Annotated in this window: 49 protein-coding genes; 24 read left to right on the top strand and 25 right to left on the bottom strand. The window is 58.4% G+C overall.

The window, feature by feature from the left end:
• From AAFM15_RS08855 to AAFM15_RS08830, 6 genes are all read right to left on the bottom strand, one after another.
• A partial coding sequence (locus AAFM15_RS08855) for a glutamine synthetase beta-grasp domain-containing protein (RefSeq protein WP_341686354.1) occupies nt 1–804 on the bottom strand: 804 nt, incomplete at its 3' end.
• Between the two features lie 200 nt (nt 805–1,004).
• Nucleotides 1,005–1,847: a molybdopterin-binding protein gene (locus AAFM15_RS08850; protein WP_341686353.1), complete on the bottom strand. Its 843-nt coding sequence runs from the start codon at nt 1,845–1,847 to the stop codon at nt 1,005–1,007.
• A gap of 26 nt (nt 1,848–1,873) precedes the next feature.
• On the bottom strand, nt 1,874–2,797 hold the full coding sequence (locus AAFM15_RS08845) for an EI24 domain-containing protein (RefSeq protein ID WP_341686352.1): 924 nt from the start codon (nt 2,795–2,797) through the stop codon (nt 1,874–1,876).
• Between the two features lie 36 nt (nt 2,798–2,833).
• A complete protein-coding gene (locus AAFM15_RS08840; RefSeq protein WP_341686351.1) occupies nt 2,834–3,799 on the bottom strand; it encodes a sterol desaturase family protein in 966 nt (321 codons plus the stop codon).
• Entirely contained in the window at nt 3,796–4,620 is an 825-nt protein-coding gene (locus tag AAFM15_RS08835; RefSeq protein WP_371833099.1) for a polysaccharide deacetylase family protein, read from the bottom strand. The genes AAFM15_RS08840 and AAFM15_RS08835 overlap by 4 nt, the downstream gene beginning before the upstream one ends.
• A 13-nt stretch (nt 4,621–4,633) precedes the next feature.
• Nucleotides 4,634–5,590, bottom strand: coding sequence for a cytochrome D1 domain-containing protein (locus AAFM15_RS08830; protein WP_341686356.1), 957 nt, complete (start codon nt 5,588–5,590; stop codon nt 4,634–4,636).
• A 91-nt stretch (nt 5,591–5,681) separates the two neighbouring features.
• Here AAFM15_RS08830 and AAFM15_RS08825 point away from each other — a divergent pair, with 91 nt between their 5' ends.
• Complete coding sequence (locus tag AAFM15_RS08825; RefSeq protein WP_341686350.1) at nt 5,682–6,479, top strand: alpha/beta hydrolase; 798 nt, start codon at nt 5,682–5,684, stop codon at nt 6,477–6,479.
• Here AAFM15_RS08825 and AAFM15_RS08820 read toward each other — a convergent pair.
• Nucleotides 6,469–7,191 (bottom strand): 16S rRNA pseudouridine(516) synthase, encoded by a 723-nt coding sequence (locus AAFM15_RS08820; RefSeq protein ID WP_341686355.1) that lies wholly within the window; start codon nt 7,189–7,191, stop codon nt 6,469–6,471. The two genes, AAFM15_RS08825 and AAFM15_RS08820, sit on opposite strands and share 11 nt — an antisense overlap.
• Nucleotides 7,192–7,266: 75 nt before the next feature.
• Between AAFM15_RS08820 and AAFM15_RS08815 the strand changes: the two genes are divergently transcribed.
• Both AAFM15_RS08815 and AAFM15_RS08810 read left to right on the top strand, forming a co-directional pair.
• Nucleotides 7,267–7,548, top strand: a complete 282-nt coding sequence (locus tag AAFM15_RS08815; protein ID WP_341686349.1) for a hypothetical protein — start codon at nt 7,267–7,269, stop codon at nt 7,546–7,548.
• Nucleotides 7,545–8,540, top strand: a complete 996-nt coding sequence (locus AAFM15_RS08810) for a P1 family peptidase (RefSeq protein ID WP_341686348.1) — start codon at nt 7,545–7,547, stop codon at nt 8,538–8,540. The genes AAFM15_RS08815 and AAFM15_RS08810 overlap by 4 nt, the downstream gene beginning before the upstream one ends.
• Nucleotides 8,541–8,559: 19 nt before the next feature.
• Here the strand turns inward: AAFM15_RS08810 and ettA are convergent, their stop codons facing one another.
• Both ettA and AAFM15_RS08800 read right to left on the bottom strand, forming a co-directional pair.
• Nucleotides 8,560–10,227, bottom strand: a complete 1,668-nt coding sequence (ettA, locus tag AAFM15_RS08805; RefSeq protein ID WP_341686347.1) for an energy-dependent translational throttle protein EttA — start codon at nt 10,225–10,227, stop codon at nt 8,560–8,562.
• Nucleotides 10,228–10,324: 97 nt separating this feature from the next.
• Nucleotides 10,325–11,305, bottom strand: coding sequence for a 3'-5' exonuclease (locus tag AAFM15_RS08800; RefSeq protein WP_341686346.1), 981 nt, complete (start codon nt 11,303–11,305; stop codon nt 10,325–10,327).
• A gap of 227 nt (nt 11,306–11,532) precedes the next feature.
• On the opposite strand from AAFM15_RS08800, the gene AAFM15_RS08795 reads away from it, so the two are divergent.
• Complete coding sequence (locus AAFM15_RS08795; protein ID WP_341686345.1) at nt 11,533–13,296, top strand: DEAD/DEAH box helicase; 1,764 nt, start codon at nt 11,533–11,535, stop codon at nt 13,294–13,296.
• 53 nt (nt 13,297–13,349) lie between these two features.
• On the opposite strand, the gene AAFM15_RS08790 is transcribed toward AAFM15_RS08795, so the two are convergent.
• Together AAFM15_RS08790 and AAFM15_RS08785 are read right to left on the bottom strand one after the other, a co-directional pair.
• Nucleotides 13,350–13,733: a hypothetical protein gene (locus AAFM15_RS08790; RefSeq protein WP_341686344.1), complete on the bottom strand. Its 384-nt coding sequence runs from the start codon at nt 13,731–13,733 to the stop codon at nt 13,350–13,352.
• An 18-nt stretch (nt 13,734–13,751) separates the two neighbouring features.
• Entirely contained in the window at nt 13,752–15,020 is a 1,269-nt protein-coding gene (locus AAFM15_RS08785; RefSeq protein WP_341686343.1) for an amino acid deaminase, read from the bottom strand.
• Between the two features lie 39 nt (nt 15,021–15,059).
• Between AAFM15_RS08785 and gloA the strand changes: the two genes are divergently transcribed.
• Nucleotides 15,060–15,449, top strand: a complete 390-nt coding sequence (gloA, locus tag AAFM15_RS08780; protein ID WP_341686342.1) for a lactoylglutathione lyase — start codon at nt 15,060–15,062, stop codon at nt 15,447–15,449.
• On the opposite strand, the gene eda is transcribed toward gloA, so the two are convergent.
• Both eda and edd read right to left on the bottom strand, forming a co-directional pair.
• Complete coding sequence (eda, locus tag AAFM15_RS08775; protein WP_341686341.1) at nt 15,434–16,069, bottom strand: bifunctional 4-hydroxy-2-oxoglutarate aldolase/2-dehydro-3-deoxy-phosphogluconate aldolase; 636 nt, start codon at nt 16,067–16,069, stop codon at nt 15,434–15,436. The genes gloA and eda overlap by 16 nt on opposite strands.
• Complete coding sequence (gene edd, locus AAFM15_RS08770) at nt 16,060–17,886, bottom strand: phosphogluconate dehydratase (protein WP_341686340.1); 1,827 nt, start codon at nt 17,884–17,886, stop codon at nt 16,060–16,062. The genes eda and edd overlap by 10 nt, the downstream gene beginning before the upstream one ends.
• A 130-nt stretch (nt 17,887–18,016) precedes the next feature.
• Between edd and pdxH the strand changes: the two genes are divergently transcribed.
• Nucleotides 18,017–18,649, top strand: coding sequence for a pyridoxamine 5'-phosphate oxidase (gene pdxH, locus AAFM15_RS08765; RefSeq protein WP_341686339.1), 633 nt, complete (start codon nt 18,017–18,019; stop codon nt 18,647–18,649).
• A 5-nt stretch (nt 18,650–18,654) separates the two neighbouring features.
• On the opposite strand, the gene AAFM15_RS08760 is transcribed toward pdxH, so the two are convergent.
• Nucleotides 18,655–19,602: an AEC family transporter gene (locus AAFM15_RS08760; RefSeq protein ID WP_341686338.1), complete on the bottom strand. Its 948-nt coding sequence runs from the start codon at nt 19,600–19,602 to the stop codon at nt 18,655–18,657.
• A gap of 1 nt (nt 19,603) precedes the next feature.
• On the bottom strand, nt 19,604–20,143 hold the full coding sequence (msrA, locus tag AAFM15_RS08755; protein WP_341686337.1) for a peptide-methionine (S)-S-oxide reductase MsrA: 540 nt from the start codon (nt 20,141–20,143) through the stop codon (nt 19,604–19,606).
• An 83-nt stretch (nt 20,144–20,226) separates the two neighbouring features.
• On the opposite strand from msrA, the gene AAFM15_RS08750 reads away from it, so the two are divergent.
• From AAFM15_RS08750 to AAFM15_RS08720, 7 genes are all read left to right on the top strand, one after another.
• Complete coding sequence (locus tag AAFM15_RS08750) at nt 20,227–21,414, top strand: acyl-CoA dehydrogenase (RefSeq protein ID WP_341686336.1); 1,188 nt, start codon at nt 20,227–20,229, stop codon at nt 21,412–21,414.
• 95 nt (nt 21,415–21,509) lie between these two features.
• A complete protein-coding gene (locus AAFM15_RS08745; RefSeq protein WP_341686335.1) occupies nt 21,510–22,142 on the top strand; it encodes a TetR/AcrR family transcriptional regulator in 633 nt (210 codons plus the stop codon).
• A gap of 23 nt (nt 22,143–22,165) precedes the next feature.
• Nucleotides 22,166–23,302, top strand: coding sequence for an efflux RND transporter periplasmic adaptor subunit (locus tag AAFM15_RS08740; RefSeq protein ID WP_341686334.1), 1,137 nt, complete (start codon nt 22,166–22,168; stop codon nt 23,300–23,302).
• 10 nt (nt 23,303–23,312) lie between these two features.
• Nucleotides 23,313–26,477 (top strand): efflux RND transporter permease subunit, encoded by a 3,165-nt coding sequence (locus AAFM15_RS08735; protein WP_341686333.1) that lies wholly within the window; start codon nt 23,313–23,315, stop codon nt 26,475–26,477.
• Nucleotides 26,478–26,517: 40 nt separating this feature from the next.
• The gene (locus tag AAFM15_RS08730; RefSeq protein ID WP_341686332.1) at nt 26,518–27,189 is read left to right on the top strand and encodes a protein-L-isoaspartate O-methyltransferase; all 672 of its coding nucleotides are present in this window, start codon (nt 26,518–26,520) and stop codon (nt 27,187–27,189) included.
• Nucleotides 27,190–27,194: 5 nt separating this feature from the next.
• Nucleotides 27,195–27,524: a rhodanese-like domain-containing protein gene (locus tag AAFM15_RS08725; protein WP_341686331.1), complete on the top strand. Its 330-nt coding sequence runs from the start codon at nt 27,195–27,197 to the stop codon at nt 27,522–27,524.
• A gap of 41 nt (nt 27,525–27,565) precedes the next feature.
• The gene (locus tag AAFM15_RS08720; RefSeq protein WP_341686330.1) at nt 27,566–28,897 is read left to right on the top strand and encodes a TolC family outer membrane protein; all 1,332 of its coding nucleotides are present in this window, start codon (nt 27,566–27,568) and stop codon (nt 28,895–28,897) included.
• On the opposite strand, the gene AAFM15_RS08715 is transcribed toward AAFM15_RS08720, so the two are convergent.
• Nucleotides 28,883–30,166 carry a 3-deoxy-D-manno-octulosonic acid transferase gene (locus AAFM15_RS08715; RefSeq protein WP_341686329.1) on the bottom strand — a complete coding sequence of 428 codons (1,284 nt, stop codon included), beginning with the start codon at nt 30,164–30,166 and terminating at the stop codon, nt 28,883–28,885. The genes AAFM15_RS08720 and AAFM15_RS08715 overlap by 15 nt on opposite strands.
• A 24-nt stretch (nt 30,167–30,190) precedes the next feature.
• Nucleotides 30,191–31,594 (bottom strand): phosphomannomutase/phosphoglucomutase, encoded by a 1,404-nt coding sequence (locus tag AAFM15_RS08710; RefSeq protein ID WP_341686328.1) that lies wholly within the window; start codon nt 31,592–31,594, stop codon nt 30,191–30,193.
• A gap of 54 nt (nt 31,595–31,648) precedes the next feature.
• Here AAFM15_RS08710 and AAFM15_RS08705 point away from each other — a divergent pair, with 54 nt between their 5' ends.
• A complete protein-coding gene (locus AAFM15_RS08705; RefSeq protein ID WP_341686327.1) occupies nt 31,649–32,167 on the top strand; it encodes a methylated-DNA--[protein]-cysteine S-methyltransferase in 519 nt (172 codons plus the stop codon).
• A complete protein-coding gene (locus AAFM15_RS08700; RefSeq protein WP_341686326.1) occupies nt 32,164–33,060 on the top strand; it encodes a DMT family transporter in 897 nt (298 codons plus the stop codon). The genes AAFM15_RS08705 and AAFM15_RS08700 overlap by 4 nt, the downstream gene beginning before the upstream one ends.
• Here AAFM15_RS08700 and AAFM15_RS08695 read toward each other — a convergent pair.
• Both AAFM15_RS08695 and AAFM15_RS08690 read right to left on the bottom strand, forming a co-directional pair.
• Entirely contained in the window at nt 33,041–34,090 is a 1,050-nt protein-coding gene (locus AAFM15_RS08695; protein WP_341686325.1) for an RNA methyltransferase, read from the bottom strand. The genes AAFM15_RS08700 and AAFM15_RS08695 overlap by 20 nt on opposite strands.
• A gap of 5 nt (nt 34,091–34,095) precedes the next feature.
• A complete protein-coding gene (locus AAFM15_RS08690; RefSeq protein ID WP_341686324.1) occupies nt 34,096–34,317 on the bottom strand; it encodes a SlyX family protein in 222 nt (73 codons plus the stop codon).
• Between the two features lie 146 nt (nt 34,318–34,463).
• Here AAFM15_RS08690 and metK point away from each other — a divergent pair, with 146 nt between their 5' ends.
• The 3 genes from metK to AAFM15_RS08675 all read left to right on the top strand — a co-directional run bounded on the left by metK (nt 34,464) and on the right by AAFM15_RS08675 (nt 37,223).
• Nucleotides 34,464–35,645, top strand: a complete 1,182-nt coding sequence (metK, locus tag AAFM15_RS08685) for a methionine adenosyltransferase (RefSeq protein ID WP_341686323.1) — start codon at nt 34,464–34,466, stop codon at nt 35,643–35,645.
• Between the two features lie 815 nt (nt 35,646–36,460).
• Nucleotides 36,461–36,823, top strand: a complete 363-nt coding sequence (locus tag AAFM15_RS08680) for a hypothetical protein (RefSeq protein ID WP_341686322.1) — start codon at nt 36,461–36,463, stop codon at nt 36,821–36,823.
• Nucleotides 36,824–36,848: 25 nt separating this feature from the next.
• A complete protein-coding gene (locus AAFM15_RS08675; RefSeq protein ID WP_341686321.1) occupies nt 36,849–37,223 on the top strand; it encodes a response regulator in 375 nt (124 codons plus the stop codon).
• Nucleotides 37,224–37,470: 247 nt separating this feature from the next.
• Here AAFM15_RS08675 and AAFM15_RS08670 read toward each other — a convergent pair whose 3' ends face one another.
• The 3 genes from AAFM15_RS08670 to AAFM15_RS08660 form a co-directional block, all read right to left on the bottom strand.
• A complete protein-coding gene (locus tag AAFM15_RS08670) occupies nt 37,471–37,692 on the bottom strand; it encodes a transposase (protein ID WP_341686320.1) in 222 nt (73 codons plus the stop codon).
• 116 nt (nt 37,693–37,808) lie between these two features.
• Nucleotides 37,809–37,976, bottom strand: coding sequence for a hypothetical protein (locus tag AAFM15_RS08665; protein ID WP_341686319.1), 168 nt, complete (start codon nt 37,974–37,976; stop codon nt 37,809–37,811).
• 137 nt (nt 37,977–38,113) lie between these two features.
• Entirely contained in the window at nt 38,114–38,431 is a 318-nt protein-coding gene (locus tag AAFM15_RS08660; RefSeq protein WP_341686318.1) for a DUF1153 domain-containing protein, read from the bottom strand.
• A 345-nt stretch (nt 38,432–38,776) separates the two neighbouring features.
• Here AAFM15_RS08660 and AAFM15_RS08655 point away from each other — a divergent pair, with 345 nt between their 5' ends.
• The 6 genes from AAFM15_RS08655 to AAFM15_RS08630 all read left to right on the top strand — a co-directional run bounded on the left by AAFM15_RS08655 (nt 38,777) and on the right by AAFM15_RS08630 (nt 44,859).
• On the top strand, nt 38,777–39,304 hold the full coding sequence (locus AAFM15_RS08655) for a helix-turn-helix domain-containing protein (RefSeq protein WP_341686317.1): 528 nt from the start codon (nt 38,777–38,779) through the stop codon (nt 39,302–39,304).
• A gap of 440 nt (nt 39,305–39,744) precedes the next feature.
• Nucleotides 39,745–40,455, top strand: coding sequence for a response regulator transcription factor (locus AAFM15_RS08650; protein ID WP_341686316.1), 711 nt, complete (start codon nt 39,745–39,747; stop codon nt 40,453–40,455).
• Between the two features lie 3 nt (nt 40,456–40,458).
• Nucleotides 40,459–41,730, top strand: coding sequence for a FecR domain-containing protein (locus AAFM15_RS08645; RefSeq protein ID WP_341686315.1), 1,272 nt, complete (start codon nt 40,459–40,461; stop codon nt 41,728–41,730).
• The gene (locus AAFM15_RS08640; RefSeq protein ID WP_341686314.1) at nt 41,718–43,658 is read left to right on the top strand and encodes a CHASE2 domain-containing protein; all 1,941 of its coding nucleotides are present in this window, start codon (nt 41,718–41,720) and stop codon (nt 43,656–43,658) included. Before AAFM15_RS08645 ends, AAFM15_RS08640 begins: the two co-directional genes overlap by 13 nt.
• 153 nt (nt 43,659–43,811) lie before the next feature.
• Nucleotides 43,812–44,381, top strand: a complete 570-nt coding sequence (locus tag AAFM15_RS08635; protein ID WP_341686313.1) for an acyl-homoserine-lactone synthase — start codon at nt 43,812–43,814, stop codon at nt 44,379–44,381.
• A gap of 61 nt (nt 44,382–44,442) precedes the next feature.
• Nucleotides 44,443–44,859: a hypothetical protein gene (locus AAFM15_RS08630; RefSeq protein ID WP_341686312.1), complete on the top strand. Its 417-nt coding sequence runs from the start codon at nt 44,443–44,445 to the stop codon at nt 44,857–44,859.
• 40 nt (nt 44,860–44,899) lie between these two features.
• Here AAFM15_RS08630 and AAFM15_RS08625 read toward each other — a convergent pair whose 3' ends face one another.
• From AAFM15_RS08625 to AAFM15_RS08615, 3 genes are all read right to left on the bottom strand, one after another.
• Nucleotides 44,900–45,295, bottom strand: a complete 396-nt coding sequence (locus tag AAFM15_RS08625; RefSeq protein WP_341686311.1) for a DUF4902 domain-containing protein — start codon at nt 45,293–45,295, stop codon at nt 44,900–44,902.
• A 30-nt stretch (nt 45,296–45,325) separates the two neighbouring features.
• The gene (locus AAFM15_RS08620; protein ID WP_341686310.1) at nt 45,326–46,039 is read right to left on the bottom strand and encodes an autoinducer binding domain-containing protein; all 714 of its coding nucleotides are present in this window, start codon (nt 46,037–46,039) and stop codon (nt 45,326–45,328) included.
• Nucleotides 46,040–46,127: 88 nt separating this feature from the next.
• On the bottom strand, nt 46,128–50,599 hold a 4,472-nt coding region (locus AAFM15_RS08615), incomplete at its 5' end, for an Ig-like domain-containing protein (protein ID WP_341686309.1).

Here is a 50,599-nt window from a genome sequence, read left to right as displayed (position 1 = left end):
GCCGTTGTCACCGGCGTAGGGCTTGGGCATGAAGGTAGCGGTCTTGCCGTAGGCATTGGCCACGTTGTGGATCACGTACTTTTGCATCAGCGTCCAGTCGGCGCGCTCGACCAGCGTGCTGAACTTGGTGCCGATTTCGCACTGGCCAGCGCCGGCGACTTCGTGGTGGTGCACTTCAACAGGAATACCGATCGATTCGAGGATCAGGGACATCTCGCTGCGCATGTCTTGCGTGCTGTCGACCGGGGGCACGGGGAAGTAGCCGCCCTTGACGCGGTTGCGGTGACCGCTGTTGCCGCCTTCGACCTTGGTGCCGCTGTTCCACGGTGCCTCGGCTTCGTCGATGGCGTAGAAAGTGTTGTTCGGCTCGGTGCTCCAGCGCACGTCGTCAAACAGGAAGAACTCGGGCTCAGGACCGAAGAAGGCGGTGTCGCCCAGGCCGGCTTGCTTGAGGTAGGCTTCGGCGCGCTTGGCAATCGAGCGGGGATCGCGCTCATAGGCCTTGCCGTCAGTGGGCTCGATCACGTCGCAGATCAGCACCAGGGTGACTTCTTCAAAGAAGGGGTCGATGAAGGCGCTGTTGGCGTCAGGGATCAAGAGCATGTCGGAGGCTTCGATGCCTTTCCAGCCGGCAATCGAAGAACCGTCAAACGCCTGACCGTCTTCGAACTTGCTCTCGTCGAACTGGGAAACGGGCACAGTGATGTGCTGCCACTTGCCACGGGTATCGGTGAAACGGAAGTCAACGAACTTGACTTCGTTTTCTTTCACCATCTTCATCACGTCTGCGACGGTCTTGGCCATCAGATTCTCCTGGTTGGATAGGTATTGAAAAACAGGTCTTCAGCCTCTGCAGGTTTTGTGCCAATCTTTGTGGCTGCCCATGCTGAGCTGATCAATCCTAGATTGTGCCCTTACTGCGAGCCCTTACTGTGAACGAAGCACAATTTTTAGCCCATCCGTTATGCACCATTTTAATGCATTAACGGATTATTTTGGTGCATTCAATGATGACGCACCAATTCGGGGCCGAGAGATACAGCCATAGCGCGCAGAGCATGGAGCAAATCACCGTAAGCCCGCTGAGCAACATCGGGCCGACCTTTGACCCCTAATTCAATATGCCTGCCCCACTGCGGGTGGTCCACGCTGGGCAGACTGAACACCTTGATGCCTGGGTGGTCAGCCTCGATGCGCTGCATCAATGGCGCCAAAGCGGATTCCATGCCCCCCAGAACAATCACGGAGCATTCTTGGTGGGAGCCTGTCGCAAAAGCATCCGCAAAACGATGGTCCAGGACCGACTCGATCATGGGCCAAGCCATGACAGGAAAGCCTGGCACGAAATACACGCCCGCCATAGGATGGGCAGGCTGCGCGTGGGTGCTGGCACACGCAAAGCCGGGAATTTTGTTGTAAGGGTTGGCAATCACATCGGCACCCAGAGGAAACACCCCCATCTCGAGCCGGCGTTGATTTTCAGGACTGTTTTCATCCAAGGGCACCCCCTGCTCCAGGGCCATGTCCCGCATCCGCTCAGTAATCCAGAGCTTTGCCTGCGGATGCAAGGTCAAAGGCACCCCCAAAGCCCGCGCTGCGCATTGACGCGTGTGATCGTCGGGAGTAGCACCGATGCCACCACATGAAAACACCACATCGCCACTGGCCAATGCACGCTGCAGCAGTGCAGTGATCCGAACGGGGTCATCTCCCACATACTCGGCCCACCCCAAACTCAAGCCCCGAGCGTTGAGAATGCGGATGACTTGCTGCAGATGCTTGTCTTCGCGCTTGCCCGAAAGAATTTCATCGCCAATGATGATCAGGCCAATCGGCAACACCGCCATTCAAAACCCCTCAAAATCCCTTAAGACTAGCCAGTATGCCCGGGCCGGTGCCCCTGATCGTCTGAGGGGTCAAACGTCAACCGCTGTGGCAGCGCAGACTCCACAGCCTCTTCTCGCAACACCGTCGCCTCTGATACATCGCTGCTCATCGGCAACTTCGGCTGCCTCAGTTGGGCGAGCCCGTCGAGCAGGTAGTGCGCATACCAGAGGGAAGAAAATACAAACACCAAGGTGTAGATCCAGATGGCCACCGGCACCAGAAGCACAAAAGCTGCGGCAAACAAGGCTCCAGAGGCCCACACCACACCTGGCGCCGCCCCCATCAAACCCGAAACCACGCCCATTCCCAACAAACTCAGGCGGTGTCTGGCCATGAGTGCCTGGCGTTCAGAACCATCGGCGATGTCCGAGAGCACATCAAAAGCCATGACCCGGTACGTCAGCCACCCCCAAATCAAGGCAGGCAAAACCAATGCCAAAGGCGGGACCAACCAGAGCGGCAAGGTCAACAGCAGAGCTCCCAAGGCAAGAAGCAAGGACAACAGACTCCAGAGCAAGCTTTGCAACATGCTGGTACCACGCTTACGCTCCAGGGTCGGGAAGCGGCGCTCGGCAACCATGCGCGTCAAGCCCGGCGTCATGAAAGCTGAAACAGAAAACAGCGAGACCACAACCACCAAAGGGGTGACGGCCAAAATCACCAGCAAAGGAGCGACCACGGTTTTCAGGTCAGGCACCCCCAGCTGCTCCATCCAGCTCCACAGGGACGCAAGCAGACTGAACTGCTCGAGAAACTGGCGCACCCCGGACACTGCAGCATCCCAGTACAGATAGCCCAAGACCCACGCCAACGCCACCATCAGCATCAGAGGCAGGAAAGACAGGGCGATGACGCGAGGCATCAGGCAGTACAGCCCGGCCCGCATGAAGGCATCAAGAATCGATCTCATGGAGCGAGCTTAGCACCCTCACCACAGAAAGACGAGTCAAGCACGCCCGAGCAGTCGTAACACGCCTTGTTTTTGCTGCGCCCAGAATCCGCGGCCATAGTCACGCCCTTGCTCGACCTGATCGCGAACACCTGTCGGATCAAAGCGAAGCTGGAAATCTGCGGTGCGAAACAACATATCCCACACCGGCAGCAACACGCCAAAGTTACACCCCCCCAACACCACACGACCGTGATCAAAGGACTCGTGCCCAACGCCAATACTGTGGTGCCTTCGATGAAAACGCGGACTCACCCACACGCGCTCAAATACAGGCCCAAAACTTAGACGCACATTCGCATGCTGCAGGTTCTCGCTCAAACGTCCCAAAGCCATCAACGCCACGAATTGCCCAGGTCCAACCCCAACAAGCACCGCCACCGAAGCAATGATGGTGGCCACCACAATACTGTCGATGAGGTGATTGCGATTGTCTGTCCACATCGTCATCTGACGCTGGGAATGATGCAGCGCATGTAATTTCCACCACCACTCAAATTCATGCTGACCACGGTGAATGAGGTAGTTCACGAAATCAAACACCACCAGATAAATCAGGAAACTGACAAAGGCCACATCCGTGACACCAGGCCACAACTGGTCAATGTGAAAAGTGGGCATACCCCATCCGCGCAAATACGCGATGGCCTTTTCCAGCCAATTGGCGAAGGTGAAGTACATGAACAATTCAAATACACCCAGCTTGTGAACCAGGGTGTAGATCGCATCGATCCGAATGGCCTGCCTGTCCGTGATGGGTTCAACCGGACGCCAGCGCTGCATAGGCGCAATCAATACCAGCATGATCAAGACCTCAAGCACCCCGACCATGAAGAGCCCGGTGCCCTCGTAGGCCACTTCAAGCAACTGGCCAAAGCCCAGGCCAAAGGCGATTGGCTGTACGACCCACTCGAACAGCAAATCGTGCCAGATCGTCCATAACTCAAGCATGCCATCGATCATTGAATTTTGCGGCGCTCAAAACGCCCGCCCCTCCACTCGTGTGCACGAACCCATTGACGATAAGCCGGATGCTCTTGAAGCGAGGCAAAACAAATGCCCTTGGCCTGCAATCCTTCAATCAAGGGCTCCAGCACCTCAGGAGCCCAAGGGTCCTGACGAGACCAGATCCCCAAATGAGCCATCAATATGTCACCGGGGCGAATGCTGTTGAGGGCCCTTTTCAGCAATTGTGCATTAGGGTAACGATCGCTTGGCAACTCATCGCCCAGAAAGCCCGCCTCTGACCAGCCGACATGTGCATAACCACAAGCCTGCGCAGCCTTGAGCAAAACCGCAGAATGCCGTCCCCCTGGGGCACGAAACAGGGGCAAGGGATCCCTACCGGACCACAGTTTCAGGCGTGCACTCGCACGGTCGAGTTCCTGGCAATAACGCTGCTCGCTCCATAGTTGAACCTGCCCTGGCTCTTCCCCCCCCGAAGCACGCATCCTGAACTGCACGGACCCGTCAGCGGCCTTGACGTCAGACAGCCAGTAAGCATGCCCCCAGGTGTGCGAAGCAAACTCATGCCCTTCGAGCGCACGAGCCTGCCACCACGGGCGCCAGTATTCACCCAAGGAGCCATCACCCTGCTGTGTTTTTTCCTGTGCAGCAAAAAACGTCACCGGGACACGATGACGTCTGAGCACCTCAGCAACCAAGGGGGCCACGCCCATGTGACCTGTGTCAAACGTCAGATAAACCGGTTTGCTGCAGGTGTCTGCCCTGGCCCCCCCCCCAAGCAACAAGCAAACGTACATCAGCACACGCCAGTTGTACATCGCAAGCCTCCGCTCAGAACCGCCCTGCGTGGTCCAGGGTCCACACCCCGTGGGGCGACTTGCCCACACCCACTTGCCGCACCACTTTGCGCGCAGCAATGTCAATGATCGTCAGTTTCTTGGACCAGCGCGAAGCCACCAGTAGAAGCTTGCCGTCCGAGGATATCTCCATGCAGTCCGGTCCCGAGGGCCCCGGCAACTGAGCCACCACCTGCATGCTCTGGTAGTCGATCATGCTGATCGAGTTCGCCACCCGGTTACTCACAAACACATGCTTGCGGTCCCCATATGCACGAAAGGCGTGAGCTCCTGCGCCCGTGAGCAGTTTCTTGACGAATTTGGGCTCACCCGAAGACACGTCATACACCTCTACACCATCACCCCCCGTCAAACCGACCAGCAGGTAACGATTGTCTGGCGTGCCAAATACATCGGCGGGCAAGGATCCCGTTTTCACGCGGGAACGCAGCGTCTGCGTCTTCAGGTCAATGGACACCAGTTCATCCGAGTCCTGCATCGTCACCCAGGCCGTGGTGCTTTTGGTATCGATCCACACATGGCTGGGCGTTTTGCCCGTGGCAATACGTTTGGCCAACTTCAGGTCTTGCCCATCCCAGCGATAAATATCCACGTGGTTAAGGCGGTTGGCAGCCGTGACCAGCCATTTCATGTCCGGTGAAAAGCGCAACTGATAAGGGTCAAGGACGTCATACACCGTACGCTGCACAGTGGCTGTGCGCGGGTCAATAAAGGTCAGCGAATCCCCAAGGGCATTGGCCACAATCACCGATTTTTCATCGGGCGTCAGGTACAAGTGGTGGGGCTCCTTGCCCGTGGGGATGCGTTTGACCTCAGTCCAGGTCATCGGGTCAATGACGCTGACGTTACCGTCCAGCGAGTTGAGGACAAACACGGGCGTGGTCGGACTCGCCCACGCCGTTGTCACACACAGCGCAGCCCACAAGAACACCCCGCGCCACAATCGATGCAAAAATGAATACAAGATCAGACTTTCCGAAAAGCGGGGGCAAGTGTACCCGCTGAAAACTTAAAACTTCCTGATGAAGATCACAAGCCCTTCCCGATGGCGTGTTCATGGTGTCGATCTGGAAATTGAAACCATTTCCGGTCCCGACCACCCAGACTCGCGTCCCAGCCCTGTTGTGTTCCTGCATGAAGGTCTGGGCAGTGTGTCCATGTGGCGCGACTGGCCCCGGCAGCTTTGCCAAAAACTGGGCCGCCCTGGCCTGGTGTACTCGCGCCAGGGGTATGGCCAGTCAGCAGACCGCGCCGATGTGCGCGGCGCACAGCGTCTGCAACCGGACTACATGCACAAGGAGGCCTTGCAGGTGCTGCCCGAGTTGCTACGACAGCTGAACATTAAACGCCCCGTGCTGCTCGGCCATTCTGATGGCGGCACCATTGCCCTGCTACACGCCAGTCAACACCCGGTCGAGGCTTGCATCGTCATGGCCCCGCACGTGATGGTGGAAGACATCTCCATCCAGGCCATTGAAGCCGCACGTGAGGCTTATCTGCATGGTCCCCTTCGCAAGCGCCTGGAGCCCTACCACACGCATGTGGACACCGCCTTTTGGCAATGGAACGACATTTGGCTGTCCCCCGCTTTTCGGAGCTATGACGTCCGCCGGGAGGTGGGGCGCATACAGGCCCCGCTGCTGGCCATTCAAGGCGAAGATGACCCCTACGGCACCCTGACCCAGATTGAAGACATTGCCCGCGCTGCACCGCAGACCCAGTTGCTCAAGCTGCCCGCTTGTGGCCACTCACCGCACCGCGATCAAAGTGCGGTGGTTATGCAAGCCATCGGCACCTTTCTGGCCACACTCAAGGCTTGATCAAGGCCAGGTCGGCCTCTGACAAAAACCGCCACTGGCCCGGTGCCAGGTCGGCTGGCAAGGTCAAGCCACCGATGCGACTGCGGTGCAAGGCATCCACACGATTGCCTACCGCGGCCAGCATGCGCTTGACCTGGTGGTATTTACCTTCAGTCAGCGTCAGATCCAATGTGTTCTCACCCGTTTGTACGCAGGCAGCAGCGCGCACTGGCTTGGGGTCATCATCGAGCACCACACCATCAAGCAATTGCTGCACCATGGCATCCGTGATGGGGTGACACGCTGTGACCTGGTACACCTTGGGCACATGTTTTTTGGGCGAACTCATGCGATGAATGAACGCCCCATCGTCCGACAGCAACAGCAAACCCGTGGTGTCCTGATCCAGCCGGCCCACCGCCTGCACGCCCTGCACCGCTCCCTTGTTGGGCCGCTGGCGCAAAGGTGCGGGTAGCAAGGTGTAAATGCTGGGCCACGCCGAGGGTTTTTGGGAGCACTCGGTACCTGGGGGTTTGTGCAACAGCACATAGGCATGCTCATGAAAGGCCCAAAGCGTGCCCTGCACCGAAAACTGCAAGCCCTCTGGTGCGTAGTATTCGCCCGCATCGGTCTGCACCTGGCCATCGACCGCCACGTGCTCTTGCTGGATCAGACCGGCGCACACCCGGCGCGTACCAAAGCCCTGGCTGAACAAAATGTCTTCCAGGCGCATGGGTTTGAGGGACTTGGCTTTCATGGGGCATGATTGTCGCCTTGAAACGCCCGCGTTTTACAGGAGACATGACCCATGAGCGCTATTGCCACTTTGACCCACATGACTGAGCAGCTGCAAGCCTGCCAGCAGGGTACGCTGTCTGTGACCGAATTGACGGCCTCATGGCGCAACAAGGCAGATCAGCTGGATCTGCCTGCACGTTTTGGCGAGGTGCTGGGCAACGTGCTCGACCGCCTGGAGTCTGGCGCCCTGTTCAGCGAAGAAAGTTGCTCCTTCAGCCAAAAAGACCTGCTGGCCAGCTTGCAGGTCTGGGCCGAGAAGGCGCAAGCCCAGCTGTCCAAGGAACAGCCATGAACCCGCTGCTGGGCAAGGACAGCCTGTGCGATGTGGCGGGTATCGAAGTGGGCCACTACACCGACACACGCCGTCCCACGGGTTGCACCGTCATCGTGGCTCGCGAAGGTGCGGTAGGCGGTGTAGATGTACGGGGCGCTGCCCCAGGCACGCGCGAGACGGACCTGCTCGAACCCGGCAACACCGTGCAAACCGTTCATGCCGTTGTGCTCTCTGGTGGCAGCGCCTGGGGGCTGGACGCAGCAGGCGGTGTCATGCGTTGGCTGGACGAGCAAGGCATCGGCCTGCAAGTCGGTCCAGCACGGGTGCCCATCGTGCCAGCGGCCGTGCTGTTTGACCTGCACGTGAGCGACCACCGTATCCGACCAGACGCCGCAGCTGGCTACGCCGCTTGTGAAGCGGCCAGTGCACAGACACCCGCCCAAGGCAATGTGGGCGCAGGCGCTGGCGCCACGGTGGGCAAGATGTTTGGCATGGCCGGGGCCATGAAGGGCGGCATCGGTTCGGCCTCGGTCAAAGTCGGCGACTTCACGGTCGGCGCCATCGTGGCCTGCAACGCGCTGGGCGATGTGATCAATCCTGACACAGGGCGTATCCTGGCGGGCGCACGCGACAGCAGCCACACCCTGGCAGGCACCACAGCCCAACTGCTGGCGGGCCGCACACCGGGGCAAATTTTGCCCGGCACACAGACCACCATCGGCCTGATTGCCACCGATGCCAAACTCGACAAGGCCCAAGCCAGACGCCTGGCCCAGGTGGGGCACGACGGCCTGGCGCGGTGCATCCAGCCCGTCCACACCACATCCGACGGCGACACCTTGTTTGCGCTGGCCACAGGCTGTATCGACAAAGAGCCGCCCATGACGGTGCTCTGCGTGATGGCCGCCGAAGCGGTGGCCCGCGCCACGGTGCGCGCCGTGCTCGCCGCCAGCACCATGAAAAACGGCGAGCACGAATGGCCCGCCGCTTCGGATCTGACTGCCCCATAAAGGGCAGACCGCCAAGTGTTTACTTGAGCGCCTTGTAGCGCACGCGCTTGGGCTTGGCGCCCTCTTCACCCAGACGCTTCTTCTTGTCGGCCTCGTATTCCTGGTAGTTGCCGTCAAAGAACACCCACTGGCTGTCGCCTTCGGCGGCCAGGATGTGGGTGGCGATGCGGTCCAGGAACCAGCGGTCGTGGCTGATGACCATGACGCTGCCCGCGAATTCGAGCAGCGCATCTTCCAGGGCGCGCAGGGTTTCCACGTCAAGGTCGTTGGAGGGTTCGTCCAGCAGCAGCACGTTGCCGCCCTGCATGAGCGTCTTGGCCAAGTGCAGACGGCCGCGCTCACCACCGGAGAGCATGCCGACTTTCTTTTGCTGGTCGCCACCGCCGAAGTTGAAGCGGCCGCAATACGCGCGGCTGGGCATCTGGAATTTGCCCACGGTGATGATGTCCAGGCCGCCGGAGATGTCTTCCCAAACGGTTTTTTCGTTGGCCAGGTCGTCGCGGTTCTGGTCGACAAAAGCCATCTTCACGGTCTGGCCGATGTGCACTTCACCACTGTCGGGCGTTTCCTTGCCCGAGATCAGCTTGAACAGCGTGGATTTGCCGGCGCCGTTGGGGCCAATGATGCCGACGATGGCGCCTGCGGGCACCTTGAAGCTCAGGTTGTCGATCAGCAGGCGGTCGCCAAAGGACTTGCTGACGTTCTTGAATTCGAACACGTCGTTGCCCAGACGCTCGGCCACCGGAATGAAGATCTCGTTGGTTTCGTTGCGCTTCTGGTATTCAAAGTCGCTCAGCTCTTCGATGCGGGCCAGACGGGCCTTGCTCTTGGCCTGGCGACCCTTGGGGTTCTGGCGCGCCCACTCCAGTTCCTTCTTCATGGCCTTGGTGCGGGCGTCTTCGGTGCGCTGTTCCTGCTCCAGGCGGGCTTCTTTTTGTTCCAGCCAGGTGGAGTAGTTGCCCTTGTACGGAATGCCGTGGCCACGGTCGAGTTCCAGAATCCACTCGGCAGCGTTGTCCAGGAAGTAACGGTCGTGGGTGATGGCCACCACAGTGCCCGAGAAACGGGCCAGGAACTGTTCCAGCCAGTCCACCGATTCAGCGTCCAGGTGGTTGGTCGGTTCGTCCAGCAACAGCATGTCCGGCTTGGACAGCAACAGGCGGCACAGGGCCACACGGCGTTTTTCACCGCCGGAGAGGTTCTTGATGATGGCGTCCCAGGCGGGCAGGCGCAGCGCGTCGGCGGCGATTTCCAGCAAGTGCTCGGAGTCGCCTTCTGCGCCAGCGGCCGAGATGATGGCTTCGAGCTGGGCCTGCTCGGCGGCCAGCGCGTCAAAGTCGGCGTCTTCTTCCGCGTAGGCGGCATAGACCTCTTCGAGGCGCTGCTTGGCGGAGGCCACTTCGCCCATGCCGCTTTCCACGGCCTGGCGCACGGTGTGCTCGGGGTCGAGCTGAGGTTCCTGAGGCAGGTAGCCGATCTTCAGACCCGCCATGGGAATGGCTTCACCCTCGATGTCCTTGTCGATGCCGGCCATGATCTTGAGCAGCGTGGACTTGCCCGAACCGTTCAAGCCCAACACGCCAATCTTGGCGCCCGGGAAGAAGGACAGAGAAATGTCTTTGAGGATCTGACGCTTGGGCGGCACGATCTTGCCGACCCGGTTCATCGAGAAAACGTATTGAGCCATATGGAAACCTTGGGGAACCCTGAAATATCTGGAATTAGCCGGTGATTATCCCAGAGGCGTGCGACGCCCCTGCTTGCACCTGCCTGCACCCGCCTGATTACTCCAGCACCAGCTGAGAGACTTGGCCGGGTCGGCCCGAAAACTGGGTCTGGCTGTCCAGTGCTTCGAGCATGACACGCGCTTTGCGCCCACCGTACACCTCGGCCCTGAGCCACTGGCATTCGGTGTCCAGCGCTTCTTGCGAAGGCAATGAGCACCACCAGGCGCGGTTTTCGCCGTCCCAACGGTAGCCCCGCGCCTTGAGCTTGTCCTTGGTTTCAAAGGGTGAGCCAGTGGCCAGTAATTTGTAGCGCGTTCCCTGCGCACCTTCCACCAAAGTGCGCAAGCCTGTGCGACCATCCGACAAGGGCTGCGCCAGCACCTGCAGCAAGGCATGGCAATCGGTCAGGGCGCGGTGGGCGTCATAAAACCAGCCGCGTTCGCTGGCCAGGAACTCCAGTTTGGCCGAGCCATTGCCTTCAGTTTTCCAGTTGATGCCCGCAAAAGAACAGTTCCAGGCCTGCTGGGCAAACACGGGCAGGCGCGCCTCGACAAAGGGGCGGTCAAACGCAGCGTTGTGCGCCACGATCACGTCAGCCTGCTGCACCATGGCCGCCACCTGCGCATCGTCAATGCGCTGGCCACGCACCATGTCATCGGTGATGCCGGTGATCTCGGTGATGTTGGGAGGAATGGGGCGCCCCGGGTCCTCAAACGACTCAAACACAGACACGGGCCCCACCGGCAAACCACTTTCACGGTCCACCAGCACGGACAACATGGCCAGCTCAATGATTTCATCGCCCTTGGCATCCAGCCCGGTGGTTTCGGTGTCCAGAATCAAGACGCGCGCAGTTTGCGCTCCAGTCGGCATGGGCCAGTCCAGCTTGGGCACCAGCCGGCGCAGCACGCGGTAGTCGGGGTGGGCATCCAGGAGCGCGGCGCAGGCTTCGGGCGTAGCGGCGTTGGCAGCAGACATGGATGCGTTTGGAAGCTCGGTATCCCAGTCACCCAGGCTCATTTGGTCAGAAACTTTCATGGCTGAATTATTCCTCAGCCCCCGTGCAGCGCAAGCGAAGTCTTTTGTGTGAGACAATCATCCCCGTTGTCGCCACCAGTTGCCGCAACATCAGCGTTCTGCTGGGGCCTGATCCGGAAGCCTTTTCCGTGATGCCATGCCCACTCCCTTGAGACCGATTGGCTCCAACTGGCCGTTGCAAGTGCAACGATTTGGCCAATCACCTGCGCCTGTGTGGCGCTCCATCCATGAATTTTGAAGAACTGAATCTGGCTCCGGCCATTGTCCAAGCCGTGCGTGAGCAAGGCTACGAAACCCCTACCCCCATCCAGGCGCAAGCCATTCCTGCCGTGCTGGCGGGTCACGACCTGCTCGCTGGCGCCCAGACCGGCACCGGCAAAACAGCAGCCTTTACCCTGCCCGTGCTGCACAAGCTCAGCCAAACCGAACCTGGCAAAAACCGTTTTGGTGGCAAAGCCATCCGCGCGCTGGTGCTCACGCCCACGCGTGAACTGGCTGCGCAGGTCGAAGAGTCTGTGCGCGACTACGGCAAATACCTCAAGCTCGACTCGGCCGTGATCTTCGGTGGTGTGGGCATGAACCCGCAAATCAACCGGGTCAAAAAAGGCGTAGACATCCTGGTGGCCACACCGGGCCGTCTTCTGGACCTGCAAGGCCAGGGCCACCTGGACCTGTCCACGGTGGAAATCCTGATCCTGGACGAAGCCGACCGCATGTTGGACATGGGCTTCATCCACGACGTGAAAAAAGTGCTGGCCCTGGTGCCGCAGGACAAGCAAAGCCTGCTGTTCTCTGCCACCTTCAGCGACGAGATTCGCGAGCTGGCTAATGGCCTGCTCAAAGACCCGCAAAGCATTCAGGTCACGCCGCGCAACACCACGGTGCAGCGCATCACCCAGGTCATCCACCCGGTGGGCCGCGCCAAGAAAAAGGAAGCCCTGCTGCACATCATCCAGCAACACAACTGGAGCCAGGTGCTGGTGTTCACCCGCACCAAGTTTGGTGCCAACAATGTGGCCGACTACCTGACCAAAAACGGCGTGAAAGCCATGGCCCTGCACGGCAACAAGAGCCAAAGCGCACGCACGCAGGCGCTGGCCGGCTTCAAGAGTGGGGACATCCGCGCCCTGGTGGCCACCGACATTGCTGCACGCGGCATTGACATTGAAGAGCTGCCACACGTCGTCAACTACGAGATTCCCAACATCTCTGAAGACTATGTACACCGCATTGGCCGCACTGGCCGCGCTGGCAACAGCGGTGAGGCCGTCAACCTGGTCTGCATGGACGAGGAAGGCTTCATGATGGAAATCGAGCGTTTCACCAAGCAACAAATCCCGGTGCAGTTGCTCGAAGGCTTTGGCCCTGCCCCTGACGAGCGCGCTGAGCCCATTGCCATGGGTCGACAAACCCTGTGGGGCGGCGCAGGCAAACCGCCCAGCCGCGACGTGATGGCCGCTGCGGCCAAAGCCGCCCGCCAGGAAATGATGACCCGCATTCGCGAGAAAAAATCCAGCGAAGGTAGCCGTCAGCCGCGTGGTGACCGTGGTGATCGCGGTGATCGCCCCGAAGGTTTTGAAGGCGAAGGCCAGCAAGCCCGCGGTCCGCGTCCTGCACGCAGCGGCAACCAGCCTTCACGTCGCCACGGCGACGGCCACGGCCAGCGCCAGGATCGCCCGCAACACGCACGTGGCCCGCGCCCGGAAGGTCAGGGTCAAGGCCAGGGTGGCCCGCGCCGCGAGCGCGACCCCAACCGCGAGCAAAACCGTGATCGCCGTCCACGTGACCACGACGAACTGCCACGCCACATCGACCCGCTCAAGACCACGCAGTTTGCCAAGCTGGATTTGCCGCGCCGCAAGCCCATCAAGACCGGTGGTCAGCCCGACCCCACCCGCACCAGCATTGACAGCCTGGCCGCAGGTGGCAAGCGCCACGGTGGTGGTGGCTACGGCGGCGGTGGCAACCGTGGTGGTGGCCGTTTCCGCTGAGCAGGTTAAGTGTGAAAGCCCGCTTCATGCGGGCTTTCTTCATTCAGGCCGTCTTAGCCGCGCACAAACACCGTCACCAGCGGTTCATCACCCAGCTGGCGGCTGCAGTGCCCGTGCAGCGCGGGGTCAAACGTAGCACCTTCGGGCAGCACATCAGCCGAGTAAAAGTGCTGCCCCGGACCAAACACGCGCACGCTGCCATCCTGCAGACCAATTTCCATCTGTCCTTGCAGCACAAACAGCCATTGAGGAATGCCCGTGCAATGAAACTGGCTGCGAAAACCCACCGGGCTCATGCGCAGCTGCAGGCCTTGCGCGCCTTGCCATGCCGAGAGCTGGCTCATGGGTGTGCCCTCGCTCAACGGTACTTGTTCTTCGCGAAAACGCGCGCGGCCATCGGTATCGGTGTAGAGCACCACTTTGGTGAAATTTTCCATCGTCATTCCTGTTGAAATTCAAAATCCGGTGGTGATGGCACCGGTGACGGCACCCGCATCATCGACCACGGCCATCCAGGCCCATTTGTCAAACGTGGTGCAGGGATGCGAAATGCCCAGTGCCACCTTGTCACCCACGGCCGGCTGTGGCCCATCGACAGGCACACACATGTGCGCATGCTGATCGCTCAGAGCCTGCACTTGCCAGCCTGCGGGTGCAGGCTTCGCCTCCTGCTCGCCTGCACTGGCCCACAACAAGGGCACAGGCATCTGCTGGTCAAACGACACATCGCGGCGGCCCGCATTCAAAATAGCCAGACCAGGCTCAGGCACCGATTGCACCATGGTCCACACCTGCAAGGCAGCTTGCAAGCCCTCGGTCAATCCTTCTCGAGCCAGCAGACGTGTCAGATAACGTGCGTAATGGCCGTGGTCATGGGTGACATAGCATCCCGAACGCAACATGCCCAAGACCGGGCGCGACAGCGTCAGCCCATGGATCACGGGCAAGATCAGATCAAAAATGGCGGAGCCTCCTGCTGACAGCAAGACCTGCTCACGCCCCCAAAGCCCGGCCTGGTCAATCGCCTGCACAGTGCCATGCACCCGCCGCACCAGTGCGGTCACAGCCTCTGGCGACGGGTCTGCCTGGACATTCGCCAAGCCACCCTCGTAGCACTCCACGCCCGCCAGGCTGCCCACCGGGCTGTCCGCAATCGCCTGCGCCAAGGCCAGCGCTTGTGCGGTATTGCGGCAACCGGTGCGAAAACCATCAGTCCCCATCTCCACCAACACCTGCCAGACCCGCGTGCAGGCGCTGCGTTGCGACCAGACTTCAATGGCCCGCCACTGCGCCAGCGAATCGACCAGAAAAAACACCTCGATATCCGGGCGTTGCGACAGCATGGCATCGAGCGCACTCAAATCCGCATCGGCCAACACCTGATTGGCGATGATGAAGCGCTGCGCCCCCGCCTCCAGACCCCATTGCAGCTGGTGCACATTGGCAAAGGTCAGCCCCCAAGCACCGGTCTGCAGCTGATCGCGCATGATCTGGGTCGACAAGGTGGTTTTGCCATGCGGCGCCAAGGCGACGCCCTTGCGGTCTGCCCAAGCCTGCATCCAGGCCATGTTGTGCATCAAAGCAGATTGGCGCAAAGTGGCCAGCGGGGTGGGCAATGCCGAGCCCAGCACATGCCAACCCTGCTGAGCTACGGCCTCAACAGGTACGTCCGTGTGCAGCGTAGGAAAACCTTTGAGGCCGGTGTGAAGAGGAAAATTGCGCATGCGTGTCAGGTTTTTCTTGTTCAGGCATCATCATGCCTCATGAGATTCCTGCACACCATGCTTCGCGTTGGCAACCTTCAACGTTCGATCGATTTCTACACCCAGGTGCTGGGCATGCAACTGCTGCGCACCTCCGAGAACCCCGAATACAAATACTCGCTGGCGTTTTTGGGCTTTGAAGGCGGCAACCCCGGCCAGGCCGAGCTGGAGCTGACCTACAACTGGGGCGTCGAAAGTTACGAGTTGGGCACCGCCTACGGCCACATAGCCTTGGGCGTGGTTGATGCCTATGCGGCCTGCGACAAGATTCGCGCTGCGGGTGGTCAAGTCACCCGCGAAGCTGGCCCGGTCAAAGGTGGCAGCACCGTGATCGCTTTTGTGACCGACCCCGATGGCTACAAGATTGAGCTGATTCAGCGCGGCAGCTGAGCAGCCTCGCGGGCCAGCGCCTCGATGCGCGCCCAGTCACCTTGGGCCAGCGCGTCGGCTGGCACCAGCCAGGAGCCGCCCACACAGGCCACGTTGGGCAAGGCCAACAGTTCGAGTGCATTGACTTGTGTGACGCCGCCCGTCGGGCAGAACTTCACATCAAAAAACGGGCCGCTCCAGGCCTTGAGCATGTTGGGGCCGCCCGCCTGCATGGCCGGAAAGAACTTGAGTTCGGTATAGCCGTGTTCCTGCGCCATCATGATTTCACTCCCCGTCGCCACGCCGGGTAACAGCGACAAACCGTTGTCACGACAGGCTTGCCCCACGGCCTTGGTGTAACCCGGGCTCACCGCGAACTGTGCACCCGCCTTGGCCGCAGCGGCTGCATCAGCGGCGCTGCGCACTGTGCCTGCCCCCACCACAGCACCAGGCACTTCCTTGGCAATGGCCTCCATGCAGGCCAGCGCCTGCGGTGTGCGCAAGGTCACTTCGAGCATACGGATACCACCGGCCACCAAAGCACGAGCCATGGGCACAGCATGCGCCACATCGTTCAGAACGATGACCGGAATGACGGGGGCGTCCTGCATCACTTGCAGGGCAGTCAGATTTACAGCCATGTGCAGGCTCCTTCTTCGGCTTTGAGCGCATTGCGGCGCATGTTTGCAAACAATTCTCTGCCCATGCCTGCGCCATTGGCAGCACGCTGCTGGGCAGACATGGAAGCCAGCGGACGCGCAGACCACTCGGCATCACTCACCAGCACTTGCAGGGTACCGGCCACGCCATCGAGGCGGATCAGGTCGCCGTCCTGCACCTTGGCCAGGGGGCCACCGGCAGCCGCTTCGGGCGAGACATGAATGGCGGCAGGCACCTTGCCCGAGGCACCACTCATGCGGCCATCGGTCACCAGCGCCACCTTGAAGCCTTTGCCTTGCAGCACCGCCAGTGGCGGTGTGAGCTTGTGCAGCTCGGGCATGCCATTGGCCTGCGGACCTTGCCAGCGCACCACGCAGACCACATCGCGCTCGAGTTCACCGGCCTTGAACGCATCATGCAGCGCATCCTGCGAATCAAACACACGTGCCGGTGCTTCGATGATGTGACTGGCCTCAGGTACGGCCGAAATCTTGATCACGCTGCGGCCCAGATTGCCTTGCAGCAATTTCAAACCACCAGTGGTGCTGAAAGGATTGGAAGCGGGACGCACCACGCTTTCGTCCTTGCTCGCACCCGGATCTTCCCAGACCAGTTGTGCGCCCTGCAGCGAAGGCATGCGCGTGAATTCACGGATACCACCAGCGCGAACCGTCAGCACATCCTCGTGCATCAGGCCAGCGTCCAGCAGTTCTCGGATCACGTAGCCCGGGCCGCCCGCGGCCTGAAACTGGTTCACATCGGCGCTACCGTTGGGGTAGACACGGGTGAGCAGTGGCACCACCTCAGACAATGCCGAAAAATCGTCCCAGTCAATCACGATGCCCGCCGCACGTGCAACGGCCACCCAGTGGATCAGATGGTTGGTGGAACCGCCCGTGGCCAGCAGGGCCACCATGGCGTTGACGATGCATCGCTCGTCCACCACTTTACCGATAGGCGCTGGCTTCTTCAGTACCGTACGCACCGCTTCGCGGGTGAGCTCGGCGCGTGCGCCCTCACCGGGGTGAATAAAGGCCGTACCCGGCACATGCAGGCCCATGGCCTCGAGCAGCATCTGGTTGCTGTTGGCCGTGCCGTAGAACGTGCAGGTACCTTCGCCATGGTAGGCCGCAGACTCGGCCGCCAGCAGCTCTTCGCGCCCCACCTGGCCCAGTGCGGCTTTTTCGCGCACCTTGGCTTTTTCGCTGTTGGACAACCCACTGCTCATCGGACCTGCAGGCACAAACACCGTGGGCAAATGGCCAAATTGCAAAGCGCCAATCAACAGGCCCGGAACGATTTTGTCGCACACACCCAGCATCAACGCCACATCAAACACATCGTGGCTGAGCGACACGGCGGTGGCCATGGCGATCACATCACGACTGAACAAGCTCAGCTCCATCCCCGGTGTGCCTTGGGTCACGCCATCGCACATGGCGGGCACGCCACCGGCCACCTGCGCGGTAGCACCCAGCTTGCGCGCCTCGTCCTTGATGATGTCCGGGTAATGCTGCAATGGCGCATGGGCCGAAAGCATGTCGTTGTAAGCGTTGACGATGCCGATGTGCGGTGCACGCGGCGCCACCACCTGGATGGCACCCAAGCCGGTTGCCTTATGTTTGTCCGTCTCGGGCATGGCCGCAAACGCGTGGGCCACATTCGCGCAACCCAGACGCTGCGCCCCAGGTGTGCGGCTGGCATAGGCATCCAACTGGGCCAGGTAGGCGCTACGGGTGTCTTGGCTACGCTGTGCAATACGCTGGGTCACAGCCAGCAACGTGGGGTGCAAACTCATGGAGGGAAGATCCGCTTGGTAACAAAATTACATAACCAATGGTAACCGGTTTCCATGGTCAGAGGAAGAGCCGTTAGTTACAGGCGAGGTACAAAATCAAGCCCCCTGGCGAGAGGCGTAAACTTCAAGCATGAACATCGCCGACCTGCGTAAAAGTTACGAAAAAGCCGAACTCAGCGAGCACGCTTCACACGCCCAGCCCCTGCATCAATTCGAGCAGTGGTTCAACGAAGCCCTCAAGTCTGAAGTGCCCGAGCCCAACGCCATGACGGTGGCCACCGTCAACAGCGATATGCGCCCCAGCACACGTGTGGTGCTGATCAAGGACTTCGATGAGCGCGGCATCGTCTGGTACACCAACTACAGCAGCAGAAAGGGGCAGGAGCTGGCGGGCAACCCGTTTGCCGCCTTGCAGTTTCACTGGGTCGAACTCGAGCGTGTGGTCCGCATTGAAGGCCGGGTCGAAAAAGTCAGCGATGAGGAAAGTGATGCCTATTTCAATAGCCGGCCACTGGACTCACGCATTGGAGCCTGGGCCTCGCCACAGAGCCAGGTGATTGACAGTCGTACCGTGCTGGTGGCCAATGCGGCCAAGTACGGCGCCCAGTTTTTGCTCCAACCCCCTCGCCCTGCACATTGGGGGGGCTACCGGCTGGTACCTGATCGCTGGGAATTCTGGCAAGGCCGCAAGAGCCGTTTGCATGATCGGCTGCGTTACCGGCTGGACAACGGGCAGTGGGTACGCGAACGCCTGGCACCTTAAGCACTTCAGTGTGGCAGCAAAGCCAACGCAACGGTCACACTGACAGCCGACAGCACCGTAGACAAAGCCACAGCCCCTGTCACCGCATCTTCTTCAAGCGCATAACGCTGCGAAAACAAAAATACATTAGCGCCCATTGGCAGCGCTGCGGCCACCACCATGACCGACAACGGCAAGCCACGCAAGCCCAGCAACCAGCCGGCACCGAACATCAGCAAGGGATGCACCAGGGTCTTGACGGCAGCAAGCTTCAGTGCGGTCTTCAGGTGATGGCCCAGCGGAATTTGCGCCAGACTCACCCCCACCAACAACAAGGCGACAGGACCAAAAGCGCTGCCCAGCAGCTGCAAAGGTTTGTCGATCACCGGGTGCAAGCCCCAGCCCGTTTGCGCATACAACAAGCCCAAAATGATGGGCAAGGGCACAGGATGCAGCACCGTGCTGCGCACCGCTTGCAGCACCATTCGCCAAAGCGATGTGCGCTGACTTTCCATCTGCGCTTGTTCGTGCGCCAGCTGCATTTCAATCACGATGGTGGCCACCGTCAACAGCACCAGCGCGTGCAAGGCGATCAGGGACAGCAAGAGCACTTGCCCCTCTTGTCCAAAGGCCAAGCCCACCAAAGGCACACCGATCATGACCGTGTTGCTGAACACGCTGGCCAACGAGAGCACAGAAGCTCGCGCTGTGCGCCCATAAAGGTAAACGCAGCCAAAAAACAGCACGCCCACCACCACGAAATACTGAAACACCGGACGCAGGTCCAGCTGCTCAAGGTGCACGCTGCTCATGGTTCGAAACAACAGTGCCTGTGTCAGCACCAGAAACACCAGATTCGACAAATCCTTGACCGCTTCCGGTCGCACCCAGCGAAAGCGCCCCGCGACCAAGCCCACCAGAATCAACAAAGCCACCGGCAGCAAGGCCGAAACAACAGGGTGGTCAAAATGCATTTCAGTCGCGCAGCCATTGGCTGAAAGTCTTGCGGAATTTTTCTACCTTGGGCGCAGCCACTGCCTGACAGTAGCCATGGCCCGGATGGCGCTCAAAAAAGTCTTGATGGTAGTCCTCTGCCGCGTGATAGTTGCCCAGCGGCTGCAGCTCTGTCACCACCGTTGAGGACAGGGCCTGTTGCACCTCGGCCAGCACCTTACGGGCGACAACCTCCTGATCGGGTCGCGTGAAGTAGATACCGCTTCGGTACTGCGTACCCACATCGTGCCCCTGGCGGTTGAGCGTGGTGGGGTCGTGGATCAGGAAAAAGATTTCGAGCAACTGGCGCAATTCAATTTGCTTCGGGTCGTACACCAGCTTGACGACTTCGTTGTAACCCGTGGTGCCGGTACAAACATCGTCGTACGTGGGGGACTCTGTGTGGCCGTTGGCATAGCCCGACTCCACATCCAGCACGCCTTTGACACGCACAAAAACCGCCTCGGTGCACCAAAAGCAACCGCCGCCCAGAACCAGCGTGTGTGTTTCATGAATCGCCATAGCGACATCTTGCCGCAAAACTCATCAAAAGAACGCTTCATAATATTTAAAACCCTTCAGCCACAATCGCAAGAGAACCCGCCATGCCCACAAACAAGAACACCTTCAGCTGGGAAGACCCCTTTCAACTGAGCGCACAACTCACCGAAGACGAACGCCAGGTGCAAGACGCTGCCCGCGCCTACTGCCAGGAAAAGCTGCTACCCCGCGTGAAAGACGCCTTCCTGAACGAGACCACCGACGTGTCCATCTTCCGCGAGATGGGCGAGCTGGGGCTGCTGGGCCCCACCATCCCCGAGCAGTACGGTGGCGCTGGTCTGAACTACGTTTGCTACGGCCTGGTGGCGCGCGAAGTCGAGCGCGTGGACAGCGGCTACCGCTCGATGATGAGCGTGCAGTCTTCGCTGGTGATGGTGCCGATCAACGAGTTCGGCACCGAAGCGCAAAAACAGAAATACCTGCCCAAGCTGGCCCGTGGCGAGTGGATCGGCTGCTTCGGCCTGACCGAACCCAACCACGGCTCCGACCCCGGCAGCATGATCACCCGCGCTAAAAAGGTCGACGGCGGCTACAGCCTCACGGGCGCCAAGATGTGGATCACCAACAGCCCCATCGCCGACGTGTTCGTGGTCTGGGCCAAGGACGACGGTGGCCAAATCCGCGGCTTCATCCTCGAAAAAGGCTGGAAAGGCCTCTCCGCCCCCGCCGTGCACGGCAAGGTCGGCCTGCGCGCCAGCATCACCGGCGAGATCGTGATGGACGAGGTGTTCGTGCCCGAAGAAAACGCCTTCCCTGAAGTGCGTGGCTTGAAAGGCCCCTTCACTTGCCTGAACAGCGCACGCTACGGCATCGCCTGGGGCGCGCTTGGCGCCGCCGAGGACTGCTATTTCCGCGCCCGCCAGTACGTGCTGGACCGCCAACAATTTGGCCGCCCCTTGGCCGCCAACCAGCTGATCCAGAAGAAGCTGGCCGACATGCTGACCGAAATCAGCCTGGGCCTGCAGGGCTGCCTGGCGCTGGGCCGCATGAAGGACGCGGGCAACGCCCCGGTGGAGGTGACGTCGATCCTCAAGCGCAACAGCTGCGGCAAGGCGCTGGACATCGCCCGCATGGCGCGCGACATGATGGGTGGCAATGGCATCAGCGCCGAATACGGCGTAGCCCGTCACCTGGTGAACCTGGAGGTGGTCAACACCTACGAAGGCACGCACGATGTACATGCGCTGATCCTGGGCCGGGCCATCACGGGCATTCCCGCTTTTGCCAACTGAAAGGCCTGGCCTTTACCTCGGCATTACACAACAGTGTGCACGGCTGGTGGCTGGACTGGTTAAACTAATAACCAGTCAGTCATTAAACTATGGGCATGTGCGCCACACCGAGTCCTAAACGCGAACGCAGAAAAGAGGCCCGCCCCGGCGAATTGCTGGAGGCGGCGCTGGACCTGTTCGTTGAAAAAGGTTACGCCGCCACCCGCGCCGAAGAAGTTGCGGCCCGCGCTGGCGTATCCAAAGGAACGCTGTTTTTATATTTCGGCAGCAAGGAAGAACTCTTCAAGGCAGTGGTGCGAGAAAACGTGGTGCGCCCCCAGACCGAGGGCGCGCAAGAAGTTGCACGTTTTGAAGGGCCTTCCGGGGAACTGCTCACCTATCTGATGCTCGAGTGGTGGCGGCGTTACGGAGCCACCAAAGCTTCCGGCATTTCCAAGCTCCTGATGAGCGAGGCCAGCAATTTTCCTGACCTTGCGCGTTTTTTTCAGGAAGAGGTGATCTCCCCAGGCCACGCCATGATCCGCTCTGTGCTGCATCGTGGCATTGAACGCGGGGAATTCCGCGCTGTTGATGTGGACTTGACCGTCGAATCCATTATTGCCCCCCTGCTCTTTCTGGTGACCTGGAAACACTCCATGGCGCCTTGCTGTCCCAGCGATCAGCGTATTGATCCTGAAACATTCATCCAACACCATGCAGATTTGTTGCTGCGTGGCATGCGCCCTTGAGCGCTTTCATACGTCAGAAAACCATGAAAAACAAACGCGTCTGGATTTTGTCTGCTGTAGCCCTGGCCGTGCTGGTCGTTGGCGGCTCTCGCCTCTTGAGCAAACGCAAAGCTGCTGCCCTGTCCAGCCCGACCACGGCCAGCGCAACAGCCCGCGTTGAACTGGCACAAAACGATGTGCTCATTGCCAACGTTCGTGACCTGACCCTGAGCCTGCCCATTTCGGGCACGGTACAGGCCACGGCCACGGCCATGATCAAGGCCAAAGTCACAGGTGAGCTGCTCAAGGTCCATGTGCGTGAAGGCGATGCGGTCCACGCCGGACAAGTGATCGCCGAAGTAGACCCCACCGAATACCAGGCCCGCGTTCGCCAGGCTCAGCAACAAGCTGATGCAGCCCTGGCACAGGTGAGCATTGCCCAGCGCCAATACGACAACAACAACGCACTGGTACAGCAAGGCTTTATCTCCTCCACTGCCCTGCAAAACTCGCTGGCCAGTTTGCAAACCGCCCAGGCCAACCACGCGGCCACGGTGGCCGCGCTGGACATTGCCCGAAAATCTTTGCAAGACGCCCGGCTGACCAGCCCGATTGCGGGCGTCGTCTCGCAACGCCTGATGCAGCCTGGTGAGCGCGTCGCACCCGAGGCACGCATTGCCGAAGTGGTGAACCTGAGCCAGCTCGAATTACAGGCAGCCCTCTCGGCTGAAGATGCAGCCCAAGTCAAGGTCGGCATGCAAGCGCAGCTACACGCCGAAGGCGTAAACGCGCCCATTCCAGCTCGCGTTTTGCGTATCAACCCCAGCGCGCAAGTCGGTAGCCGCAGTGTGCTGGTTTACCTGGGTATGCAGGGCCAGGCAGGCTTGCGCCATGGCGTCTTTGCGCAAGGCGAGCTCGGCACGCAAGCCGTCAAGACCATGGCCGTACCTGTCAGCGCCGTGCGCACCAACAAACCCGAGCCCTATGTCCAGGTGGTGCAAGAAGGGAAAGTGGCACATATCGCGGTCAAGCCTGGCGCCCGCGCCCTGGTCGATGGTCAGGCATGGACCAGCGTAGAGGACCTGAGCGAAGGTGCTCAGGTGCTGTTGGCCAGCGCAGGCACCGTGGCCGAGGGCACCACGGTCCAGTTCACTGGCGCAAACCCTGCACCAGCCAAGTAAGGGGCGCACCATGTGGTTCACACGCGTCAGCCTTAAAAACCCGGTCTTCGCGACCATGCTCATGGCGGCCTTGGTCGTCATGGGCTTGTTTGCCTACCAACGCCTCAAAGTCGACCAGTTCCCCAACATCGACTTTCCTGTGGTGGTGATCAGCACCGAATACCCTGGTGCTGCCCCCGAAATTGTGGAGAGCGAAGTCACCAAAAAAATTGAAGAAGGTGTCAACTCCATCTCCGGCATCAACAGCCTGACCTCGCGAAGCTACGAAAACCAATCGGTCGTCATCCTTGAGTTCCAGCTCAGCGTCGATGGCCGCAAAGCTGCTGACGATGTGCGCGAGAAAGTCGCCGCCATTCGCCCCAGTCTGCGTGACGAAGTCAAAGACCCCAAGGTCTTGCGCTTTGACCCGGCCAGCCGAGCCATCTGGTCACTGGCGGTGTTACCCGATGCCAGCCAGGGCAAAGTGCCCGATGCAGTGCAGATGACCAACTGGGCCGAGCAAACCCTCAAAAAACGACTGGAAAATGTGCGTGGCGTGGGCTCGGTTTCGGTGGTCGGCGGTACCGCACGCGAAATCAACCTCTACCTGCAACCAGCCGCCATGCAGGCCCTGGGCGTCACGGCCGATCAAGTCGTCAGCGCCGTCAAGGCCGAAAACCAGGACCTGCCCGTGGGCGCCATCCGCTCCCTCGAGCAAGAGCGCATGGTCCAGATCGATGCCCGCATGCAACGCCCGCAAGACTTTGGCGACATCATCGTGGCCCGAAAGGGCAGCACGCCCATTCGCCTGTCGCAAGTTGCGCAAGTCCATGATGGGGCAGAAGAAGTAGAGAGCCTGGCCCTTTACAACGGCCAGCGCACTTTGTTGCTGTCGGTTCAGAAGGCGCAGGACGAAAACACCATCGAGGTCATCAATGGCCTGGCCAAAACCCTGGCCGAAATGCAAAAGCAAACCCCACCCGGCATACGCCTGGAGCCCATCACCGACGCCTCACGCCCCATCCGCGTAGCGGTGGACAACGTGCGCCGCACCCTGATCGAGGGCGCCTTGCTGACGGTGCTGATCGTATTTTTGTTCCTCAACTCCTGGCGCTCCACGGTCATCACCGGTCTGACGCTACCGATCTCGATCATCGGCACCTTCATGTTCATGCAGATGTTCGGCTTCACCATCAACATGATCACACTGATGGCGCTTTCGCTGTGCGTGGGCCTGCTCATTGACGACGCCATCGTGGTGCGCGAAAACATTGTGCGCCATGTGCAAATGGGCAAGAACGCCTGGACCGCCTCCATGGAAGGCACGCAGGAAATCGGTCTGGCCGTGCTGGCCACCACGCTGTCGATCGTGGCGGTGTTCCTGCCCATTGGCTTCATGCAAGGCATCATCGGCAAGTTCTTCCACGAGTTCGGCATCACCATCGTGGCCGCGGTGTCCATTTCCATGTTTGTCAGCTTCACGCTGGACCCCATGCTCTCAAGCATCTGGCACGACCCTGCCATCCATGCCCATGGTGCACATGGCAAACCAGTCACGCTGTATGACCGCACCCTTGGCCGCATCACAGCCTGGTTTGAACGTGCCACCGACCGGATGAGCGAGGGCTACCAATCCATCCTCTCGTGGTCGCTGGTGCACAAGCGCAAAACGCTGCTGGCCGCTTTCTCGATTTTTGTACTGAGCATCGTGATGGTTCCCATGCTGGGCACAGAGTTTGTGCCCAAGGCCGATTACTCGGAAACCTCGGTCACTTTCCAGACGCCAGTGGGCACCTCGTTGCAAGCCACCGAAGCCAAGGCGCGCCAGGTCGAGCAAATCATCCGCGAGATGCCCGAGGTCCGCTACACCGTGGCCAGCCTCAATACCGCCAACGCGCAAGGGAAAAACAACGCCAATGTCTACGTTCGTCTGGTCGACCGCAAAGACCGCAGCCGCAATGTGGACCAGTTGTCTGCCGCCCTGCGCGATCGACTGCAACACATTCCGGGCATCACTGTGACCCATGTGGGCCTGCTCGACGCTGTGGGGGGCAACAAACAAATCGAGTTCTCCATCCTGGGCAACGACCAAAAAGAGCTCGAACGTATCGCCCGAGACGTCATGGGCCGGGTCCGGAGCATTCAAGGTCTGGTCGATCTGGACTCCAGCGTCAAGGACAGCAAGCCCACCATCCGCGTCGATGTGTTGCGCGACTCGGCATCTAACGTCGGCTTGGGCACCGCACAAATCGCCGGACCGCTGCGTACCCTGATTGCAGGCCAGACGGTAGGCAACTGGCGCGCCCCCGATGACCAGACCTACGATGTCAACGTTCGTCTGGCCCCAGAGGTTCGCAGCCACCCCGAGAATCTGCAACGCCTGCCCTTGGTCATCGGCAGCCAGGCTGACGGCTCCGCCCGTGTGGTGCAACTCGGTCAGGTCGCCCACGTGTCCGAATCCACCGGCTCCACGCAAATCAACCGCCGCGACCTGATGCGCGAAGTCGCCATCAACGCCAACACCTATGGCCGTTCGGTGGGCGAAGTGTCCGGCGACATCCGAAAAGTGCTCGATGGCATGCAACTGCCCCCTGGTTACAGCTACCAGTTCGGCGGTTCGACCAAGAACATGGCCGAATCCTTTGGTTACGCCATGTCGGCGCTGGCCATGGCAGTGATTTTCATCTACATGATCCTGGCCAGCCAGTTCAAGAGCTTTTTGCAACCCCTGGCACTCATGACCTCGCTGCCGCTGACGCTTATTGGCGTGGTGCTTGCACTGATGATGTTTGGCTCCAGCCTGTCCATGTTCTCCATCATTGGCGTGGTCATGCTGATGGGCCTGGTCACCAAAAACGCGATCTTGCTGGTGGACTTCGCCATTCGCTCACGCGAAGCCGGCATGCAGCGCACAGAAGCCTTGCTCATGGCCGCCAGAGTACGTCTGCGTCCGATTTTGATGACCACACTGGCCATGGTCTTTGGCATGGTGCCTCTGGCATTTGCCCTGACCGAGGGCTCAGAACAACGCGCCCCCATGGGCCAGGCCGTGATTGGCGGCGTCATCACCTCCTCGCTGCTCACCCTGGTGGTGGTGCCGGTGGTGTACTGCTACATGGACGATCTGGCCCAATGGATGCGCAAAAAAGCCGGTTTACCCCCAGTCCGTCAGGGTCATGCGGGTGCCGAACAGTAAAATTGGACAGAATCCGTTAATATACCCCCAGGAGTACCTAATGCAAGCCAATCTGGATCTCGACAAGGCCCGTTTCAACATGATCGAACAGCAAGTGCGTCCGTGGGAGGTGCTGGATGCGCATGTGCTCGAACTGCTGGACACCGTGCATCGCGACCTGTTTGTGCCCGCCGGTCAGCAAGCTCTGGCTTATGTGGACATGGAATTGCCCGTCGGTACGGGCCAGGGGCAAGTCATGCTCGCGCCACGCGTTCAAGCGCGCATGGTGCAAGAGCTTGCCCTGCAACCCACTGACAAGGTGCTCGAAGTGGGCGCCGGCACCGGCTTTACCGCCGCCCTGATGGCCCAGCAAGCCGAGCAAGTGCTCAGCCTGGAAACCGACGCCCAACTGGCCGAACAAGCCCGTGCCAATCTGGCCCGCGCCAACATCCACAACGTCCAGGTCCGCCAGGCCGATGGCAGCCACGGCGCCGCCACTGACGGCCCGTTTGACGCCATCATGCTCAGCGGCTCGGTGCCCGAAGTGCCGCAGAGCCTGCTCGACCAACTCAAGGTGGGCGGGCGCCTGGTCGCCATCGTCGGCCAGGAGCCCATCATGCGCGCCACTGTCATCACCCGCGTCAGCGACCACAGCTGGTCCACCCAGCAACCCTGGGACGCCAACGCCCCGCGCCTGACCGGCTTTGTGGAACCCACCCGTTTCGAATTCTGATCGCCATGCAACACCTGCCCCCCTCACAAGTCGAAACCTGGGCCAGCACCCAGGAACAACGCCCCGTTCTGCTGGACGTGCGCGAAGCCTGGGAGCTGCAACAAGCCAGCGCCAAACCCGGCAATCTGGACCTAGTGCACATGCCGATGCACACCGTTCCCGCACGTCTGCACGAGCTTGACCGCACCCGCCCCGTGGCCTGCCTGTGCCACCACGGCGGTCGCAGCATGCAAGTGGCTGGCTTTCTGGAACACCACGGCTACAACGTGATCAACGTCTCGGGTGGCATCCATGCCTGGGCCGCCCAGGTAGACCCGTCCATCCCGACTTACTGATTCGCCCACAAGAACGCTCTTTTCCGACCAAAGGAAGCCTCATGAAACTGCGCCCCCTTCATCTCTCTCTGGCCCTGGCATGGGCCTTTGCAGGCTCGGCCCAAGCGCAAAGCCTGCTGCAGATGTACGAAACTGCCAAAGGCCACGACGCCACCTACGCGGCAGCCAAAGCGCAGGCCGAGGCCACCCAGGCCAAGGCGGCTCAGGCCAAGGCCGCGTTGCTGCCGACAGTGGGTGCGGGCTACACCCAATCCAAAGTCAACAGCGAAAGAGATACTAACGGCGCGACCATGGCCGACTACACCGGCAAAACAACCGCCATCAGCGCCAGCATGCCCCTGTTCCGCATGGGCAACATCGCCAGCTTCCAGCAGGGCCAAAAGTCGGCTGCTTTGGCGGCTGCCCAGCTCAGCGCTGCCGAGCAGGACCTGATCGTGCGCGCCGCCCAAGCCTACTTTGATGTGCTCACCAGCACACAAGCCCTGGCCTCGGTGCAGGCTCAGAAGAAGGCTGTGGCCGAACAGCTGGCCGCTGCAAGGCGCAACTTTGAAGTTGGCACCAAAACCATTGTGGACACCCGACAGGCCCAAGCCCAGTACGACCTTGTGGTTGCACAAGAGCTCAACGCCGAAAACGACCTGCGCACCAAGAAGCTGGCACTCGATCAACTGGTGGGCACCAACAACCAACAACCGTTACCCCTGAACACGGCCAAGCCCCTGCAAGCCCCCATGCCTGCGGATGCCGAGCAATGGGTGCAACAGGCTTTGGCCAACAACACCAACCTCAAGCAACTGCAAGTGGCCTACGATGTGGCCAAGCTCGAAACCACCAAGGCTCAGGCCGGCCACATGCCAACACTGGACTTGACCGCTTCGGTGGCTCAAAACCGTTATTCCGGACCAACTGCCAACCCGGCGACACCAGGATCAACTACCGACAGTAACGTCCGTTCGGTCGGCCTGTCGCTCAACATTCCCCTGTTCGCAGGCTTTGCTGTTCAAAACCGCGTCAAGGAAACCGTCGCTCTGGAAGAGCAAGCCCGCTCCAGCCTGGAAGCCGGTCAGCGTTCCGTCGAGCAAGGCACCCGTACCGCATACTTTGGCTTGCTCAGCGGCCTGAGCCAGGTCAAAGCGCTGGAGGCTGCGCTGGCATCTGCTCAAAGCGTGGTGGACGCCACCAAGCTGGGCTACCAGGTGGGCGTGAACACCAACGTTGACGTGCTCAGCAGCCAAAGCCAATTGGCACAAACCCAGCGCGACCTGACGGCTGCCCGCCACAACGTGCTTCTGGGCCAGCTCAAGCTGCGCCAGGCAGCAGGCACCTTGGTGGCAGAAGATCTCAAAAACCTGAACGACTTACTGGCCAAGTAAGTCGCGAACCAAAGCTGCGGTCTTGGCTGCAGCCCCTTGATGAGCCCGTGCAAAGACACGGGCTTTTTCTTTGGCGCTGACCAAAGCGGTGGCCTGTTCAGGGGCCGTCCATTGCAAGGCCTGCTGCCATGCACCCTGCATGTCCGTACATCGCCAGGCAGCGCCGGCAGCCAAGGCTTGCTCAGCCACCTCGGCAAAGTTGAAGGTGTGCGGCCCCATCAACACGGGGCAGCCACAAGCAGCGGCCTCGATCAGGTTCTGTCCCCCCAAGGAAGCGAAGCTCCCCCCCAGCAAGGCCACATCGGCCAGGCTGTAGTACAGCGCCATCTCGCCCAAGCTGTCGCCAAGCCAAACCGTTGGAGAATCCAAGGCCTCGGGACCGCCCTCCCCCCACTGGCTTCGGCGCGACACAGTCCAACCCGCTGACATCAACAAACGTTCAACCTCGTCCACCCGCTGTGGGTGCCGCGGCACAATCAACACTTGCACCCTGCCGCTGGCCTGAGCCTTCACAGCCTCAAGCCACAAGGCCTCCTCCCCCTCTCGGCTGCTGGCCAGCATCACCACAGGGCGTGGCATACGTTCGCGCCAGACATTCGCCTGCGCCACCTGCGCGGCGTCAGGCTGCGCATCAAACTTGAGGTTGCCGGTCACGGCTTGCACTTTGGCACCCAGCTGCTGCAAGCGCTGGGCATCGGCATCGGTTTGCGCCCACACTGCCGTCAAGCTGGCAAACGCCGGTCGCATCAAACCAGCCCAGCGCAAGGCTGAGGACATGGACTTGTCGCTCATTCGCGCATTGACCAGCGCCAGCGGCACCCCTGCACGTTGTGCTTGCCACACCAGATTGGGCCAGACCTCGGTTTCCATCAACAAGCCCACACGGGGCTTGAAGTGCTGCAAAAACGCCTGCACCGCCGCAGGCGTGTCCCACGGCTGCCACACTTGCACATCGCCTTCGTGCAGGTAACGCGCACCTTCGGCACGCCCCGTCGCAGTGCCGTGCGTCAGCAGCACACGTACGCCCGGCATGGCCTCGCGCAAAGCAGCCAGCAGCACACCCGCTGCACGCGACTCGCCCAGCGACACCGCATGAACCCACACCAGCTCGCTGCGCGGCTCTGCAGGCTGCGCATAAACACCAAACCGCTCTTCTATGGCCACACCGTAACCCGGCTCGGCAACGGTACGGCGCGCCAGCTTTCGACGCAACAAAGGCTGCGCAGCACGTACCAGCAGGTTATAGACCGCGTGGTGAAAGCTGCTCATAACATTGGTCGGTGATGCGTGTAATCAGTGGGCAGAAGCGCCCACTTGCGCATCAGGTTTGACGGAGCGCAGCAAAGCCAGCATGTCCGCCTCAATGCGATGCAACGCCGCTTCGGTCTGTCCTTCAAAACGCAGCACCAGCACCGGCGTGGTGTTGGAGGCGCGGATCAGGCCAAAGCCATCGGGCCAATCCACGCGAAGACCGTCGATGGTGAACACTTTGGCCGGAGCTTTGAAGTGGTCACCCGCCAGTATCTGCAGCGCCTGCGTGACGCTGTGCGGCTCACCCTCGGCACAAGCCACATTGAGCTCGGGTGTGGAGAAGCTGGTGGGCAAGGCATTGAGCACAGCGCTGGCGTCGGCGTGGCGACTCAGAATTTCAAGCAAGCGGCAGCCTGCGTAGGTGCCGTCATCAAAACCGTACCAACGCTCTTTGAAAAAGATGTGGCCGCTCATCTCGCCACCCAGCGGGGCTTGCCCGCCTTGCGCCTCGATGGCGCGCATCTGCGCCTTGATCAGTGAATGGCCGGTTTTGTACATCAGCGGCTTGCCGCCAGCGGCCTCAATGGCCGGGGCCAAGCGCTGGGAACACTTCACGTCGAACAAAATCGTGCCGCCCGGCACGCGCGTGAGTACGTCTTGCGCAAACAACTGCATCTGGCGGTCGGGGAAGATGTTTTGGCCATCTTTGGTAACGATGCCCAAACGGTCACCATCGCCATCAAAGGCCAGGCCCAGCTCGGCATCGGTGTCCTTGAGCGCCTGGATCAAATCGCGCAGGTTCTCGGGCTTGCTGGGGTCAGGGTGGTGGTTGGGAAAGTCACCATCCACCTCGGAAAACAATTCAATGACTTCGCAACCCAAGGCGCGGAAGATGCCGGGTGCAGAAGCCCCCGCAATGCCGTTGCCCGAATCCACCACGATCTTCATCGGGCGAGCCAGCTTGATGTCGCCCACAATGCGTGCGGTGTAGGCAGGCAACACATCGGCTTGCTCTACTCGACCGCCGGCTTGGAGCGTCCAGCTCTCGGCCTCCATGGTCTGGCGGAGGTTTTGAATGTCGGTGCCATAAATAGCCTTGCCACCCAACACCATCTTGAAGCCGTTGTAGTCCTTGGGGTTGTGGCTGCCGGTCACCTGAATACCGCTGTTGCAAAGCGTGCTGGCCGCAAAGTACAGCATTGGCGTGGTGCACGTACCCACATCAATCACATGCACACCTGCTGCCACCAGGCCACGCTTCAAGGCTGCAGACAGTGAGGGGCCACTCAAACGGCCATCACGCCCCACAGCCACCGTGGTCTGGCCCTGCGCCATCGCCATCGTGCCAAAGGCTTTGCCCAGGCCTTCGGCCACTTGTTCGTTCAGGGTAGAGGGCACCACACCACGAATGTCGTAGGCCTTGAAAATGGAAGCACTCAGTTGCATAAAAATTTCTTCTGGTAATCAGCACGATTGTAAAAGGCAAGCTACCATGGCTTCATGACATTGGCCCTCCCCGTACAAGCCCTTCGCACAGACAGCCCTCTGGGACCCATGCTGCTGGCCTGTGCGCCTCAAGGTCTGTGCGGCGCGTGGTTTGAAGGCCAACAACACGGCCCCACTGCCGACGAGCAAAGCAACTGGACCTTCACTACCGCCAACCCGATATTGAACGCCGCGCAAGAACAGCTACAAGCCTATTTCAAGGGGCAATTGCAGCGCTTTGCCCTGCCCTTGCAATGGCCACAGGCGACAAGCTTTCAACTCGCCGTATGGCAGGCTTTGCAGCAAATTCCTTTTGGGCAGACCACCAGCTACGGCCAACTGGCGGCTCAACTGCAAAAACCGCAAGCTGTGCGCGCTCTTGGTGCTGCTGTGGGGCGTAACCCGTTGAGCATCATCGTGCCTTGCCACCGCGTGCTGGGCAAAGATGGCTCACTCACCGGCTACGCTGGAGGTCTGTCTCGCAAACAAGTACTTCTGGCGCTTGAAGGCCACGATCTTTTTTCTGCTTCATGAACACCACAACCTCCCGTTTCTGGCACATCGAGTTTGTGCTGCTGGCCGCCATTTGGGGCTCTTCGTTCTTGTTCACCCATGTGGCTGCCGTCGAGCTGGGCGTGCTTCCCACCGCGGCAGCGCGTGTGGCGATTGGTTTTTTGTTCTTGATGCCCATCTTGCTCGCCAAGGGGCAAGCGCACTACCTGCGCAAGCACTGGAAACCCGTGCTGTTTGTGGGCATCTTCAACTCGGGCATTCCATTTGCGCTGTATGCCTTTGCGGTCATGCACATCAGCACCGGCCTGTCGTCCATTCTGAACGCCACTGTGCCCCTGTTTGGCGCGGTGGTGGCCTGGGTCTGGCTGGGTGACAAACCGGGCTGGCTGCGCACGGTGGGCCTGGCCATTGGTTTTTCCGGCATCGTGCTGCTGGCGGGTGGCCAAGTGGGCTTCAAGAGCAACGACTCTGGTCTTTCGCCACTGTGGGCAGTCGCAGCCTGCCTGGGCGCCACCACCTGCTATGCCCTGGCCGCCAGCTTCACCAAAAAATACATCCCCGCCATGCCTGCTTTGGTCACGGCTACGGGGAGCCAGTTGGGCGCGTTGCTGGCCTTGCTGGTGCCTGCATTGTGGTTTGCGCCAACACACCTGCCCAGCGCGCAGGCGTGGTTTGCACTGCTGATTGTCGGGGTGCTGTGCACAGGCGTCGCTTACGTTCTGTACTTCCGTTTGATTGACCATGCAGGGCCATCGCGCGCGCTGACCGTCACCTTCCTGATCCCGGTGTTTGCCGTGGCTTATGGCGTGATCTTTTTGGGCGAACACGTCACGGCGTGGATGCTGATGTGCGGCCTGGTTGTGCTGGCGGGTACAGCCCTGTCCAGCGGACTGGTCAAGTTTCCAAAGCGCTGAACGACCGCACCACTTTCACGCGTTGCACCACGTCGCGTGCGCGCAATTGCCCGCAGCCGCCGTCCACATCCTGCCCGGCAGACTGGCGCAACTTGGTCAGGATGCCACGCCGGTGCAGGGTGCGTGCAATTTCAGCAGCACGTTCCCAGCTCGGGCGCTGGTAGGGCAGGCCTGGCACGCTGTTGAACGGAATCATGTTCATCAACGCGTACTTGCCCTTGAGCAAACGCACAATGCCATCCAACTCCTCGGGGCTGTCGTTCACACCTTCCATCAAGGTCCACTGGTATTGAATCGGGTAGCCGGTGGCGCGGGCATAGCGCTCGCCCGCCTCCACCAGGTCCTGAGGGTCAAAACGCGGGGCACGCGGCAGCAACTGCGCACGCAGATCAGCTCGCGTGGTGTGCAGCGACAGCGCCAGCGCCGGCTTGACGCGCTCTTGCGGCAAACGCTCAAACACCCGCTCGTCACCCACCGTGGAAAACACCAAATTTTTATGCGCAATATTTCCCACCGTGCCCAGCAGGTCGATGGCTTCAAGCACCTGGTCCAGGTTGTGCGATGGCTCGCCCATGCCCATGAACACCACTTTCTTGACGGGTCGCAAGCTGCGCGCCAGCGCCACCTGCGCCACCATTTCGGCACTGCCCACCTGCCGCACCAGGCCCTCGCGCCCGGTCATGCAAAACACGCAGCCCACCGCGCAGCCCACCTGCGACGACACGCATAAACCATCACGCGGCAGCAGCACGCTCTCGACCGACTGGCCGTCGTGCAGCCCCACCAGTAAACGGGCCGAGCCATCCTCGCCCGGGTGCTGCTCGCGCAGCGTGGTCAGGGCTTGGAGTTCTGCTTCAATGTCGGGTAAAGCCTCGCGCACAGCGAGCGGCATGAAGCTCTCCAGCGGCCTGCGCCCTTGCGTTTGCGGCAGCGCCTGCGACCACAGGCGCAACACACGCATTTCATGCTTGGGGTTGGCGCCCAGAGCGCGCAACCGCGCCCGCACATCGCTCACGCTCCAGAACGTCATGATGTTCAGTAATGCGGGGGGATTTCATCGCGCAGGTTGCGCACCTCGGCACCACCGCCTCCTTCGGGCATACGGTCGCGCAGCTGGCGCAACTCGGCCAGCAGTGCGTCAATCTGCTGCTGCTGGCGGTACACCAGGGCGTTGAGTTGGTCGAGCGTGTCCTCGGCATAAGCCGCCTTCACTTCCAGATCGACCAAACGGTCTTCGATGGCTTGGGGAATGTCCATTTGCCGTATTTTCGTATAATCACACCATCGCCGAGTTACTGAACTACTTGCAGGGCGATTCACAAATCCTGCTAAAGCGTTCGCCGGGCTCCGGGTTCACAGGGTCGGCAACGCCGACAAACCTTTTTGAACCAGGAGCTTTTTTCATGTCCAGCGACTTCCTCTTCACCTCCGAGTCCGTCTCTGAAGGCCATCCCGACAAGGTGGCTGATCAGATCTCTGACGCGATTCTGGACGCCATTTTCGAACAAGACCCCCGCAGCCGCGTGGCCGCCGAAACCCTGACCAACACCGGTCTGGTGGTGCTGGCTGGCGAGATCACCACCAATGCCCATGTGGACTACATCCAGGTGGCGCGTGACACCATCAAGCGCATCGGCTACGACAACACCGAGTACGGCATCGACTACAAAGGTTGCGCCGTGCTGGTGGCTTACGACAAGCAGAGCAACGACATCGCCCAGGGCGTGGACCACGCCTCTGACGACTACCTCAACATCGGCGCGGGCGACCAGGGGCTCATGTTTGGCTACGCCTGCGACGAAACGCCCGAGCTGATGCCTGCCCCCATCTACTACGCCCACCGTCTGGTCGAGCGCCAGGCCCAGCTGCGCAAGGACGGCCGTCTGCCTTTCCTGCGCCCGGACGCCAAGAGCCAGGTGACCATGCGCTATGTGGACGGCAAGCCCCACAGCATCGACACCGTGGTGCTGTCCACCCAGCACAGCCCCGACCAGAGCGAAACGCCCACCAAAATGAAGGACAGCTTCATCGAGGCGGTGATTGAAGAGATCATCAAGCCCGTGCTGCCCAAAGAGTGGCTGCAGGACACCCGCTACCTGATCAACCCCACCGGTCGCTTTGTCATTGGCGGCCCGCAGGGCGACTGCGGCCTGACCGGCCGCAAGATCATTGTGGACACCTACGGTGGTGCCTGCCCCCACGGCGGTGGCGCGTTCTCCGGGAAAGACCCGACCAAGGTGGACCGTTCAGCCGCTTACGCTGCGCGCTACGTGGCCAAGAACGTGGTCGCTGCGGGCCTGGCCAAACAGTGCCAGGTGCAGGTGGCTTACGCCATTGGCGTGGCCGAGCCGATGAACATCACCGTCTACACCGAAGGCACGGGCGTCATCAGCGACGACAAGATTGCCGAGCTGGTGCGTGCGCACTTTGACCTGCGCCCACGCGGCATCATCCAGATGCTGGACCTGCTGCGCCCCATTTACAGCAAGACCGCTGCCTATGGCCACTTTGGTCGTGACGAGCCCGAGTTCAGCTGGGAGCGCACCGACAAGGCCGCCGCGCTGCGTGCAGCTGCGGGGCTGTAAAGCACATCAAAGAAAAAGGGGACAGAAATTCTGTCCCCTTTTTTTGTGCATATGGTGGTGGATGGTTGACGACTCAAGAACTTTCTATTCGAACTCAAGAGTAAATGGTAGGAAATGAGCGGTAGTTCGACACCCTTGCCTGGATTAAATCACACCCACCCAGCCCAGTCAAAAATCACTCGATTTCTGTGTCTAAGTACGCATGAATGCAGCTCCTTGAGATTAAGGAACGTTCAGCTTGACCACCTCCTTGAACGAAGTCGAACTTGCTGCACACTAGTGCATGAGACCCAAAACACTCCAACGCTAGCGCACCCAAATTGTGCGGCCTGAGTACCTCAACCTCGGCAAAAAAATCATGTACCCACTGGCGGACGCTGAGGATTAGAAAAGCTCAACTGCAATGCAGGTCGGCAAACTAGGTCTAGATGCCCAATGTCTGATCGATGCCCTATTGGTACGCGACTCCAATGACCTAGTCGTCCTCCCAGTGGACCACTTGCTTGCGTAGCTCAATGTGGGCTGGGCGCTGGCTGATGGGGCGACGATTGGGGATCTGCCGCGTCTGTCGCGTCCACTCAGGTCTCGTTTGCAGCAGGGTTTCTTGCTCCCTGACAACAAGGAGCGTCCGGCACGACCACCTCGATGAACGGAATCGATCTGACTGCCCGCCGGGGTATGGACACCAAAACACTCTAACGCTTGCGTGAATTGCCCATCCTTAAGGAGGAAGTCTTTTCTGCAAATTGACACAGCAAAGCAAAAGGACAAAAAACAGATTAGTAAAATGTAAAATTTACCCGATCCTCGATAAAGTGAAATACTTTTTTTTGATTGCAATTTTATTTGCACATACAATATCTTTTAGCCTAGAAATTTGCAAAGCAAATAATAACACCCCTCAAAAATATGAAGAAAAGCTGAGTCAAATAAAGGAAACACTAGTGTCCCAGATTGCAGCAAACCATAGGCAACACATATATCTTAAAGACTTAAAAGATCAATTATCTTATTACAGAATAAACCCCAAAACCACCAAAATAACTTCAAAACAAAAAGAAATTGAGCTGGATTATATTATTAGCACCACTGCAGAGTCTTCAAAAAAACTAGACAACCTCTTACGAGATGTTCAATGGCTAGCATACCTCAACAAAAACTGCTCAAGCATTAAATAACCGAAAGACGAACACGGAAATTAAAATGCATAACAAGACAAATGTAATTGCTGTAGTTGATGATAACGAAGAATTTTCAACAGTTCTCGTCTCGTTATTGAACGAAAACGGGTTTGAAGCCTATGCCTTTAACGATCCAATTGCGTGCATTGATCGTATGCAATCTTGGAAGCCCGACATACTTTTGACCGATTATGAGATGCCCCAGATGACTGGCATAGACTTGGTTAGAAACATCCATCAGATTTTACCAGATTTGCCATGTTTGCTAGTAACCGGCTCCTCGGAAATACTTCTTAAATCTAAAGCCACATCCGCCGGATGCTCTGCAGTCATTTTTAAACCATTTGAATTAAATGAATTAATTACAGCCATCAATATATATGGAAAATTCAAGTGAGCAGCGCAACGCGGTTTAACGAGGCATGAAACACCTTGTGTGACGTCTTGAATCCGAGCCGCTTTCTGGTACGAAAATTTAATCTGTCCTGGATCATAGTCAACCACCCATCAGTGACGTTTTCCATGCGTCGCTTCTTGGGAATGTATTGGCACATTAGTCCATTGTAGTTTTCGCAGCTGGAGAAACTCAGGGCCAGCATCCGAGCCAAGATCGAGCTGTATTGACCCAGCGGAAACTGCACAGGTCAGGCAGCTAAAGCATAAACCTCAGCCGGTGTTTTCATCCCCAGCGCCTGATGTGGGCGCTGGTGGTTGTAGAAACCAATCCAATCAGCAATGACTCGACTGGCGCGCTGCAAGCTCTCAAAGTGGCGGCGATGCACGCATTGCTCTTTGAGTGTCCTGATCAGCCGCTCCACCATGCCATTTTGTTCCGGACTGTAGGGCGTGATGAATTCCTGTTGCAACCTATAGCTTTTGACCAGGGTTGTGTAGCTACGGCTGGTGAAGCCAACCCGTTATCCGATCGCAGCAAGAACGGCTTGCTGACCCAGCCCAAGCACCCGTACCGGGTGATCAAGGCTTATTCCAGCGCAGCCTCGGCCGTTTTGGAGCGCCCGCTGCGACTCAAATGCCAGCCCATGAGCTGGAAGACCCGCTGCCCCTTATTCTTGTTGAAGTCCAGCAGGTGCGCCACCGTACGGTAGCCAAACGATGGGTTCTCTTCAATCATGGCCTTGATGGGTTTCACAAACTGTTCCTGCAGCTTGGGCTGCCCTTTGGTTTCGCGCTAGTACACCGTACGCCGGGCCACTCCAAACCACTGGCACAGCTTGACCAGGCTGACCTCGATGCCATCCGCTTTCAATCCCTGCTGAAGGCCCAAGATCATTTCTCGTCCTCGTTGCCCAGCAGGGAGGCCAGCTTTTTTCTGGCGCGTAACTCCAACATGGCTTCGCCGTAGGCCGACTGCAAATCAGCAAGTTGGCGTTCGTACTGTTCCTTGATCTCCAAAGGCTTGGCCCTCAGGGCGTTCTCCATGCCCTTCTTGGCATCATCCACCCATTCCTCAGTTTCCGAGGGCGGTAGATCAAACGACCGGCTGGCCTCTGCCACCGTCGTTTTGCCTTGAATAATTTCCATGACCAAGGCCGCTTTGCGCTTGGCCGTCCAACGTTTGATCTCGTCTTCCATCAGTGTGCTCATCTGTGTTTCCTTTAAAGATAACACCTGAGCAGTTTTTCACTGGGTCAAGACAGTTCGCCTGCTGCCATGGACCAAAGGCCCGAAATTTGTGCAGTCCGCCTCTAAGCTGGTTTACAGTGAACTTCGACCAAAATCTTAAAAAACAATAAGATTTAATTCACACCACCCAAACCACCTCAAACCATGGAATCATTAACTCCGTGGATTTTGAAGATGGTCTTCAAAACACATCAACCAAGCTGGACTAACCTCCCAGGCTAGTGAAGTTTTCGAGATGCTTCAACAACCTGAATAGTGCAAAACAGAGGATGCTCTGGTTAGGCTCATTAATTTCAAATTCAAAACATGAACTCAAAAAACACATATATATCACCGGCACTGGCCGCAAAAGAGCTGGGGTTGAGCACAACAACCATTCAAAAATTGGTGGATAGCGGTGAATTGAAAGGAGTGACCACAAAAGGAGGCCATCGACGTATTTTTACCGACTCTCTAAATTCGTATAAATCATTATCTGGTTACACATATAAAAATACTTCAGATTCAAAAATTGCCATCATTCATTCTGGCAGTGACATCGACAAGGATTTCTCACTCTTTGAGAAGTCTGGGCAAATCACTGTTTTTATAAATGCATTCGAATTCCTAATTTCAAACTCCAGAGCCAAATCTATCTTTATTGATGCTCGCCACGAGTGGGTTCAATCCATCAATCAGTTTTCATTCTCTCCAAATAATATCAATCCAAATGTTTTCATTTACAACTGTGAAAAACTACCCGTCAACAGTCCCTGCTGGAAACTAAAGCCAGAGCGACTCATATATGGAAACATCAACTCTCACTTTGTGATCGGTTTTATGTCTGCTACCTAGTCACCGAAGGACAACTCATTTCAAGCACAGCACATCGATGATCTGAGTTTTGCAGGCGCTTTGGCCGATTATTTCATGCAATTTCACCTGCGGTGTCGTCGAAACCGGTGTCAGCAACAGGCACAACAAAAGGCCAGGGCTTTTTGGGCGATCACTCTCAGTAGCCAGCAGATGTGTTGCCCAGCGGACCGTCGGAAGACTCCCCCAAGGGTGTTTGAACGGAATGTCCTTAGTTCCAAGGAACGATTGCTCAAACTATCCAGTCAGCAGGAAGGTCTACGCTCTAATCGAACACGACCTTATAAAGGAAATTTTTTCCTTTACTAACAAGATCAAGATACAAAGAACAACAAAACCGTGCCCAAATAGCAATTTGTTACCCATCAACCAAATTAGACGGAAAAAAGTTCAACATATATTCCGAAATCTTGAATACATCAATGAACATCAATTCCTTGTCGCCTTTTAACACACTGGCCCTCCTGGAAGATGATCAGGACTTTGCGTCAACACTGACCAAGGGTCTTACTGAGTCTGGCTACTTGGTTAACCATTTCAGTACTGGCACCGAATGCATCAAGTATCTGAAAAAAAATAATTTTGATGTTTGCATCTTTGACCTTAATCTGCCCGACATCAGCGGGTTAGAAGTCATGCAGCAGCTCAAAGCGATTGAACGCATGCCTCCAGTGATTTTTCTGACCAGCGACGACACTGAACACACCATCGAACGCATCCTTCTCGCTGGCGCAGACGACTATGTCATCAAACCGCCCAGCCTGCCCGTACTACAAGCGCGCATTACGGCCCTATTGCGACGCGCTAAAAACAACACCCCCCCCATCGAACAACTGGGCTCACTGACCATTGATCATGTGCAACAGCAGATATTCCTGGATGATCAACTGGTCAATCTCACCGCTATGGAAACAGCACTTGCTTTTGCATTGCTAAAGCGACGTGGAGAAATTGTCTCCCGGAAAATGCTCAACGAAATCATGGGTGTCGACGACATTGAGATTGACACACGGAGACTGGATGTTCACATCAGTCGGATTAGAAGCAAACTCAAACTGAGCACTGCCAATGGATGGAAGCTGTCATCCATTTACCAACGAGGCTACAGGATTGAGCAATTCAGTGGAGAGTAAAAAATGTTCATTCCAAATCTTCAATCATGGCGCACAGTCTCGATCTGCGCTCTACTACATGCGGTGCCGATCAGTGGTTTTTCTCAGCCGATTACTGTACGTTACACCGTCCGCCCCGCAGAAAGCCTCGACAAAATCAGCCGTCAGCAATTAACAACCAGATACACTTGGGCGGACCTCGCACGCGTCAACCAACTGGACAATCCAGACAGACTGAGAATCGGCCAGCAGCTGCAAATCCCCGTTAGCTGGCTGGCCGCCAAGCCTGCGGGCGCCAAAATCACCCACCTCGCGGGCGATGTGCAAGTTGCAACCGAAGGGCAGCCATGGCAGACGGCAAGACCGGGCACCGATTTGCTGACAGGACATCGCATCAAAATCGGGGCCAACAGCAGTGCCAAGCTGCAGTTTGCTGATGGGTCAGAACTGGCACTGCAGCCCAACTCGGAACTTGCACTGGACACCGTTAGCCTCTATGCACGCGGACTCATGACCGACACGCGCCTGCGTCTGCAGTCAGGCAGGGTAGAAGTACATGCCAACCCTCAAGGGCGTAAGCACCAAAGGCTTGACATCATCACCCCATCGGCCATCACAGCAGTACGTGGCACCCAATTCATGATCGAAGGCCAAGCTGGTCAAACCATCACTCAGACCGTCGAAGGCCGGGTACACATGTTCAACCCGCAGGGTTCGGCCATGATCTCTGCTGGCTACGGCAGTAAAGTCGAAAGCGGACAAGGCCCGACAACTCCAACCCCCACGTCTGAGGCTCCCCAGATACAACAGGCGCAAGTCCTTTTCCAGGACTATCCAATACATTTCAAAGCGCTAGCTCCCGGCCAAACAACAGACTGGATTAGTCAAGCGGGCCCGACGGACGGCAACACAATGCTGACCATCTCCACACAACTCAAAACCACCCAATCTGACTTTGACCTCGGACCCTTGACAAGTGGCAAATACCAGTTGCGTACCTGGTACATCGATCCCCAAGGAATGCCGAGCCAAATCGCCACGCACAATTTTGAAGTTGCGATCCCTAGACAATTACTGCGTCCAGCAGTTGCCATACCGGCGCAATGGGTCACAAAGAACCTCCAGCTTGACCTACCCCCGCCTCCTGAAGGAAAACGCTATCTCTTGAGCCTGAGCCAAGACGACGAAGGCCGGCAAATCGTCTGGTATGCGTCCAACGCATCACCCACGATCACCCTTCCCAAACAATCCCAGAGCCAGACAAGCCCCTACAAACTCTGGATATGGGTGTATTGAGACACCCCCTCAAGAGCGACCTCTGGGTCACGGCCCTGCTGCTGCTGGCTCTGAGCCTGCCTTTGGCGCTAAGTGGGGTAATCTCACGCCTTGACAACCTGCTCTACGATGTCGGTCAAAAATTCAACTACCGAACACCACCTGACGATATCGTCATAGTTGCCATCGACGAAAACAGCCTATCTCAGCTGGGACGTTGGCCTTGGTCACGCCGACATCATGCCCAGCTCATCGAACGTCTCCACGACAGTGGAGCCAAAGCCATTGGCCTGGACATTCTCATGTCCGAACCCCAACTCGATGACCCCCTTGCTGACAAGCAACTGGCTCAGGCCATTCAAAAAGCCGACAACGTTGTATTGCCACTGGTCATTGAGCAAGTCCGTCAGAACGGCCAACTCGTTGAAAATCTGCCTATTTCTTCGCTCGGCAGCCAGGCCAAAGGTATCGGTCGAGTGCATGCCGAACTCGATACCGACAGCATCGCCCGCAGTATTTTCCTTTGGGAGGGCATAGGCCAACCCAGCTGGCCCCACTTTGCGCAAGCCATGCTGAGCACGGCCAAACAATTGCCCACCGCTGTGCCCCTGAGCGCCCCCCACAGCCCCAGCAACCAAAGCACCGTAGGCCGACAACAACACGCACAACGCTACATCCAGTTCAGCAGCGGCCAACACCACTTCCCATCCCTGTCATATGCTCAAGTGCTCCAAGGTCAATACCTGCCAGACGCATTCCGAGACAAGCTGGTCCTTGTGGGCGCTACGGCAGCAGGACTAGCCGACAGCATCCCCACCCCTATTTCAGGACTGCGCCAACCCACCCCCGGCGTCGAATTCCTCGCAAACACGCTCGTCTCCATGCGCGAACAAAGCCTCATTCAAACCACCCCACTGTGGTTGACCATGCCGGTCACCAGCGCGCTCGTCCTGTTACCACTGCTGTGGCTACCACGGACATCACCCCAAGCAGGACTTCACATCACCTTGTGTTTCGGCTTGTTGGTGCTGATTGTCAGCATACTGCTGCCTCTCACGCTTTATTGGTGGCTACCCACCAGTGCCGCCTTGGTCGGCATCTTCAGCGCTTACCCCTTGTGGGCTTTGAGAAAACTGCAAGCGGCCACACGCTTCCTGGATCAGGAAATCGTACGTCTGGGCCAAGAGCTGACCAAATGGGCAGCACGCCCAGACACAGGCACCCACCCCGACCCGATTCAGAACCGCATACAGCACATACAGATGGCCACACAACGACTTGTGGCCCTCGACAACCAGCAACGCGAGACCTTGGCCTGCATATCGCACGACATACGCTCCCCCATTGCCAGTGCTGCAGCACAAGTCAAGCAAGAACTCGGCGAGAACAGCTCGACCTATCGCCAGCTCAGCAAAGTTCTGCATTGGACAGAAGACTTTTTGCACACCTCACGAGCACAAATGCTCGACCCCGGTCAATTTCAACCCCTCGATCTGATTGACCTCCTGCACCAGGTCGTGGACGATTTTTACTTGCTGGCCAAAGAGCGCCAACTGGAGATTGACGCCGATTTGCCCTCGGAGCCTCATTGGGTGCACGGTCACTTTGACAGCCTCAACCGCGCCGTCGCCAACTTGCTAGGCAATGCTCTCAAATTTTCGCCACCCCATGGGCGAATCAGCATCAGCGCCGACTGCCCCGACCAGTTCGTCATCGTCGCCATCCGCAACGAAGGGCCAGAAATTCCTGCAGATCAACTCAGTCACATATTCAAGCGCTTCGGCCAGGCCAATACCCCGCAGGCCCGCAAAAGTAGCGGTGTAGGGCTTGGTCTGTACTACGTCCAAACAGTCGCTGAAAAACACGCTGGCACCCTGCATGTCACAAGCCAAACAGGCATCACCGAATTTTCACTGCGCATACCGACAAGCCCCCACACGGCCGGTTAGCCCAACAAGCTGCGCCAAGGTCTTTTCTGCAAACTTTAACAATGTAGCTCTTTTTGCTATCACACTGAGCTACCATTTTTAACAGCATACAGCCGAATTAATATTTCTTAGCATTTGCCTGACACCGTTTGAATGATGTGAAAGGGCAAGCAAATGCTGAACTACACCACGGGCACTCGCCCCCAACTGGCCCCTCATGTTTTTGAGCGGATGGGCGTTTATCGACGTGAAGTCTTTATCGACCGTCTGGGCTGGGACCTGCCGATCATTGACGGCATGGAGCTCGACGAATTTGACGACCTTAATGCACTTTATGTGTGTTCGCACGACAACAACGGGCAAGTCAATGGCGTGGCAAGACTGCTACCAACCACTGGCCCTTACTTGATGGGGAAAGTTTTTCCCCATCTGTGGGCTGGCGCAACATTGCCCCAAGACCCACAAGTTTGGGAGCTCTCACGCTTCGCGACATCTGACCTCGACAACATACCAGGCCTTGCTGCAACGTCAACACCCACGACTTCTGCATCCCAATTGCTGCACCGAGTGATTGGGTTAGCCGCATCCAAAGGCGCACACAGCTTGATCACTGTGACCACGGTCGTTCTTGAGCGTCTTCTGCGCCAAAAAGGGTTTCAGGCAAAACGCACAGGCTTGCCCGTGATGCACCTTGGCACCCCCATAGTTGGCCTCAACATTTCCATAGATAACCACCACATCTGACAACCACTATTTCGGTTTTTCTTCAACTGTCCGACGGCAATTCAAAACATGGAGAAACAAAATGCGCTATCTGCAACCGATCATCAAAACAACTGTTGTCTTGTTCAGCAGCCTCAATCTGCTGGCTTGCTCTAGCCTATCAACACTGTCGTCGCACGAATATGAAGACTTCATCGCGCTTGAGAGCAACCAACGTGTCATCAATGTCGCGACCGTAACATGGCAGGCCGTGGACAACGCAACTGAAACATGCCGACAAATCATGCTCAGAGGCCAAAGCAAGGAAGAAAGTGACTGGGCTTATATCACCCCGCCACTGGCTTGTTCAGTATGGAGCCCCAGCAAAAAAACCTGCACCATCCTCCCAGCCAAGAGAACCAATCACACGATTCTGGGACATGAATTGAGGCATTGCTTTGAAGGTCAATTCCACAGCCACCCTTCATCAGCGCTGGCAAAGAGAGGCGATCAGCACTGAACAGCCCCACACCTTCGCTGAAAAAGCATACACAGATCAATCACGTAGAAGGTGTGGTGCAACTGATATTCTGTGCCACAGAATCTATCCAACATTGCGCGTCCACCCAAGTCGCCAGAACATGCAGGTTCTCCGCCCAGGACAAAGGCACCCCTTGCAGGTTCAATAGTTGAATATTGGTACGTGGAAGATTGACACGCTGCCACTGCACGGTATGCGGATGAACACTAATCAGCCAATCCCATCCAATAGAAGCAGACGCAAGGCTTGGGCCGATCCACTCGGTAAAGCCACTCATGGTGGTGACTGAACCGCATCGCCGAACATGGACCTCGGGAGCACACTCCGCATCGGCAGCAGAGTAAAAATGGCTGATACGCAATTTCAAGAGATCGTGAATCCTGACTTGCACCAAACCTTGATCAGTGATGTTCATGCTTGCAGTATGCTGCTTTCGCAAGAAAAATCAAGTGAGCAAACCCAGCAACGCTGCCCGAGCCACAGCAGCTGTTTTATTGGGCGCCTGTAATTTTTCGAACACATTTTTGAAATGAAAATCCACCGCACTTTTACTCAAACTGAGGATATCCGCAATATCCTGAGAAGACTTCCCATCGGCCGCCCACTGCAACACGGCACGCTCGCGAGGCGTCAGACGCACAGCCAAATTCACCTCCTCGGCCTTCAGCGCCCGTGACAGAGCCACATGAGCCACCTGCACCAACCACCTCATCTGGATCTCTTTTGCTTCAAGCTCACTGGCCGTTAATTGACCACTGCTCCGAGACAAACTCAGCAAGCTGGCACTGCCATCGATCATCAGACTCGACTGCGCCCAGCCCGTAGAAATGCCGAAATCTTGTACATCCGACCACAATGCCAAATTGGCTGCAAACGTCTCGTCACTCCAAATCATTGGCTTGGTGCTAATGCGGCCATTGATGACAGTAGGGTCATTGAGCATATGCTGCTGCTCAGCGTACCGCTGACGCCATGCATCAGGGTAATTGTCCAGCAGCAAAATTTTCGGCCTAGTGACCGGATAAGGCAGCTGCAGACCAAATGAAACATACTCGAAGCCCAGATCACGAACAGCATTCTGAATTTTTATAAAAATACTCTCAGAGTCATGCTCAGGGGAAACCAGTAAATTTAACAAATCCTCTTGCCATCTCCCCATACAAGCCTCACTCTCTACAGTTGGTGTCAGAGCCGGTTCAGATCAAGTGCACCGCCATTATGCAATCTCCGAGCCTCGCGCATGCGCATCACATCACCTGCAAGACAGCGTAGTATTGGGAGGCACCATCTGACGACCACACCTGTCCCCACTGGTTCAGGTAGGTGGGTGATCCATCAATAGTTGTTGAGCTCCAATACTGTCCAGGCGCTGGCCAAGGCCAGCTTGGATCCAAAAAGGTCTCAAGACTTGAGCCGTTGTAGGCGTCCCAAATCGCCAGCAGGCCGTCATAGGTGCTGTTGGTTTCACTGGGACTGCTCACCGCAGTACCTGGTTTCGCACCCTCAGTGGCTGCCCCTTGCAAGCCCAAGCTCGGCAACTGCAGCTGAACACCATTGAAGGTCCCGCTGTTCAACCCGGCAGCAAGCAAGTCGTCCATGCTGATGCGATCCGCGAAATCCAAAACCCCGTCAGGATCAGGGCCGCGGTCCAACACGTAATACCAATTGCCCTCAACCTGCAACCCCAAAATCAGCTGCCCATGGCTGCCCAGGTCAATCACCTCATCGCCTGCCTTCTGAATCAGGTAGGGCTGCGCATCCGCTTGCGCTGCCTGAGCAAGGGCATTGCCTGCGGCATCGCTCACGCCACCACTTCGAACGCCCACCACCAAATTACCGCTGCCAGAGGCCGTTGACGGTGTCACCTCCACGGTGTAGGTGCTGTCATCCACCTTGGTCAGTTGACTGGCTGTGAAACCCGAGCTCACAGTAATGTCCTCCAAGGTGAAGGAAGTCCCCACCGATTCACTGAAACTGAAGGTATAGGTCACAACCCCATACGCTGTGCCACTGGCGTCGTCAGTGATGGTCACAGTTGGTGCCTGCGCATCCACCGCCGTCACCGCCGTTGCATCAGACACATTGCCGCCCAAGTCGCGCACCTTGATGCTGCCTTCAAAGCCATCGGACAAGCCGCCCGCGATGGTGTTTGCAGCCATGTGCCACTGCCCACTGGCATCGGCATTGGTGCTGGCGATCTCCTGGTCACTGGTGTTGTACAGAAACACCGTGGCGTAGGCCTCTGCGCTTCCGCTCAGGCCAGCAGCGTTGGCCACACTGAGCTGCGCCGGCTCTGGAGGCGTGGTGTCCTCCACCACCGACACGGTACGCGGGTCTGAAACATTGCCAGCAGCGTCTTTAGCGGTCACGCTGCCCACAAATCCGGTCGCTGTACCGCCCGGGAAACTGGCAGCAGCAATGCTCCACTGGCCACTGCCGTTGGCCTGCGTGCTGGCCACAACCTGCGAATTGGCGTCAAGCAGCTCGATGGTCGCGTTTGCCTCAGCCAAACCGCTGATCCCGCTGGCTCCGACCAGCTGCAGCACAGGCTCATTGGGAGCCAGGCCGTCAATGGCGCTGACCGTGGTGGCCAACGACACATTGCCCGCCGCATCCTTGGCCTTGAGCTTGCCCACAAAACCGTTGCTGGTGCCGCCGGGCAAAGCGCTGGCCGCAATGCTCCAATGGCCGTCTTGGTTAGACTGCGTCTCGGTCACCATTTCATCGTTGGCATCGAACAAAGTGATGGTGATGTTGGCCTCTGTCGTACCACTCAAACCAGCCGCGTTGGCGGTGTCCAGCACAGGAGCGTCTGGCGCCTGGCCGTCGATGGAAGGGATGAATGTAAATTCGCTGCTTGGCCCCCCCATGCCCTTGAGCGTGACGTAACCTGTAAAGCCATCGATCTCGCCACCAGGAAATTGGCTGGAGTCAATAAACCATTGGCCGACCTCGTCCACGAGCGTTCGATAAGAGTAGTCGTACTGGTGCTGCGTATCGTAAAGATCCTTCTGCGCAGTTGTATGCAAATAAACAATCGTCGAAGGCTGTCCGGTGCCTGACAAGCCTGAGGCATTGGCAGTCAAAACAATGGGGGCGCTGGGCGCGTTCGAGTTTGCCGTTTCTGACACAGGGGTCGGGCTAGATACATTCCCGTTTGCATCGGTGGCCGTCACACTCCCCTCGAAGGTCCCATCAAACTGGCTGATGTTTTCCAAAACCCAATAGCCTTGACCATCCGCCGTGGTTGTACCGATCAAATTGTTGGATGCATCGAACAATTTGATCGTTACATCAGGCGAAGAAATTCCCTCTATCGTCCTGAGATCTATAGTGGCTGGCACGGGTGGCGGGGGCGGATTGGTCGTCGTGAAGTTGAGCGTACTGTCATCGGCAATCCCGGCATAGGCATTGCCCGCCAGATCTGTAATGACGGTATTGTCAATGCGTACAGCGTACTGCTTGCCAACTTCGAGGTTCGACGACGGATCAACGGTGAGGGTCTTTTTGTTGCTTGACAGGGTGACCGAATGGGCGCCCAAGTTGGCCAGGTCAATCGTCACATCCGTCGCCCCATCAAGCGCCTTGATCTGAATAGTGCCTGCGCTGCCCAGCTGGACTTCCTCATTGAAAGTGAAAGTCAATTTCCCCTTGTAACTCACCGTGCCATCATCTGCGGGGTTACTGCTTTGCAAAGTAGGGCCGGTGTTGTCCACCTCGTTGCTCGGGTCGGTCAGCGTCGTGAAGTCGGCCACCGTGGCGGCGTTGCCCGCTTTGTCGGTGATGCTGCTGCCCAGCGCCGTCTTGAGCGCCGCCTCGTCAACCGTGATGGCGCCGCTGTCATTGGCCCCCACCGTGTAGGTCAGCGTCAGGTTGTTGCCGCTGGTGCTCCAGCTGGCGCTCTTGCCTGCTCCACCCACTTGGATCACTGTGCTCACATCGTCCGCGGGCAAGCCAGTCAAGCCACTGGCGTCCTCGCCCAGGTCGATGGTCAAGACCACCTTGTCGCCCTCTTTGAGGTTGACGCTCTTGGCGTCGCCAGCGCCGTTTTGGGTTTCCAGGCTCAGCGCAGTCGCGCCGATACTGGGCGCCGACGTATCCACCGCGTTGCCGGGGTCGGAGAGGTTATTGAAGGTAGCGATGGTGGCAGTGTTGCCCGCCGCGTCCTTGATATTGCTGCCCAACGCCGTCTTGAGCGCCGCCTCGTCAACCGTGATGGCGCCGCTGTCGCTGGCCCCCACCGTGTAGGTCAGGGTCAGGTTGTTGCCGCTGGTGCTCCAGCTGGCGGTTTTGGCTGCGCCACCCACCTCGATCACGCTGCTGTCATCGCTCGTGGGCAAGCCAGTCAAGCCACTGGCAGCTTCGCCCAGGTCGATGGTCAAGACCACCTTGTCGCCCTCTTTGAGGTTGGCGCTCTTGGCGCTGCCTGTGCTGTCTTGCGTGGCAAGGCTCAGCGCAGTCGCGCCGATGCTTGGGCCTGTGTTGTCCACCACATTGCTCGGGTCGGTCAGGTTGTTGAAGGTCGCCACCGTGGCAGCGTTGCCTGCCGCATCCTTGATGTTGGTGCCCAGCGCCGTCTTGAGCGCCGCCTCGTCAACCGTGATGGCGCCGCTGTCGCTGGCCCCCACCGTATAGGTCAGGATCAGGTTGTTGCCGCTGATGCTCCAGCTGGCGGTTTTGGCTGCACCGCCCACTTTGATCACGCTGGTGTCATCGCTCGTGGGCAAGCCACTCAGCACGCTGGCCGCTTCGCCCAGGGCTATGGTCAGCACCACCTTGTCGCCCTCTTTAAGGTTGGCACTCTTGGCAGCACCGGTGCTGTTTTGCGTGGTCACACTCAAGGCATTGGCACCGATGTTCGGCCCTGAAGTGTCCACCGTGTTGCTGGGGTCGGTGAGGTTGTTAAATTCAGCCACCGTGGCAGCGTTGCCCGCAAGGTCGGTGATGCCGCTCTCTTCCAGGATCGTCTTGAGCGCCTCCTCATCAATCGTGATGGGACCACTGTCACCCGCCGTCAACTCATAGGTCAACGCCAGGCTGTTGTTGTCGGTGCTCCAGCTGGCGGTTTTGGCCTCTCCATTGATCAGAATGACCGAACTGTCTTCGGTCTCTGGCAAACCTACAAGGTTATCTGCAGCTTCGCCAAGATCGATGGTCAAAACCACCTTGTCGCCCGCTTGAAGAGTGGTGCTCTTGGTACTGCCCCCACTGTCTCGCGTGGTCACACTCAAGGCATTGGCCACAATGCTCGGCGCCGAGGTGTCCACCGCGTTGCTCGGGTCGGTCAGGCTGTCAAAGTCAGCCACCGTGGCGGCGTTGCCCGCTTTGTCGGTGATGCTGCTGCCCAGCGCTGTCTTGAGCGCTGCTTCGTCAATGGTGATGGCGCCGTTTTGGCTGGCCGTCACGGTGTAGGTCAGGATCAGGTTGTTGCCGCTGGTGCTCCAGTCGGCGCTCACGCCCACAGCGTTGACCAAAATGGCCGTGTCGTTGGTGCTGCCCGTCGTGGGCAGGCCCACAAAGCCGTCTGCAGCTTCGCCCAGGGCGATGGTCAGCACCACCTTGTCGCCCTGTTTGAGGTTGTCGGTCTTGGCGTCGCCTGCGATGTCTTGCGTGGCCAGGCTCAGCGCATCCGCTGCAATGGAGGGCGCCGAGGTGTCCACCGCGTTGCTCGGGTCGGTCAGGCTGTCAAAGTCAGCCACCGTGGCGGCGTTGCCCGCTT

The sequence above is a fragment of the Limnohabitans sp. genome, from assembly GCF_038134685.1.
Lineage (GTDB): Bacteria > Pseudomonadota > Gammaproteobacteria > Burkholderiales > Burkholderiaceae_C > Limnohabitans_A.
Note: the sequence above shows the minus strand (reverse complement) of the source record. Positions and strands in the feature narration are given on the sequence as shown.

Excerpts from the sequence above, each read along its gene's own strand:
- AAFM15_RS08850 (WP_341686353.1), bottom strand. The coding sequence starts at position 1,847 with ATGGCGGTGTTGCCGATTGGCCTGATCATCATTGGCGATGAAATTCTT.
- AAFM15_RS08845 (WP_341686352.1), bottom strand. The coding sequence starts at position 2,797 with ATGAGATCGATTCTTGATGCCTTCATGCGGGCCGGGCTGTACTGCCTG.
- AAFM15_RS08840 (WP_341686351.1), bottom strand. The coding sequence starts at position 3,799 with ATGATCGATGGCATGCTTGAGTTATGGACGATCTGGCACGATTTGCTG.
- AAFM15_RS08835 (WP_371833099.1), bottom strand. The coding sequence starts at position 4,620 with ATGTACAACTGGCGTGTGCTGATGTACGTTTGCTTGTTGCTTGGGGGG.
- AAFM15_RS08825 (WP_341686350.1), top strand. The coding sequence starts at position 5,682 with ATGAAGATCACAAGCCCTTCCCGATGGCGTGTTCATGGTGTCGATCTG.
- AAFM15_RS08820 (WP_341686355.1), bottom strand. The coding sequence starts at position 7,191 with ATGCGCCTGGAAGACATTTTGTTCAGCCAGGGCTTTGGTACGCGCCGG.
- AAFM15_RS08815 (WP_341686349.1), top strand. The coding sequence starts at position 7,267 with ATGAGCGCTATTGCCACTTTGACCCACATGACTGAGCAGCTGCAAGCC.
- AAFM15_RS08810 (WP_341686348.1), top strand. The coding sequence starts at position 7,545 with ATGAACCCGCTGCTGGGCAAGGACAGCCTGTGCGATGTGGCGGGTATC.
- ettA (WP_341686347.1), bottom strand. The coding sequence starts at position 10,227 with ATGGCTCAATACGTTTTCTCGATGAACCGGGTCGGCAAGATCGTGCCG.
- AAFM15_RS08800 (WP_341686346.1), bottom strand. The coding sequence starts at position 11,305 with ATGAAAGTTTCTGACCAAATGAGCCTGGGTGACTGGGATACCGAGCTT.
- AAFM15_RS08795 (WP_341686345.1), top strand. The coding sequence starts at position 11,533 with ATGAATTTTGAAGAACTGAATCTGGCTCCGGCCATTGTCCAAGCCGTG.
- AAFM15_RS08790 (WP_341686344.1), bottom strand. The coding sequence starts at position 13,733 with ATGGAAAATTTCACCAAAGTGGTGCTCTACACCGATACCGATGGCCGC.
- AAFM15_RS08785 (WP_341686343.1), bottom strand. The coding sequence starts at position 15,020 with ATGCGCAATTTTCCTCTTCACACCGGCCTCAAAGGTTTTCCTACGCTG.
- gloA (WP_341686342.1), top strand. The coding sequence starts at position 15,060 with ATGAGATTCCTGCACACCATGCTTCGCGTTGGCAACCTTCAACGTTCG.
- eda (WP_341686341.1), bottom strand. The coding sequence starts at position 16,069 with ATGGCTGTAAATCTGACTGCCCTGCAAGTGATGCAGGACGCCCCCGTC.
- edd (WP_341686340.1), bottom strand. The coding sequence starts at position 17,886 with ATGAGTTTGCACCCCACGTTGCTGGCTGTGACCCAGCGTATTGCACAG.
- pdxH (WP_341686339.1), top strand. The coding sequence starts at position 18,017 with ATGAACATCGCCGACCTGCGTAAAAGTTACGAAAAAGCCGAACTCAGC.
- AAFM15_RS08760 (WP_341686338.1), bottom strand. The coding sequence starts at position 19,602 with ATGCATTTTGACCACCCTGTTGTTTCGGCCTTGCTGCCGGTGGCTTTG.
- msrA (WP_341686337.1), bottom strand. The coding sequence starts at position 20,143 with ATGGCGATTCATGAAACACACACGCTGGTTCTGGGCGGCGGTTGCTTT.
- AAFM15_RS08750 (WP_341686336.1), top strand. The coding sequence starts at position 20,227 with ATGCCCACAAACAAGAACACCTTCAGCTGGGAAGACCCCTTTCAACTG.
- AAFM15_RS08745 (WP_341686335.1), top strand. The coding sequence starts at position 21,510 with ATGTGCGCCACACCGAGTCCTAAACGCGAACGCAGAAAAGAGGCCCGC.
- AAFM15_RS08740 (WP_341686334.1), top strand. The coding sequence starts at position 22,166 with ATGAAAAACAAACGCGTCTGGATTTTGTCTGCTGTAGCCCTGGCCGTG.
- AAFM15_RS08735 (WP_341686333.1), top strand. The coding sequence starts at position 23,313 with ATGTGGTTCACACGCGTCAGCCTTAAAAACCCGGTCTTCGCGACCATG.
- AAFM15_RS08730 (WP_341686332.1), top strand. The coding sequence starts at position 26,518 with ATGCAAGCCAATCTGGATCTCGACAAGGCCCGTTTCAACATGATCGAA.
- AAFM15_RS08725 (WP_341686331.1), top strand. The coding sequence starts at position 27,195 with ATGCAACACCTGCCCCCCTCACAAGTCGAAACCTGGGCCAGCACCCAG.
- AAFM15_RS08720 (WP_341686330.1), top strand. The coding sequence starts at position 27,566 with ATGAAACTGCGCCCCCTTCATCTCTCTCTGGCCCTGGCATGGGCCTTT.
- AAFM15_RS08715 (WP_341686329.1), bottom strand. The coding sequence starts at position 30,166 with ATGAGCAGCTTTCACCACGCGGTCTATAACCTGCTGGTACGTGCTGCG.
- AAFM15_RS08710 (WP_341686328.1), bottom strand. The coding sequence starts at position 31,594 with ATGCAACTGAGTGCTTCCATTTTCAAGGCCTACGACATTCGTGGTGTG.
- AAFM15_RS08705 (WP_341686327.1), top strand. The coding sequence starts at position 31,649 with ATGACATTGGCCCTCCCCGTACAAGCCCTTCGCACAGACAGCCCTCTG.
- AAFM15_RS08700 (WP_341686326.1), top strand. The coding sequence starts at position 32,164 with ATGAACACCACAACCTCCCGTTTCTGGCACATCGAGTTTGTGCTGCTG.
- AAFM15_RS08695 (WP_341686325.1), bottom strand. The coding sequence starts at position 34,090 with ATGACGTTCTGGAGCGTGAGCGATGTGCGGGCGCGGTTGCGCGCTCTG.
- AAFM15_RS08690 (WP_341686324.1), bottom strand. The coding sequence starts at position 34,317 with ATGGACATTCCCCAAGCCATCGAAGACCGTTTGGTCGATCTGGAAGTG.
- metK (WP_341686323.1), top strand. The coding sequence starts at position 34,464 with ATGTCCAGCGACTTCCTCTTCACCTCCGAGTCCGTCTCTGAAGGCCAT.
- AAFM15_RS08675 (WP_341686321.1), top strand. The coding sequence starts at position 36,849 with ATGCATAACAAGACAAATGTAATTGCTGTAGTTGATGATAACGAAGAA.
- AAFM15_RS08660 (WP_341686318.1), bottom strand. The coding sequence starts at position 38,431 with ATGAGCACACTGATGGAAGACGAGATCAAACGTTGGACGGCCAAGCGC.
- AAFM15_RS08655 (WP_341686317.1), top strand. The coding sequence starts at position 38,777 with ATGAACTCAAAAAACACATATATATCACCGGCACTGGCCGCAAAAGAG.
- AAFM15_RS08650 (WP_341686316.1), top strand. The coding sequence starts at position 39,745 with ATGAACATCAATTCCTTGTCGCCTTTTAACACACTGGCCCTCCTGGAA.
- AAFM15_RS08645 (WP_341686315.1), top strand. The coding sequence starts at position 40,459 with ATGTTCATTCCAAATCTTCAATCATGGCGCACAGTCTCGATCTGCGCT.
- AAFM15_RS08640 (WP_341686314.1), top strand. The coding sequence starts at position 41,718 with ATGGGTGTATTGAGACACCCCCTCAAGAGCGACCTCTGGGTCACGGCC.
- AAFM15_RS08635 (WP_341686313.1), top strand. The coding sequence starts at position 43,812 with ATGCTGAACTACACCACGGGCACTCGCCCCCAACTGGCCCCTCATGTT.
- AAFM15_RS08630 (WP_341686312.1), top strand. The coding sequence starts at position 44,443 with ATGCGCTATCTGCAACCGATCATCAAAACAACTGTTGTCTTGTTCAGC.
- AAFM15_RS08625 (WP_341686311.1), bottom strand. The coding sequence starts at position 45,295 with ATGAACATCACTGATCAAGGTTTGGTGCAAGTCAGGATTCACGATCTC.
- AAFM15_RS08620 (WP_341686310.1), bottom strand. The coding sequence starts at position 46,039 with ATGGGGAGATGGCAAGAGGATTTGTTAAATTTACTGGTTTCCCCTGAG.